Origin of the sequence: Streptomyces sp. NPDC052236, assembly GCF_044548015.1 — a bacterium.
GTDB lineage: Bacteria > Actinomycetota > Actinomycetes > Streptomycetales > Streptomycetaceae > Streptomyces.
This window is the reverse complement of sequence record NZ_JBIUBL010000018.1, coordinates 1-57671: the sequence shown is the minus strand read 5'-3', so window position 1 is coordinate 57671 and position 57671 is coordinate 1. Positions and strand designations below refer to the sequence as shown.

Sequence of the window (57671 nt, the reverse complement as noted above, 5' to 3'; positions counted from 1 at the left end):
AGTTCGGGGCGGCGTTGCCGTACGTAGCTCAGATAGCTCTCGGCCCGGTCGCAGACGATGAAGACCGCAGTCCGGCGCTCGGTCAACGCGTTGTCGACGGTGCGGAGATGACGTACAGCGCCGTGATAAGCGGCGCCGCCGGTGGGGCCGGCCAGCAGTCCGCAGCGGCGGATCAGGGTCAGCATGCCGTCGATGGCCTCGTCCGCGGTCACCGACTCGATCGTGTCGTACGTCGCCGGGTCGAAGAGTCCCACCTGGTGCACCTCGTCAATGGTGCGGATGCCGGGGATGAAGTCCGACTTGTGGGCGACCAGCCCGACCACCCGTACCCCAGGGTCCTGCTCGCGCAGCACCCTGGCCACCCCGGTCGAGGAACCGGCGGTGCCCACGCAGGCGATGAACCAGTCCGGGGCCCGTCCGTCCAGGTCCTTGACGATCTCCGGTCCGGTACCCGCCGCATGCGACTCCGTGTTGCGCGGGTTGAAGTACTGGTCGGTGTGCAGATAGGCGTTCCCGGACCCGGCAAGGGCCTGGTGGAACCGGGTCAGCGGGTCCTCGGTGTCGGTCGGGTCGAGGCACTCGCTCTGTCCCGGCAGCTCCTCTATCTCCGCGCCCAGCAGCAGAAGCAGCTCCTTGATCTCCGGCACCCGCATCCGGTTGGTGACGCTCTTGAAGCGCAGCCCGTGCATCCCCGCGAGCAGAGCCAGGGCCTTCGCCGTGTTGCCGCTCGACAGTTCCACGACCGTCGCGCCGCGCTCCGCCGCCGCGGCCAGGCCGTGCCGCGCCATGTTCCATGCGGCACGGTCCTTGACCGAGCCGAAGGGATTGAGCATCTCCAGCTTGGCGTACAAGTCGATGTGGCGCAGGCCGTGCACGGCCGGATCGATCCGCACCAGCGGCGTGTTGCCGATGGCCTCGGTGATGCTGTCGTACCTCATGACACCGGTCCCTCAACTCGCGTGATCGGCCAATACTCCTCGTCCAGGCACCAGCGCCATGAGCCCCCGTCGCGTACGACGGCGACCGTGCGGGCGACCGGCTGCCGCTGCGCGTGGTGGGCGTGGAAGTCCATCGCGTAGCCCGCCGTGTTGGCGAACGCCAGCAGATCGCCGACACGTGGCAGCCGGGGCAGGAATACCTTGCGACGTGTGATCAGATCGGCCTCCAAACACAGGTTGCCGACCAGGTAGACCCCCACCGGCCCGTCGTCGCCCTTCTCTCCCACCTCGGGCGTTCTGTTACGGGGGAGACAGACGGGATCGACCAGGACCCCGTGCTCCTCCAGGCTCACGTCCCCGGCGTTCATGGCGAGGCGCACCAGGAGATCCCCGGGGTCCGGGCCGGTTCGGCGCACGTCGAGCACCCGCGCCAGCGACAGCCCGCACTGGTCCACGAGGGCTCTGCCCGGTTCGGCGTACAGGTCGTAGAGGTGTTCCAGGAGCAGGGTGGCCAGTGGGCGGCCCGAGAGGGGGGCGGGATGGGCGAGGAGTTCGTTGAGATATCCGGGCCCGGCCGTGGCGCGGTGCGCCGGATAGAGCGCCGGTGTCCCGCGTAGCGTGCCGCCCTCGTTACGCAGGCCGTAGCCGTGTCCGCGCCAGGTCAGGGCGGGGCGGGTGCCCAGCACCGCGTTGGCGAGTTCGGTGGTGTAGTGCTCCCATTGGGCGGCGTCCGCGACATAGCCGACCCCGAAGCCGCCACCGATGTCGATGACGCGCGGCTCCAGTCCACGGGCGCGGCACTCGTCCATGACTGTGACGCACTGCTCCAGTGCAGCGGCCTTCTCCGCGAGTCCGGTCGTGTCCAGGTGGTAGGCGACACCGGTCAGCCGGACGGTGTCGCGGTGCCGTTCGACCGTGTCGAGGAGAGCGCCCACCTCGCGCAACGGTGAGCCGAAGCGGCTGCGCCGGGAGAGCATCTTCACACCGGACGCACCGGGTCCGGTGGCCGTTTCGAACTCCGAGAGCCGCAGCAGGACATCGGCCTGCGGGAGTTTGAACTTGCCTATCAGCGCGATTAGTTGATCCAGCTCGGCGCGTGAGTCGATGTTCACGGTGACGCCGGTCCGGGCGGCGAGCCACAAGAACTCCGGGTCCTTCGGGCCGGTGGCCATGATGCGGTCGGGGGTGATGCCGCATCCCAGGACGTGTTGGAGCTCGCCCAGCGACGCGACATCGACACCGACCGCCGCGGGGCCGGCCGTCGCCAGCCGGCGCACCAGGGAGCCGGCCCGGTTCGCCTTGTGCGCGAAGTACACCCGGCCGGTGAGGTGGTGCTTGCGGTAGACGCTGAGGAAGCGGCCGGTGTTCTCGGCGATCCGGTCGGGCAGCAGCACATCGAGCGGGGAGCCGAGGGCGTCGACGAGGGAGTGCAGAAAAGGCGCGTCCTCCAGCAAGGAGCTGAGCGGCGGTTCCAGTCGTGGCTGCAGGTACAAGGGCACACGCACGACAGGACCCCTCCCCGTGCACCGGCGGCTTCCGGTGGTCGGGCGACACCGCAGTGGGGCACCGCCGGCCATCGGACAACCATTCGGGGATCATCATTTCCCGTAACAACTCCATTTAAGCCATGGCTTGCCCGGTACGTCGGCCACGACGTGAGGCTTCTGTGCTGCCGCCAGTTCAAAGGCATCCAGCCGCAAGGGGCTTGGCTTCGGCGCGGCAAGCGCAGGGGCGAGTGCCGGGCCACAGGCCGGGCCACAGGCCGGGCCACAGCAAGGGCCCCGGCGGTGTGACCGACAGGGCCCTTCTGTACTGCTGGTGTCAGCGAGGCGCTATGCGTGGGCGGTCTCGTCGGCGACGAGCCGCTGGGGGAGGGGAAGGGGCGAAGGCGCCGGACTTGAGGCCGCCTGGCGTCAGTTCGTGGCGAGTCCAAGCCGGCACTCGCCCCCCGGCAGGGCCCCGTAGTGACCGACGCGGCTATTGCCAGGACGTCACGTCGACATTCTCACGGATGGCTACCGGGCGGCCGGCCTCGGTCACGTATCCACGCCGCCTACTACGCCGACTCCTCAACGACACCGAGGTACAGTCCGTCGTCGACGACGTGGACGATCTGAGCCCGGACGAACAGGCGCTGCTGCTGGCCTGGCTGCGCGCATTGGGGCTGCCGGAAGACCCGCCCGAGGGCAGGCATGGGGCACGATGCCCGTCCGTCAGGCACTGGCGTGGTTCGCCCAGCGGCGCTCGGCGTCGGCCGAGCGTATGGCCCGGGTGGCCGTCGCCCTGCTTCCCGAGATGTACGGCTATCCGGCCTCCCCGGCCCGCAGGAAGAGTGCCCGCCGCGTGGTCGCGGACGCGGTGGTGGCATCGGGCGCGAAGGTCGTCATCGCCCACTCACTGGGCTCGGTCGTCGCCTACGAGGCGTTGCACGCCCACGCGCTGCCACAGGTCCAGCTGCTGGTGACCGTCGGTTCGCCGCTCGGGCCGCCCGGCGGCGCATTCGAGATGCTGGATCCGGCGCCGACGGGTGGCCGGGGTAGCCGCCCGCCCGGTCTGGCCCGCTGGGTGAACTTCGCGGACCCCGGTGACCTGGTGGCCGTACCCCGGCGCCTGGGCGACCGGTTCGACGTCGACGGCCATGGCGAGGAACACATCGCGGCCGTCGACTTCCACAAGCTGGACCACTACCTCGCCTGCGGTCTGGTCGCCATGGCCGTGGTGCCGTACCTCTCCTGACGCACCCGGCGGGCGCCGCCCGGGCTTCTCGGTCCCGCTGGGCAGGCGAGGACTGGACAGTTGGGCACCACTGCCACACCCTCGGAAGCAAGGAGCGCAACTCGTCCGCGCAGTGGGCAAGTTCCCTACGGAAGGTGGCACCTGTGAAATTCAGCTACGCCATGCTCCCCGACTACCCTCTCCAGGAGTCACTGGCCTCGATCAGACTCGCTGACGAACTCGGCTTCCACGCCTGCTATGCCGCCGACGAGACCTGGCACAAAGATCTGTGGCTGCTCTTCGCCGCAGCCGCCGGCCAGACGCACCGCATCCGCTTGGGACGACTACGCGGTGCGGCACATCCGGGCCGGAGCCGAACGGGCGGGCAAAGACTGGCGGTCACTCGACATCGGCGCCTGGGCCGTCTTCGCCACCGGACCCGACTCCGCGGCCGCCAAGGACGCGGCCCGCAGCATGGTCGGCATCTACGCCTCCTCGATGCCCGAGGAACAACTGCGGCGCAACGGAGTGGACCCGGGCGAACTCAAGCCGGTCATCGACGCCATCGCCGCCGGTGACCTCGCTCGCGGCATCGAACTGACCACCCCTGAGATCGCCGAACGCCTCTCCATTGCCGGCACCCCCGAGGAGTGCCTGGACAAGATCCAGCGGGAGATCGCTCCGAGCGGTGTCAACCACATGATCTGCGCTCTCACCGACCGCACTCTGGTCAAGGCCTTCACGGGCCGTGAACTTGAGGACGTGGCCGATGTGAACACACAGCTCCGCCTCATCCACGACACGATCATGCCTGCCTTCGGCTGACGACCTCTTGACCGAGCCTTGTGGACCGCAGGCCGGTGAACCACCGGCCTGCGGTCCGGGTTTGCGGACGGACCTCAGTCGAGCTGTATGTGGTCCAGTTCCGCGTACCCCGTGCCGCCGGCGAAGTACGGTGCCCCCTTGGCGAGGCGGATGACGTTGTAGCCGGCGTTGAGGGACACGGTCTGGGACACGGTGGCTCCGAAGGTCCCCCATCCCGCGGTTGGCGGGTAGTTCACGGTGGACCAGGCACCGCCGTTGTAGGCCAGGCCTTGGGTGGCGGCCGCGCCGGTGCCGTTGGCGTAGCCGATGGTCATCTGGTAGGCACGTGCGGTGGGCACATTGACGATGAAGTCGACGTAGGAGTCGGTGCGGGCGTCACCGCTGTTGTCGATGCGGCCGACATAGCCGCCGTTGGAGGCGGTGGAGGAGGACAGGCTCTGTCCACGGAAGACGGACGCGTTCTCCGCCTCGTAGCGGTGCTGGTAGTCGGCCGCGGCCCCGGCGGGCGTGATGGTCAACTGGTAGGCGGCGCCGGCGTTCATGTTGGGGACACTGACACTGATCGATCCGCCGGAGACCTGCTGGGTGGTGGTGGAGATGGTGGTGGGGGCGGTGACGGCGGTGCCGCGCCCTGGCAGCTCTGCCTCGTGGGTTTCGGTGGCCACGTCCGTGGCGCCGGCGAGCAGATAGAGCTGGCGGACCGCGTGACCTTCTACGTGCTGCGCCTCACGCAGAGGGACTCGGTCCTGGCAGTACGTCGGTCCCGGCTTGATGCCGTGCCTGTCTCCCACGTTGAGCAGCCCGTATCCTCGATCGATGAAGTAACCGGCCAGATCCGGATAGCGCCGCTCTCCTGTCTCCCGGTACAGCTCGACCAGGGCGGTCTCGATTTCAGCGTGCCCGCAGATGCCGTCGATGGGCTTGCCGGGGCCGAAGGTGGCGTCGATGTGGTCGGCGAACCGGACAGCGATGTCGAGCAGACTTCTCGCGCCGGTGCTGCGGTGGTGGGCCACGGCAGCCTGGATGAGGTGACCGGCGCAGTACAGCTCGTGGCCCCAGCGCAGGTCCGCGAAACGCTGACCCGTTTTCACCACCTGGAACCAGGAGTTGAGGTAGCCGCTGTCTTCCTGGGCGGCGGCCAGCAGGGCGGTGAGTTCTTCGACCCGGGCAGCCAGGCCGGCGGCGTCCTCTGTCGCGGGGTCAGCCAGCTGCCAGGCTGCCGCCTCCAGCCATTTGGTCACGTCCGAGTCGAGAAACGGCAGATCCCCGCGGTACTCGCCGGTGGTCGTCCCCGCGGCCAGGGCAAGGTTGTGCAGGTTGCCCGCCGACTCCAGCAGGGCCGGCCCTTGAGGGATTCCGACCCGCGCGTTGATGCGGCGCGCCGCTCGGCCCAGAAGCCACCGGTGACAGTGGTCGTCGCCTCGGGGCGCAAGAGCGCCGACGCCTCCGGTGTCGGGCGCGCGGGCCCGACGGCATGGCGATGAGAAAGGGGCGAAGGCATGCAAAACCGCCTCATGGACCGGAGTGAACCGGTCGCGCGGCACAAGACGAGAAAGGGCGCGGCGAAGCGAGAAAGGGCAGGTCACACGCTCACCGAAGAGTGGTTCTACCCTGGCCGTTCGACCTGTCGCACCGAATGGCATCCGGTGGCTGGCGTGCCCGACTAGGAAACCCTTTTCCCAGCGCCGAACGTAGGGGCCGCCCTTTGCTGCGTCAAGGTTTCGGGCAGTAAAACTAAGGCCCTGAGCGGCCTGGTGACGGAGGGCGGCAGGCAGTGGCAAGATAAAGCCGTCTGCACACTTGAGAAAAGGGTTTCCCATGACAGCTGCCGACCACCGGACTGCGAGACGCCCCACCATCACGGACGTCGCGGCGCTGGCGGGCGTAGCACCGGGAACCGCGTCGAAAGCCCTCAACGGCAGAGGCAGGCTGCGGCCGGAGACCCGGCAACGCGTGCTGGACGCCGCCCGGCAGCTGAACTTTCAGCCCAATCAGCTCGCCCAGGGCCTGCTCAGCGGCAGGACCTGGACTGTCGGCCTGATCACCACTGACGGCATCGGACGGTTCGCCACACCCGTTCTACTGGGAGCGGAGGACGCCCTGGGCATGGGAGAGATCTCCGTCCTGCTGTGCGACACCCGTGGTGACGCGATCCGCGAACAGCACTACCTGCGTACGCTGACCGCCCGCCGCATCGACGGCCTCATCGTCACCGGCCGCCGTACCGATCCACGGCCGCCGCTGGCGGGCCCGCTCGAGGTGCCCACCGTCTACGCCTTCGCGCCTTCCACCGACCCGGCCGGTATCAGCGTGGTCTCGGACGATCGCCACGGCACGCAACTGGCCATCGGGCACCTGACCGGTCTGGGCCGCGGCCGCATCGCTCACGTGACTGGTCCCGCACATCACGCCGCGGCCGCTGACCGCGCCACCCATGCCGTCAGCTGCCTCGAGGCGGCCGGACTGCCTTTGGCGACAGGCCGGGTCCATTACGGCGAATGGAGCGAAGCGTGGGGGCGGCAGGCCGCCCGCGGGATCATCGCGACCGCGCCCGACACCGACGCGGTCTTCTGCGGCAATGACCAAATCGCCCGTGGTGTCACCGACGGTCTGCGTGAGAGCGGCCTGCGGGTCCCTGACGACCTCGCGGTTGTCGGCTACGACAACTGGGACACCATGGCGCTCGCCGCACGCCCCCCGCTGACAAGCGTCGACATGAACCTCACGGAGGTCGGCCGCCTGGCGGCACTCAAGCTCCTGGAGGCGATCGACGGCCGGCCGGATCCCGGCATCCACCGCATCCCGTGCCAACTGGTCGTCCGGGACTCGACCTGAGTCAGTGGTTTGTCATACGGCCTTGGCCGCACGGCTGTTGAACCGGGTATCTGCCCCATCGGGCAGCAACGGCTGCCCCTGCCCACGCCGCCCCGCTCCTGTACCGGAGCCGCCCCCGTACGGCAGTGTCAGGCTGAGAGAGGTCTGCCGCTGGACGCCCCAGGGAGCCGAAGATGCGTGACCACGTACACGATCAGGATCACGAAAACGGCGATGCCGCCGTCAGCAGGCCGCACCAGGCGGACGACGCACGGCTGTTCAAAGCCGCCGCCGGCGGCCGCACCGACGTCGTAGGTATGTCCGGCATGGGCATCCTGCAACGGGCCGTCGGCAACAGCGCGGTCGGCGCGATGGTGCAGCGCGAGCGCGACGAGGAGGCCGCGCCGGAGCAGCGCTCTCCCGTCCACGACGTCGTCAGCTCCGGATCGGGGCAGGCGCTGGACACCGACACCCGCACCGATCTGGAGGCCAGGCTCGGGTCGGACTTCTCCGATGTGCGGGTGCACACCGGAGACGCGGCACACCAGTCCGCGAAGTCCGTCGGCGCGCACGCCTACACCGTCGGCAACAACGTCGTCTTCCAGCGGGACGCCTACGATCCGTCGTCCCAGTCCGGCCGGACCACGCTGGCCCATGAGCTGACCCATGTGATGCAGCAGCGCAGCGGGCCGGTGGAGGGAACCGACGCCCCCGGCGGCATCCGGGTCAGCGACCCCTCGGACCGCTACGAGCAGGAGGCCACCGCCAACGCCGCGCGCGCGATGTCCGCCCCGGCGCCCCAGGCCGCTCCGGAGCCTGTCGTCGCACCAGGGCCGGCCGCAGCCGTCCAGCGACAGTCCGAGGGCGAGGACGAAGAACCCGCAGACGTCCAGGGCATGTTCGTGCAGCGGGCCGAGGAGCAGCAGGAAGAGCAGCAGGAGGAGCCGGCTGCCTCGTGACGGTGGCTGGTCCGGCACGGCTGACCGGCAAGGGGGCGGGGGACGGGCTCACAGCCCGTCCCCCGCCCCCTTGCCGTCAAGTCCGCCTACGAGCTCGGGCTCGGGCTCGGGGCGGGAGCGGCCCGCAGCGTCCCGCCGACCAGAAGCGACTCGGCGCACTGGGCCGGGGCCGGGGTGCCCACCGGCCGTCCCACTTCGCGGCAGGTCACCGTCATGGTGATCTTGCCGTTGGCGGGCACCACGATCGGGGTGACGAAGTGGTAATCCTGGTCGCGGAAATTCTGCAGGGCGAGCCTCAGGAGCGTCCGGCCCTCGGCGGCGATGACGACGGTGCCCGAGTCACCCTGCGGGTTCTGCACCACCAGGTCGGTCAGTTCGAACATCTGACCCTCCGGGACCGCGTACACGGTTTTGGCCGTCGCGTCCCCGCCCACCGAGTCCTGGACCTCGGTCTGGGCGCTCTTCGGGTCTCCGACACCACCGCCACCACCCGACCCACCGCCACCGCCGGAGCCACCGCCCGTCGCTCCGCCCGGCTGCTGCGCGCCGCCGCCCCCGCCGCCGCCCCCGTCAGCACCGGCACCGGCACCTGCGTCCGCTCCGCCGGCACCCGCGGCGCCCGGGGAGGCACCGGGCGCGTCGCCGCCACCGGCGGGCGTGGACGGGCCCGGGCTGGAGGGCAGCACCTCGGCCACTTGTTTCTGGGTCTCCTCCCGCGCCGCCGACTTCACCACCGGCCGCAGCAGCGTGAACCACAGGCCGACCAGGGCCAACACCGCTACCAGCGCCAGGATCAGGGCCCGGGGCAGCCAGCTCGGCAGAATCGCGTCCTGCTGGTAGGTGCCGTCCAGCAGGACCGGCTCGTGCGGATGCTCGCCTTCCGATGTCGCCACCACCTGAAAGGGGTGTACGACCGGGGCCCCGCGCCACAGCCGTTTGGCCGGCCGGGCCGTCAGCTTCGACAGTTCCGTCGTACCCAGCGGGAGCTGGACGTCCTCCCGGGAGAAGCCGAGCCGCACCCGGGAGCTGTCCCCCTGTGCCGTCAGCCGCACCGTCATCGGGACATTGCCCCGGTTGTCGATGGCGACGTCCGTACGACCGCGCCACACGCCGTCGAACCCGCGCGGTACCAGCTCCCCGGTGAGCTCGGCGAACGGCAGGACGGTGACCACGCCCTCGGGCACCACCGTCCCCTCGGGGTTGCTGGTGGGCACCACCCGTACCCCGAACGGGAGGTCCCCGGCCGGCACTTCGGAACTGCGCGGCGGACTGAGCGCGAGGAGCACGGCGGCCGAGGTATCGGGATACAGCGACAGGCTCGCCGGTTCGACGTTTGCCCAGGCCGCGGCCGGGCCCACCACTTCGAAGCGGTACTCCTCCACAGTGCTGCCGGAGTTGCGCACCTGAAGGGGGACTTCGGTCCGGCCACCGGGCTGCGCGGTGACAGCGGTTGTGTCCAGACTCGCCGCAGTTGTCATGATCGGCACCGTAGGCCCTGAGGCTCCAGGGAACAGGGGCCCCACAGGAAGACTTCAGGGCAGTTGAGGTGCCCATTGAGACCGCCCATTGAGACCTTGTTGACTGTACGTGGAGTGCACTCGCGCATACTGCGGCGAAGCATTCGACCCAGGGGTGGGGAGGCCGGTGTGGACCGGATAGTCGTGTGCCTGCGTGCGGATGACCCGATTTCCAGGGCGGGGGTCGCCAGCCAGCTGCGGTCCCGTCCGGAGGTCCGGCTGGTGGAGAACGAGGAAGAAGAACCGGCGGCCGTGGCCGTGGTCGTCGTCGACACGATCGACGAGGCCGCGCTGCGGACCCTGCGCAACGTCCAGCGTACGGTGTCGGCGCGGGTGGCGCTGATCGCCACGCACATCGACGATCAGCAGCTGGTCGGGGCGGCCGAGTGCGGGGTGGCCGGCGTCCTGCGGCGGTCCGAAGCAACGCCGGAGCAGCTGGTACAGGTGATCGGTGCGGTGGCCCGGGGCGAGGGGAGTGTCCCCGCGGACCTGCTCGGCCGGCTGCTGGAGCAGGTCGGCCGACTACAGAGTCAGGTCCTGGCGCCGCGCGGCCTGAACTTCAGCGGGCTCACCGCCCGTGAGATCGAGGTGGTCCGCCTCGTCGCCGAGGGCTACGACACCGGGGACATCGCCGCGAAGCTCTCGTACTCGGAACGCACCATCAAGAACGTCCTGCATGAGCTGGTCATCCGGCTGCACCTGCGCAACCGCTCCCATGTCGTCGCCTATGCGCTGCGGCAGGGGCTGATCTGACGCGCCGCCGGGCCGGCGCCACTCGGCCCGGCCCGGCGGCCTGTGCGGCCCGTCCGGCCCGTCCCGTCTGTGCGGACTGTCCGGAGGGGCAACTTGTTTTCCCCTATACGTGTCCCGGGCTCCGCTGCCCCCGCAGCACCGCCCGGGAAGGGTAGGGCCAACGCCGATCTTGGAGGATGTCGTGCGGCGGTTCCGACTGCGGGCGGGCCTGATGGCCGCGCTTCTCACATTCGGCGGGGTAGGGGTCGGTGTCGGCGACGCTGCAGTCACGGCCGCAGCCCCGTCCCCGTCCATGGTCACGCCGTCGGTGGTGGAGCAATCGCTCAACCCCGGCGGGTCCCTGACCGTCACCAAGCAGGTGCGGACGCCGGCCGTGCCGCCCAAGCCGGACGTGGTGCTGCTGGTCGACAACACCGGCAGCATGGGTGAGGCCATCGCGAACGTGAAGCGGAATCTGCCGACGATCGTCGACCGCGTGTTCGCCGCGCAGCCCGACTCCCGGTTCGCCGTGGCCAGCTACGGTGACCAGCGCGAACCGCGCAGGCTCTTCCTCCTCCACCAGGCGTTCACCAACGACCGCGCGGCCATCCAGCGTGGCGTCAACGCGCTGAGCGCCGCCGACGGCGACGACACCCCCGAGGACTGGGGCAACGCGCTGTGGGAGGTCGCGACCGGCGCCGGCGGCCGGAACCCGTTCCGGTCCGGGGCCAGCCCCATCGTCGTCCTGGTCGGTGACGCCTCCAGCCACGACCCGAGCAACGGCCACCCCTTCAACGCCATTGTCCCCACCCTCAAGACGAACAACGTCAAGGTGCTGGCGGTGGACGTGGAGAGTCGCAGCGACGGCCTCAACGGCCAGCGCGCCAATTTCAAGAAGGGCCAGGCCACGCGGGTCACCGGGGAGACCGGAGGCACATACCTGCAGGGTATCGATGCGAACGGGGTGGCCAACGCGATCGTCAGCGGACTGACCAACCTGCCCATCAACGTCACCCACCGGCCCGTGAACTGCGACCCGTCGCTGTCCGTCTCCCTCACCCCGGCCGGCAGTCAGGTGACCAGCGGCCAGACCGCCACCTTCACCGAGACGGTCACGGTGGCCGGTAACGCCCCCCAGGGCTCCACGCTGACCTGCACCGTCCAGTTCTACCTCGGCCCCGCCGGGGCCGACCCCAGCTACCAACAGCAGATCCGGATCACCGTCAACGACGTGACCGCGCCCGTCGTGACCGTGGACGACCGCACGGTGGAGGCGACGGGCCCGGACGGCGCCGTCATCGACTACACAGCCACCGCCCGCGACAACGTCGACGGGAACGTGGGCGTGACGTGCACCCCGCCGTCGGGATCCCGCTTCCCGATCGGCCGGACGACGGTCACCTGCACGGCCAGGGACAGGGCCGGCAATACCGGCCGGGACACCGCCGTGTTCACCGTCGTCGACGGGACCGCGCCGGTGGTGCGCGTGGACGACCGTACGGCGGAGGCGACCGGCCCGGACGGTGCCGTGATCACGTACACCGCGACGGCCGAGGACAACATCGACGGCGAGGTCTACGTAACGTGCACCCCGCCGTCGGGAGCCGGCTTCCCCGTCGGCCGTACGATCGTGACCTGCACGGCCACGGACAGGGCGGGCAACACCGGCCGTGACACGGCGGTGTTCACCGTCACCGACACCACCGCGCCCGTCGTGACCGTGGAGGACCGCACGGCGGAGGCCACCGGGCCCGACGGCGCCGTGATCGAGTACCCGACGACGGCCAAGGACATTGTGGACGGCGACGTCCCCGTGACCTGCCAACCGCCATCCGGCGCGACGTTCCCGCTCGGGAAGACCAGCGTGACCTGCACCGCGACCGACAAGGCGGGCAACACCGGCAAGGACACCGCCGAGTTCACGGTCACCGACACGACCGGCCCCGTCGTGACCGTCGAGGACCGCACCGCGGAGGCGACCGGCCCGGACGGCATCGTCGTCGAGTACCCGGCATCCGCCGTGGACGCTGTGGACGGCGAAGTACCGGTGACGTGCGAGCCGCCGTCCGGCTCCCGCTTCCCCCTCGGCGAGACGACCGTGACCTGCACCGCGACCGACAAACAGGGCAACACGGGCCGCGACACCGCCGTCATCAAGGTGGTCGACACGACCGCGCCCGTCGTGACCGTGGAGGACCGTACGGCGGAGGCGACGGGCCCGGACGGTGCCGTGATCGAGTACACGGCGACCGCTGTGGACACCGTCGACGGCCCGGTCTCCGTGACCTGTGAACCGGTCTCCGGCTTCCGCTTCCCGATCGGGAAGACGACCGTGACGTGCACCGCGACTGACAAGGCCGGTAACACCGGCCGGGACACGGCGGTGTTCACCGTCGTGGACACGACCGCGCCCGTCGTGACCGTGGAGGACCGTACGGCGGAGGCGACGGGCCCGGACGGTGCCGTGATCGAGTACACGGCCACCGCTGTGGACACCGTCGACGGCCCGGTCTCCGTGACCTGTGAACCGGTCTCCGGCTTCCGCTTCCCGATCGGGAAGACGACCGTGACGTGCACCGCGACCGACAAGGCCGGTAACACCGGCCGGGACACGGCGGTGTTCACCGTCGTGGACACGACCGCGCCCGTCGTGACCGTGGACGACCGTACGGCGAAGGCCACCGGCCACGACGGCGCCACCATCGACTACACAGCCACCGCGGTGGACGGCATCGACGGCCCCCTGCCTGTCATCTGCACCCCGCTGTCCGGCTCGACGTTCCCCGTCGGGAAAACGACGGTCACCTGCACCGCGACAGACAAGGCCGGTAACACCGGCACCGACACGGCCGTCTTCACGGTGATAGACGTGGGCGCGCCGGTCGTCCGGGTCGACGACCGGACCGTCGAGATCACCGGTGGCACCAGTGCGGTCATTCGGTACGCCGCCTTCGCCAGGGACCTGATCGACGGCATTGTCTCCGTCACCTGCGCCCCGCGCAGCGGCTCGTCCTTCCCGCTGGGCAGGACGACAGTGACGTGCACGGCCAGGGACAAGGCGGGTAACACCGGCAAGGACACCGCCGTGTTCACCGTCGTCCTGCGCCCGCCGACACCACGCCCGCCCGCCGCCGACCTCGCCGTGACCGCCGCGGCCACCCCGCTGCCCGCATTCACCGGCGGCGAGATCACGACCACGTTCACCCTCACCAACGCCGGCCCCGACACGGCGACCGGCATCGTGCTGGCGGCCACCGTCCCCCAGCCCGTTCGCGTACTGAACGCCCAGAGCGGCTGCACCAGCGCCGCCCGCTGCACCCTGCCTGCCGGCGGCCGGATCGAGGTCACCGCCCGGATCTCGTACGAGAAGGCGACCACCGGCGCCCTGAGCGCCCGCGTCACCGGCGCGACGCAGGACCCGCGCACCGCCAACAACACCGCCACTCTCCAAATCCGGGTCCTCCAGCCCGTACTGACCGCAGGGCCCCTCGTCGCCCGGCTCGGCGACGTCGTCCTCGCCGAGGGCCGCGACTTCCCGGCCGGCACCATCGTCAAACTGGAGTGGAGCGAGGGCATCACCGCCGCGACGACGCCCGTGCGGGTGCGCGCCGACGGGACGTTCCGCACCCAGATGCTCGTCCTGCGCAAGGACAAGACCGGCCCGCGACTGCTAGGTGCCTCAGGGCCCGGCTACAACCCGCTCGACACGGGAATCCTGGTCGTGCCACGCAGCCTCCAGCCGCCCAAGTTCGCGGGACGCGGATGAGCGGGGCGAGCGTCGGCGGAGCGCCGCTGAGGAGGGGTGAGGTGAAGTCGTGATCCACGAGGTGGACGAATCCCTGCGCTCCCTCGTCCGGAGGGAGGCGCTGGGCGGCACCCAGGTCAGCGTCGTCTTCGACGCGCCGAACCGCGAGTGGGCGGCCAAGGTCAACGCCCCCACCGTCAACCTGTACCTCTACGACATCCGCGAGGACCTGCGCCGCCGCTCCCGCGGTCTGTCCAACGAGTACGGCGAGCGCGGCACCGTCGTTGCCCGCCACCGCCCGCCCCGCTACTTCAAGCTCTCCTACCTGATCACGGCCTGGACCCGGCGGCCCGAGGACGAGCACCGGCTGCTGTCGTCCCTGTTGTTGTGTCTACTGCGCCACGACGCGGTGCCCAGGGCGCACCTGACCGGCTCGCTGGCCGAGTTGCCGCTGACCGTCCCGATGACGATCGCGCTGCCGCCGCCCGAGGACCGGTCGTTCGCGGACGTGTGGAGTGCGCTCGGCGGCGAGTTGAAACCCTCGCTCGACCTTGTGGTGAGTGTCCCGCTCATCGATGCCGGCTCGTTCGCGGTGGGGCCGCCGGTCACCGAGGAGGGTGGCCTGCGACTGGGCATGGAGGAGATCGACCGGCCGGGCGACGAAGCATCCGCGAACGGCGCGGCGAACGGTTCCGGCGGCGGACCGGGGGGTGCCGACGGGGAGGCCGGTTCCAGACGTCGCCCGCACCCCGGCCTGTCCCGCCGTATCCGCGAACCATGAGCATCCACCCGCCGCCGGAGCCGCCGCTCGTCCCGTCCGCGTCCGCGTCCCCGTCCTCGCCGTCGCAGGAGCACCCCATCACCGCGACCCCCATCACCGCGACCCCCGTCCCCGCGACCCCCACCACAGAGAACCCCAGCCTGCGCCACGTCCTGGACCGGGTGATCCTCGTCGAGGAACGTGTCCGCCGTGCAGTCGCCGCCCGCCGGCAGACCGACCCCGACCCCGACGACGCCTTCCGCGGCCTCTACCTCACCGACGAGGCCGTCAACCGCCTCCTGGACGCCCGGCCCCAGGCACCCGCCCCCGACCACACCGACGCTGCCCGGCACGCCGAGGCCGAGGCCCGAGCCGACACCGCCGACCCACCCACCCGGCTGCGCCGCCTGACCACCGACCTCCACCTCACCGACCTCGATGTGGAGATCCTGCTCATCACCCTCCTCCCCGACCTCGATGACCGGTTCGAGTCGTTCTACGGCTACCTCAACGACGACGTCACCCGGCGCCGCCCTTCCATCGGCCTCACTCTGGCCCTGTGCGGCCTGTCCCCGGCGGACGCGTCCGCCCGCGCCCGCCTCGGCGCGACCGCCCCCCTGCTGTCCGCCGGCCTCCTGCTCACCGAGGACCTGGACCGCCCCTTCCTCGGCCGCGCCCTGCGCGTCCCGGACCGGGTCACCGCACATCTCCTCGGCGACGACACCGCCGACCCCCGCGTCGCCGATCTGCTCACCCCTTGCCCGCCCGTCCCCGGCGCCGGCGACGCGGCCCCCCTCGCCCGCGCGCTGGCCGCCGGGATCCCGCTCGCCTACCTGAGCGAGGACCAGGGCGGCGCGGGCCCCGCCCTCGCCGCCACCGCGCTCACCCTCGCCGGCCGCCCCGCCCTCGCCCTGGACCTGGCCCGCCTCGCGCACGACCCGGCCCCCGCCGAGGCCATCCGTATCGCCGTCCGGGAGGCCCGGCTGACCGGCGCGGGCCTGGTCTGCACCCCCGTAGACGCCCTGGACCGCGAACACGTCGCACTACTGCGGCAGTTGACCGACACGCCCGTACCCGTCGTCCTCATCGGCCGGGCCCCCTGGGACGCCCGCTGGTCCACCCGCCCCCCGCTCCTGCTGCGCGCCCCGCGGGTCGAGCCCACAGCGCGGGCGTTCCTGTGGCAGGAGGCGTACGGGCAGCCCGTCCCCGCCACCGTCAACCTCCCGAACATCCTCTCCCCGTTCCTCCTCACCCCCGGCCAGCTCACCCAGGCCGCCCGCAGCGCCGCCCAGAACGCCGTCCTGGACGGGGGAGAGCTGCGCCCCGAGCACGTCCGTCTGGGCGCCCGCGCCCAGAACGCCGCCGGACTCGACCGGCTCGCCCGACGCGTCGAACCCGGCGTCGGCTGGGACGACCTCGTCCTGCCCCCGGACGCCCTCACCCAACTGCGGGAACTCGGCGCGCGAGCCCGCCACCGGGACCGGGTCCTGGGGGAGTGGGGGATGCGCCCCGGCGGCGCCCGAGGCCGGGGCGTCGTCGCGCTGTTCGCGGGCGACTCCGGGACCGGCAAGACGATGTCCGCCGAGGTCATCGCCGCGGACCTGGGCCTGGACCTCTACACCGTCGACCTGTCCACCGTGATCGACAAATACGTCGGCGAAACCGAGAAGAACCTGGAACGGATCTTCACGGAGGCCGCGGGGGTGAACGGCGTCCTCCTCTTCGACGAGGCGGACGCGATCTTCGGCAAGCGCTCCGAGGTCAAGGACGCCCATGACCGTTATGCCAACGTGGAGAGCGCGTACCTCCTCCAGCGCATGGAGTCCTTCGACGGCCTGGCGATCCTCGCAACCAACCTGCGCGCCAACCTGGACGACGCCTTCACCCGCCGCCTGGACCTGGTCATCGACTTCCCCGTCCCCGACGCCGACCAGCGCCTGGCTCTGTGGGAACGCTGCCTGGCGCCGCTCCTGTCCGGCAGCCAGGATCAGGACCTGGACCTGCGCTTCTGTGCCGATTCCTTCGAACTCGCAGGTGGCAACATCCGCTCCATCGCCATCACGTCCGCCTACTTGGCCGCCGAGTCCGGCTCCCCGGTCACGATGCATCAGGTGATCCACGCGGTCCTGCGCGAGTACCAGAAGCTGGGCCGCCTCACCCTGGCCAGCGAATTCGGACCGTACATGGACCTGCTCGTCCCCTGACCTGACCAGAGGAGAACCGCTGTGCGTGCTCACGACGAACGGCTGGAGGGGCAGGAGCCGGAGCAAACGCGGCGTGACGCAGCGGGGGTGCGCGGAGGCGAGCCGGACGCCTCGCCGGCCGCGGCGCTCATCGCACTCCAGCGGACGGCCGGGAACGAGGCGGTCGTGCAGGTGCTGGCGCAGCGGGGTGCCGTCGTTCAGCGGATGCCGGCCGATCGCGCACCGCGGCGGCAGGCGGCGAACAACTCCCCGTACTCGGGCAGACCGCAGTCGGCGCGACAGCAGGCGCAGCAGGGCTTCGACCCGGCCGCTCCCCGGCCACCAGAGCTGCCGAGCAGGGGACCTAACGACGAGTACATCTGGAGCGGCACCAGGGACGACATCGGGTTCACCCCGGCTACCGTGGACACGGTGCTGGGCACCACGGAAAGCCAGGTCGCGAACGGGCGGACCGAGTACCAGTGCGCGAAGTGCGGCATGTTCATCCCCCGCGAGAGCGATAGCACGCCGACGGACGGCAACCGCTACGTCACGATCGACCACATCGTGGAAATCATCCCCTACGTCCAGAGCAAGGCCGCGGAGCTGAGCTGGGTGGTCGGCGGCCGTCCGGTCCGTGCGATCAGCCGCAGCGAGGCGAAGAGGTGGGCCAACGACACGGACAACTTGCGGGTGCTTTGTGCTCAGCCGTGCAACGGCGGGATGCGGGCGGCCCAGAGCGCGAGCCGCAACTACGACACGGACAAGGCGGTGTGGTGGGCGGTGTAGCCCCCTCCCGGCCCCGGCCAGCAGTTGCCTGCGCGTTTGCGCACGATCACCGCCACGCCAACCCGCCGGGGTGCGGTTCCGCCGAGTCCCGTGCAGGTCGGCGTCCGCCAACAGCGATATCGCCATGCGGCCGGAGGCCCCGTCTGAGCTGTCAGGCCGCGTTTCCCACACTCTCGGCATCGCCGCTAGCAGGGCTCAGGCCGTGTCGATCTCAGATGTCCGAGGTAGGCCGGATTCCGGTCCGAAGCCCAAACGCCTCACGTAGGAGCCCTACTGGCAGGTGCGGGCCCCGGTCACCGAGCAGGAACCCAGTGCCTCGAAATACTTCGTCCGGCCCGGTGTCTCACAGGCCGGTCACAGCTTGCCGGACACTACTCCGCGCCATGTCCATCCCGCCCCAAGGACCGCGTCTTGCAGGGGACCCTTCAGCGCCGAATTGTCGAAGCGGAATGTCTCCGTCGCCTCAAGACCGCCCTCGGCATCCCGCCCGACCGTCCAGCGCCGGGACACCGTGTTCACTTGCCCACGGGAGTACTCAGCCGACAGCGCCAGCCTGGCCGTGCCCCCCACCCACGTGACCTCCCACTGCCGGTCGAGGGCACGGACCTCGTGGCCCGCCGGGACCAAGCGCATCCGGATCTGAAGGGCCCGGCTTACCTGGGTCCGAACGAAGAAGGTCTGCCAGGCCGGCTCCAGGATCCGCCACTCCGCCACCAAGTCGGCACCCTCCGGGGTGCCATCGCGCACGACGTAAGGCACGTCCGGCTGGTTGAGCCTGAGCAGCGCCGCCCGGACTTCCTCAGTGGAATGCGGTGCGACACCACTGCTGGGGCGCTTGGTGCCGGTCAGTTTGTCGAAAAGGCCCATCGAGTCAACCTAGGAGTAGCCGGGTCTCGGTACAAGATCTCCCACGTCAGTGTGGCGCGCTAGGACGCAGCTCCGGTGTCCGGGCGAACCGTGCGCAGGAAGTTCTGGAAGTCTCCCAGGACGCTGTCGTGCTGTGTCGCGGTGGCGGTCAGAACCATTCGGATCACCGCACGCTTGTGCGGATCCTCGACGTCCAGCATGGACAGATAGACGTGGGACTGGATGAGGTCGCGGCGCACGCCGCCGGCGACGGCCGAGAAGGTCAACCTCTGTGTCAGGCCGGGCGCGGCTGCGGAGCCGATCTCGCGGCGGCTGGTCACCACCACGGACTCGGCGATCTCACGCAAGCGCTGCACCGACTCATCTGCGAGCTCGTCCAGCGTCGCCGCGTCCGGCCGGTACTCGCCGTCGATGGTGATATTGGCAGTGAACCCCGCATCTGGCTGCGGATGCAGCGCGATGAAGGCCACGCCCGGAGCGCCAACCTCGTCCGGAGAGGCCGCTCGCCAGCCCTCCGGGAGTCGAAATTCGATCGGCACCGGCAGTGTCGTGGGCATCTCGGGCCCTCCTTCCATGGGAATAGTGCATTAGAACCAGCTGGTGACGGTGTCCTTGACCGAGCCGGTGGCGTCGCCGACCGCATCGACCGTATCCCCCACCGCGTCGGCCGCATCGCCGGCGGCGTCGGCCACCTTTCCTGGGTCGACCGTGAACTCCGCGCCCACAGAGCCGCCGAGCCCGAGGGCGAGGCCAACCTTGCCGCCGATATGGAACTTGCCGTCGTCACCCTTGCCGAAGGTCACCTGGGCTTCCGCGCCCGCACCGGCCCACCCCTCGGCCGTCCCGCCGGCACCGATCCCGGCGACCTCTGCGCCCCCGGCGACGGTGCCCTTCGCCCCGGCAAACGCCTTTGCGCCCGCGTTGACGCCCTCCAGGCCCACCCCGGTACTGACCTGGGCCTCGCCACCGGCGAATCCCTCAGCCCGTCCGTAGGCACCGACATGCCCGTACCCGGCGCGCCCCTCAGCCAGGGCCCGTCCTCCTGCGGACACCTCGGCCTTGCCGGCAACGCCCTTGTCGGTGATTCCGACGTTCGCGGTGGCCCTGGCCCCGGCATAGGCGTCAGCAATCCCGGAGAGCTTCATCGACCCGTTGGCCAGCGATCCTTCCGCGGTCGCGTGACCGAGGTCGGCGTACGCCCTGACCGAGCCCTCCTTGCCGTACTTGGGGCCGGTGGCGGAGAAGCCGGCATCGGGCCCACTTGCCGTGGCCTTGCCGTCAGCGGTCCACCCGTTGGTCTTCGTGGCGGTATTTGAGGCCTCATCCGCCTCGTACTTCTCGATGTCGCCCAAGGCTTGGCCGTTGAAGCCGTTGATCGTGCCGTCCTTGACCTCCGAGTCGATGACCACGGCCGTGAAGGCGATCTCGACGCCCTTGTCGGCGTCCCCAACGTCCTTCACTACCTGGTCGATACGCTCTTGCCAGGAGCTGACGCTCTTGCGAATGCTCTCCTGGTAGTCGGGGTCGTGAGCCACGGCGGTGCGGTCGCTCTGGCTCAGCTTCTCGGTGTTGTACGAGACCACGCCCTGGTCCGAAACCTTCATTCCGGCGTCGATGGCGTCGTCGTGGGCCGCCTTGACCTTGCCACGCAGATCGACGAACTGCGTGTGCGCGTCACGCAGCAGCGAGGCGACCGCCTTGGCCTCGACCTGGGCGTTCTGGAACTCCTTGAGGGTGACGCTGAAGCGTCTTTGGGCGGCATCCGCACTCAGGCCCGTCCACGACGGGTGCAAGGCGATGCCGTGTACGTCGCGCTGGTACGCCCTCTCCAGCTCCTTGAATCTCTTCGCCATGCCGTCCCAGCGGTCGGCCGCTGTGGTGAGCGTGCCCAGGTCGGTCGTCATGATTTCGTGATACGTCGGCATGGGTCCCCGTTATCCATGTTGCGTGCGAACTGGCTGGCGACTGGTGGTGAATCCGAATCGCGAGTTGATCAGTACTCGCGGAACGGTGATGTCTTGAGTACCGCAGTCCCGACTCCGGGATCTGTGCTCTCCAGCTCGACTTGGGATCGCTCAGACTCCGCTTGTCCGCTGCGAGCCGGTGCAGCAGGTTCCGAACCTGTTCACCCCACGTCTTGTGTGCCTTCTTGAGGACCCTCGACGGGATCCATCCGTGGCCGTCCCTGGCGTCGAATGCCTTGACGGCAGCGTTGGTCTCCTCATCTGCCCAGGCACCGTCCCTGCGAGTGTCGGGCTCGACCTTTCCTGATGGCTTCTGCTGCGGCACCCTTCTCGGAAGGACTTGAAACGAAGTCCTTCTGGCCGCCAGTGGCACCTCCCGGATCGACCGGAAGTTGATTCAGCCGCATACCGACCGCAGGCGCGGCCGCGCCGCCATCTGTGTGGTGCTCTCCGGCCGCCCGTGACATGAATCCCTGCCCCCGTGTGCCTGTTGGCGTGCGCCTGCAGGCTAGCAACCAGCCTGTGCACCCAGACTCACGCAGGCCTGGGTGTACCCGCTGCACTCTGGGCCCTCCCACCCGACGGGACTTAGACCGTCAGGCGTTCAATCCGCGGACTCCGAGTCTCCGGGTGCCGGTCAGTACGCGCCTCTGTCCGCCACGATGACTCCGCCTGCCTGCGCAAGGTTCGGTGGAGCTCCGTCCCGAAGAGCTGGATAAGGCCACGGAGGCGTACCGTGACGGTCTGGAGGTCGCGGTCACGGGAGACGTCAAGCCGAGCGATGCGGGTGTGCGGCCGCGGAGGGTGACGGGATTCGTGATGGGCTGGGTACGACGGCACGGCCGTTGCGCGGTCTCGATGGCACGAGGTCACGTACACGGCCTCGCCGCAGGGATGGCCTGCGAATCGGCGGCGCTGTTGCAATCCCGTTTCCGCTTGGTGAACCGCGTTCCGTAGGTTGAGCAGGAAGCGATCACGTCTATGCAGGGGGTCCCATGGTCTGGGAAGAGTGGGCACAGATCAAAGCTGAAGGAACCGACCGGCACGCTGTCCAGATGCAGCTGAACCAGCTCGCCCCGGCAGGGGGAGGCGGTAACAGTGCCCCTGATCTGGCCTCAAGCCCTGCGAAGCAGCAGGCAGCGGTGAAGGCGATCACCAACGACCTGGAGCCCGGTGTGGCGAACGACGGCAAGCGCACCGCCGAGAGCGTGAACGCGGCAGTCAAGGAGTTCGGTGCCCGAGACGGTTACGGCTGGGACACGTCAGGCGCCCTGAAGAAGGCACAGGAGACGTGGGCGAAACAGGTCAAGAGCCTCCTTGACCGGTTGGCAACAGAGAAGAGCCTCCTGAGCACGACAGCCATCAACTTCCAGAACAACGAGCTCGATATCGCCGCGCAGATGGCCCGGCATTCCCGGATCGACAACTACTGACCCCGCCGTTTCGGTTGGGGTGATGAGGCGTCGAGCGCCATTTGCAGCGGCACCAGTTCGGTGTGTTTGGCCGCCGACGACCAGCCCACGATGCGCGGGAGAAGGTTCCACGACGATTCGGGTGGTCGCTGGTTACGATGTCAGCCGCCGACCGAGCAGGTCATACCGGACCGATTCCGTTACGACACGGACAAGGCGGTGTGGTGGGCGGCGTAGGCACCTGCCCGGGCCGCCTTTGCCCGTTGCCTGCGCACTTGCGCGCCATCACCGCCATGTCCGCGTACACCGCTGGCGCGCCGGCGAGCGCCGGGGGCATGGCGCAGGGCTCTGCCAGATGGTCTGCCGAACTGTTCACCAGCGACGCGGAGGTCACCCGCCCATAGCCGGGCTCCCTGCAGGGAGACAGCATTCCGCGCTGCGCGGCTACACTCGCCCGCATGGCCGTCGAGTGCGACCCCGTCTCCACTCGGGCTTGGAATCCGTCAGTTGACAGAGGCAACCCAGACCAGATGGCCGGTCAGGCCCTTGGTACGGGAGAAGCGACGGACCGCCTGCTCGGGCGACGAAGCAGTGACGCGCAGTGCACCGCCAGGGGTGACGACTTCGGCGCGGTCGTCGAAGGCAAGCCCCCAGGCGGCGACCCAGCCGTCATCCTCCTGCCCCTCTTCGTGGAACACCGCGAACAGCCGCGGTGCGGTGTCGGTCACGATCTCCCCCATGATCTCGCTGAACTCCTTGGTCATCTATGCCTCCAAGCTTGAGCCGATGTCTGTGTAGATTCTAAATTTGAGATCTACAGCCTGCTAGTCGCTCAAATGAATGAACTCCTTCGTCGGACTTGCGGAGCAGCGCCCAAGTGCGGCAAGCAGGTGCTGACGACATGTGAGGAGAAGTAGGAATGACCGAGGCATGCAGCCCCACGGTGTGGCGGCGCTGGCTGGCGTTTGAGCTGGCCCGGCTACGGAAGGAGGCAGCGCTGGACCAGAAGGACGTGGCCAAGGCCCTGCGGTGCACGGTGGGCAAGGTCTCGTACTACGAGACTGCAGAGCGTCCTGTGGTGGTGCGGGACCTGGACGAGGTGCTGCTCCCGCTGTACAACGTGCCGCAAGAGCGTTGGCCGTTGTACCTTCGCGCGGCTGCCGACTCCAGGAAGAAGGGGTGGTGGGAAAGCTACGGTGAGGATCCGTTGCCGAGCTGGTTCTCGCTGTTCGTCGGCCTGGAGCAAGGTGCTTCGCAGATCCGTGCGTATGAGAGTGAGGCAATGCCCGGTTTGTTGCAGACCAAGGCATACACGGACGCGATCACCCGCCGGGGGACAGCTGAGCAGTTGGATGCCCACGTCGATCGCCGCGTGGAGCTGAGGATGACCCGGCAGTCCGTGTTGAGCCGGGAGGGCGGCCCGCTTCGACTGTGGACCGTGCTGAGCGAGGCCGTGCTACGACGGATGGTCGGAAGCCCGGCCGTGATGAGGGAACAGCTCGTGCACTTGACGGAGATGGCCCACAGCCCGAAGATCACCGTTCAGGTCATGCCCTTCACGCGCGGAGCCCATCCCGGAATGGCAGCAGGCCCGTTCCAGATCCTCGGCTTTCCATGGCCGACCGATCCGGGTGTGGTCTACGTACAGCACCAAGCGGGCGCGACTTACCTCGAAGCGGCCGACGAGATCCAAGCGCACACGGTGGCTTTCGAGCACCTGGTGGCGCTCGCGCTGAGCCCAGACGAATCGATCGACATGGTGCGAGAGATGGCAGAGGAGTACACGTGAAGGTGCGCAATCACATGGGCGTCGACCAGGAGCCGCACATCTGGTCATGGCGTAAGTCCAGCTACAGCGGACATGAAGGTGCCTGTGTCGAAATCGCCGATGGCGTCTCTGTCGCTGTCCCCGTGCGGGATAGCAAGGCGCCGGAGGGCCCGGTCCTCACGTTCCCCTCAGCGGCGTGGCGCGTGTTCATATCGGGACTCAGGAGCGGTGCTCTGCCGAGAGCGGTGCCGAAGACGGATCACCACCGCAATATATGATCTGCGGCTTACCCGACGGCCGCCCTGGCCTCGAAGTTCGGGCGGTACCACAGGCTGCTCGTCCGAAAGCTCACGCTGGCGGCCGCTTACTGTAGTCGCGGGCGGCGACAGTATCGGATTCGAATCTGATCGTGTACAACCGGACGGCGGTTCATCGGCTGGTTGACGAGTGGCTGACGATGCCGTTGGCTCAGGCCGTCTGCCGGCCGCGCCGCTATCAGTCGCTTGCGCGCCATCACCGCCATGTCTACGTACACCTCCGGCACGCGGGGGCTGTAGGCAGACATGGGTGGGAGGCGGCTCCCCGCCCTCGTGGCCGTCACCTGACGGCCGGGCGCTGCCACGAAAGAACCGGCCGGCGGGTTCCGATGACTTCATCGAAACTTTCATGCAGAGGCACCGCCCAGAGCCCTGGCGAGCCCTGGCACCAGTTCGTACTCACCATCTACATTGGCTCGATCAAAAAAATACTTAGCGCCTAGCAGCGAACGCAACTTGGCTTCGGTGTGAAGTCGGTCGCTCATTTCTTCCGGGACAACCGGAGAGTCCAGCAGTACCGCAGTCTGAGTAGAGCTGATGTTGATGGCATGAGTATTGGGAAGTGACTGTAGCTTGGAGCCGAAGTGGTTGACTAGGTCGGCACCAAAAATCGTAAGCCAGTACACTCCTGGAAGGAACCTTTGAAAATCTGCAGCAGAGACCCCAACAGTCCGGGTTGCGGTACCTTCTTCGTGCGCCTCGACCACTGTGTGTTTCGCATCGTATTCGTCAACGGAACAAGCGAATCCATAATATGGCGGTAGCTGCCTGCAGAGTCCGTAGAGCCACTGCAACCACTGAACGCGCCGATGGTTCTTCATGGCCTTCAGATCCCACCAGAAAGTCCACTTTGCGAGCCTGTCGGACAGGTGTGAGAACATGGCCTTGAACTTGTCATTCGATCCCCGCACCAAAAGCACACCCTCTGCAGAGTAGATATCGCATGCTGCGTCAAAGTTCTGTGGCTTGAACTCAACCTTGGCCCTCTCGACGGAATCGAACCGGCGAGGGGCTACAAGCGGATCGTTCAGCAACTGCCACAAGGTTTCCGTCGTGTGTAGATTTGAAATGTCTTGCGGCGTGTACACGGAGACTCGAAAGATACTTTCCATTTCTGCTGCCTCATTGGGTAAGATTTGGTCGACTCTGACTTCCAGGCGCCGAAGCTGTCTGATCTCCTTCAGTCCCTGCTCGCGTATCCTTCACAATATTTCGTAGATGGTTCCACCGTTATCAGCTATGGCCTCCTTCAGGGGGCCAGACACGTGCGTTCCCTTAGGGTATTCATCCGAAGGGGCGCGTACAAGCAAGTCGAATCGATTGGCTGCAGGTAGCAGTGTTTCACTGCCGCGAAGCCTTACGCGTGTACCCTTCGCGATCCTGGAATTATCTCTCATTTGTTCGTCGTAGCTTTGTTCCGCCACGTTCTTTATGTCCCCGACGACCCGTCCTTTGTTGAAGAAGTCGGGAATCCTCTCACGCTCCGCCTCTCCCTTCAGGTTCAATATTTCGATTGTCTGGTTATTTTTCTCGACACCCATTCCGGATATTCTATTGTAGGCCTCTATGCCAGGCTTCTCCTTGACGCGCCCAAGTTTGCGCGCGGCTCGACCCTCAACGTATTTGACGATGGTTTGCTTTCCTTCGTACTGCTTGAAATCATCCACGTATCTCTGGCTTGTTCCCGGTTGCTGCTGTTCCAGTCTGTCTAGAGTTGGGGTCTTCAGCAATTTAATCTCTATTGGTCTTACCGGTAGTATGTGACTGGGGGTGACCATCGCCTGGACGTGCACCTTTTCGCCCTGTGTGTCGGTGGACTCCACAACCAGTCGTAGTGGGACCCCATGGTTATGCGAGAGGGCTGGCAGTTTTGACCCAGCGTGCTGTCGTGTCGGTCGGGATGCCAGCAGGGCTTCGGCATCCCGAATTGCGGCTCGCTTGTCTGGCTGCTTTGTGCCTGCGTCTGCTGAACTCCCCTTGCCTTTCTCTCCGGGCTTCTGGGGTGGCCTCTGCTTGCCCTTGAGCTTCGCCCACAGGGCCTTGCCCTTCTTCGCGATGAAGTCGACGATTTTGTCGATGGCTTTGTTGACGGGGCGGGCCACCGCGTGGAAGACCTGCTTGACCTTGTTGGCCAGGCCGCCGACGCCCAGGAGCGCCGCGAGGAAGCCGATGAGGACAGGGATGCTCGCGGCCAGCGCGCCTTCGATGAGGGCGGGGACTCCCGCCTGGCCGCCGTTGGCGATGGCGATGACCGCGTCCAGGACCGAGTTGACGAAGGCGGCGATCTGCGCGCCCTGGGTCACGATGAAGGTGACGATGTCGATGATGCCCTTGACCGCGCGGATGAAGGCGGACGCGGGGTTGAGCAGCGAGACGATCCAGGTGATGCCGGCGATCAGGACCGTGGGGATCAGGTAGGAGGTGAGTTTCTGCAGGATCGTGGACTTCAGGTCGCCGACGGAGTTCTTGATGTGTTCGACGGCGCCGGCGGGGCCCTCCTTCTGGAGGGACTGGGCGACGGGGATGGATTGTTCGGCGGCGGCCATGGCTGGTTCGGGGACGCCCTTGCGGGTGATGCGGGCGCGGATGTTGTCCCAGGTCAGGCCCAGCATGGAGGCCAGGAGCTGGATGATGCCCTTGAGGTCGAACTTCGCGGGCAGGTTGATGCCCGCTTTGACGGCGGTGCCCAACAGCCAGGACATCAGGCCCTTTTTGAGGTGCTCGCCGATGTTGCCGATGAACTGCTGGAAGCCCGCGCCCACGGCGCTGACGAGGTTGCGGAGGAACCCGATGGGGTCCTTGATGATCTTCATCACCGCGCTGGCAGCCTTGGCAAGGATGCCGAGCAGCATGTTCTTGAGTTCAAGGATGGTCTTGATGACGCCGACCACGGCGTCCTTCGCCTTGGCGATGAGACCCTTGTTCTCGTCCTGGAGCTTCTTGATCTCCTCGTCGACCGCGTTGAGGGCCTGGGTGTACTTCTGGGCAAGGTCCTGTACGAGTTGGTCAGACTTGGCGTTGACGTCGGCTTCGAGGCCGTCGAACTTCTCGGTGAAGTCCGCGGCGGCTTCCTGGCCGAACTTCTTGAGGTCGGCGGGGAGTTTGTCGACCTCCGCTTTGAGTTCCGTGCGGCCCTTGGCGATGCGGTCCTTCGCCTTGCCCAGCTCGGTGCCGATGGTGTCGGCGATCGATGAGATGACCTGCTGCATCTGGGCGACGTAGAGCTTGCGGGACTCCTGGAAGAGCTGGTTTGCCTCCTCCGGCATGCCCGCGAACTTGTCCTTGACCCACTTCAGCTTTCCGGTGAAGCCGGAGTACCGCTTGTCCTTGTAGGCGTCCATCCGGCGTTTGTGGTCCGCCGTGAAGGCGTCGCGGGCGGTCTTTTCGCCTGCGGTGAATTTTTCGTCGACCAGTTTGTCCAGGCCGGTCAGGGTCTTTTCGACGTCCGTCTTGGTGGCGTCGAAGACCTTCTGGAGCTTGGAGGTGACCTCGGCGCGCTTCTTCTCGTCGGCGGACTTGGTGGCGCTCTTGCCGCCGTCGACCTGCTTGCCGGTGGCGGCGCGGGTGGCGGCGAGGCCGGTCATGGCCTGGGTGCCTGCGGTGGCCGCGCCCTGCTTCGCGGCGGCGAGTTGCTTCGCTTCTGCGCCGCGGGCTTCGCCGGGGGCCGTGGCGGAGTGCTGCTCGCCCTGCTTCTTGGCGGTCAGGGCGCCGGTGAACTCGGGCTCGTTGCTCTTGGCCAGTTGGTCTTCCGTCACCTCGGCGTCGGTCATCTGCTGGTTGACCTGGTCCGGGCCGCCGGAGAAGTCCGTCACCGCGTCCGGTTGCTTGGCGGGGACCGCGCCGGCCGGGTTGGGGGCACCGGGCGTGGGCGGGGGCGCGTCGGGGGTGAGGGGGGTGACCTGTTTGTCCTTGGCGGCGGACAGGTCCGGGGCCGCCTTGGTGGTGGTGTCGATGTCCTTGGCGGAGGTTTCTTTGCCTTGGGCAACTTGGCCGTTGACCTGGGACTTGACGGCCTCCGCCTTGCCGGACCCGGCGAACTTGTCGGCCTCGCTGAGGTTCTTCGGGGCCTGGGCGGTGATGGCCTGATTGACCGCCGCGATGAACCCGGCCTTGTCGAAGACGCCAGGTTTCGCGGCGTTCATCTTCTCCGCCTGGGCGGCCTTGCCCTGGGCCTGTTTGTCGTCCGGCGGGGCGAGGGCCGCATCCTGGGCCGACTTTGATTCCGCACCCGCTGGGCGGTGTTGGGAGGTTGCCGTCTTCTTCGCCTTCACCTCCGACTTGAGGCTGGTAAAAGCGGGGGAGGAGGACGGCGGGGGTTTGACCGGCGGGGCCGGGGCCTCGGCCAGACGCTGCGCCACCAGGCGGGAGACCGCCGTGTTCCCGGCACGGGACTGGAGCAGGCGGAAGTTGTTGCGGGCCAGGCCCACCGACACCGGCGCGGCGCTCTCGGGCCCGGCGGCCTCCGCCGTAGTGGGTGGGGTGGGCGTCTCCTGCGGGGACCGGGCCGGGGCAGCCGGACGTGCCGGCGCCGCGCTGGTCTTCTTGTCCGGCGCCGCCTTCATAGCCGTAAGTGTTCGGTTTCGTCTTACCGCGCACACCAGAGCGGTGGGTACGGCCGGGGGCAGGGCGAAGTGCCTGATCGGGCAGAAGGCTGTGCACCAGGCGTCGGACGCCGACACGTTCCGGATGATCGTCTCCCGGAGTCAGAATCTGCCTCGGCCCCTGGTCAAGGAGGAGTACGTATGCCGTCGTATCTGTCCCCGGGTGTGTATGTCGAAGAAGTGGAGGCCGGGGCACGACCGATTGAGGGAGTGGGCACCTCGGTCGCCGCGTTTCTCGGCTTCGCCCCACAGGGACCACTGAACGAGCCGACGCTGGTCACCAACTGGAGCCAGTATGTGAATGCCTTCGGCGATTTCGTCGAGGGCACGTACCTGGCGTCTGCCGTATATGGGTTCTTCGCCAACGGCGGAGGAATCTGTTACGTCGTACGTATCGGTGACGGGTCGTCCACCAGTCCCGGTGAACTGGAGGCCGGAGCGTCCGCCGAGACCCCAGAAGCACTGCTCGGCGGGTACCGGGTCCGGGCGCTGCCGGGCGTCACCGGTGAAGTCTCGGTCGAGGTCGGCCCCGTGGAGGGCGAGGACCCGCCGAACGACGTGTTCAAGCTCGTCGTGAAGGTGGACGGGGAGGTCAAGGAGTCCTACGCCTCGGTGTCTTTCCGCCGCAGCAAGGACAACGTCGTCACCAAGGTCCGTGAGAAGTCGCAGACCATCACCCTGGAGGAAGTGGCCCGGGGGTCCGCGGCCAAGCCCGATGCCCAGGCGGTGGTACTCGCGTCGAAACCGGGTACGCCCGCAACGCCCGGAGTGTCAGCGGTGCCGGCCTCGTTGTCGGCCGACGACTACGTGGGCGACGCGGACCAGCGGACCGGGTTCGGTGGGCTGGAGGCCGTCGAAGAGATCACGATGGTGGCGGTACCCGACCTGATGAGCGCGCACCAGCGCGGGATCATCGACGCCGAGACCGTCATCGCGGTGCAGCAGGCGCTGATCACCCACTGCGAGCTGATGGGTGACCGGGTGGCCATCCTCGACGCGCCGCCCGGGCTCTCCCCGCAGCAGATCAAGGGCTGGCGGCTGGACACGGCCGGCTTCGACTCCAAGTTCGCGACGCTCTACTACCCGTGGATCAAGGTGTTCGACCCGTCGATCGGCCGGGCCGCCTTGGTACCGCCGAGTGGGCACATCGCCGGGGTGTGGGCTCGCAGCGACGAGTCGCGCGGGGTCCACAAGGCACCGGCGAACGAGGTCCTCCGGGGCGCGGTCGGCCTCCAGACGCAGATCACCAAGGGGGAGCACGACCTGCTCAACCCTCTTGGCGTCAACTGCGTCCGGTCCTTCCCGGGCCGGGGCATCCGGGTGTGGGGTGCGCGCACGCTCGCCTCCGACGCCGCATGGCGCTATCTGAATGTGCGTCGGCTCTTCAACTACCTGGAGGAGTCGATCCTGACCGGCACGCAGTGGGTGGTCTTCGAGCCGAACGACGACGCTCTGTGGGCCCGTGTCCGGCGTACCATCTCCGCGTTCCTGGTCAATGAGTGGCGCAAGGGCGCGCTGTTCGGGCTCACGCCGGACGAGGCGTTCTACGTGAAATGCGACCGGGAGACGAATCCCGCCGAGAGCATCGACGCCGGAGTGGTCATCTGCGAGGTCGGGGTGGCTCCGGTCAAGCCCGCGGAATTCGTGGTGTTCCGGCTCTCCCAGTTGTCGGGCGGTACGGGATCGGTCGACGAGTAGCGGACGGCAAGAATCACGTTCGAGGAAATTTCGAAATGACGGATTGCCGGGCCGGAGGAATGCCGGGTCGCCTCAGGTGACCCGCACCCGTCTGTGCGGTTGAACGCCGTCGTCCGATCACAGAGAAGCAAAGGAGGCTGGAATGCCACTTCCCGATCTTGACAGCTCGGTGGGCCATTCCTTTGGGCTGGAGTTCGACGGCGTGGTGATCAAACAGATCACCGAGGTCAGCGGCCTGAAGATGGAACAGGACGTCATCGAACTGAAGCAGAACACCGCCGATGGGAAATACGCCATCAAGAAGCTGCCGGGACGGCCGAAGGCCGGCGAGGTCACCGTCACCCGGGGACTGACCGAGGACAACAGCTTCGAGTCGTGGATCAAGTCCTCCCGGTTCGGGAAAATGGGCGACGCCCGCAAGAACGGCGCCATCGTCGTCTACGACTACGAGGGCGTCGCGATCAAGCGCTATCAGCTGGTGAACGCCTGGCCGAAGTCCCTGGAGATCGGCACCTTGAAGGCGGGTGACACCTCCGTCCTGACCGAGAAACTCGCGATCACCTACGAGAGCATGGAAGTCGGCTGATGCGTCGGACGATGCCCGCGCCCTCGCGGCAGGCACCACAGGCGCGGGAGCCGGAGCAGGCGGGACAGTCCGGGGCCGGTGAGCGGGGTGCCGGTGCGGAGCGTGACACGCTCCGCACCGAGTTCTCCTTCGAACTGCCCCGGGGATACGTGGACGACTCCGGCACCGTGCACCGCCACGGTGTGATGCGGCTGGCCACCGCCCGTGACGAGCTCATCCCGTTGCGGGACGACCGGGTGCGAGAGAACTCCGCCTATCTCTCGGTAGTGCTGATCGCCCGGGTGATCACCCGGATCGGCACCATCGAGGACGTCCACGCGGGCATCGTGGAGAACCTGTTCGCCTCGGACCTCGCGTTCCTCCAGGACTTCTACCGGCGGATCAACGCGGAGGGACACACCCGCGCGGCGGTCACCTGCCCTTCCTGTCAGGAGCACTTCGCGGTGGACCTCGCCGGTGGTCGCCTGGGGGAATCGTGACGTACGCGACCGAGCGCCTCTACGAGGAGGTCGCGTACCTCGCCTATCACTTCCACTGGCCGCTCGACGAACTGCTCGATCTGGAACACCCCGAACGACAGAGGTACGTCGAGCAGATCGCCCGGCTCAACCAGCGGTGAGGGGGAATCGGAGATGGGACTGCTGTCCTGGCTGAGGGGGAGTGGAGGGGCGGACAGGGACAACCTGCCGGGGGCGGGGGGCCTCGGGTCGGAACCACGGGCTGATTCCGGGACGGACGACCACTACGGCGCAGCCGCGGAACCGGGGTGGCGGTCCGCGCCCCCCGTGCAGCGGACGCTGGGCGGGGCCATGGGGCTGGTGACCGATCCCGTGGGGTTCCGGCAGCGGCTGGGCAGTTGGCAGGACCCCACGATCACCGGGCCCCTCGGACACCTGGTCAGCGCGCAGGCGCCGGCCGGCACCGGACACGGTCTTGCGGCCCCCAGCGTGCAGCGGACCGGACCGCGGACCGGACCGCCGACCGGACCGCGGAGCTTCGACGCGCCGAAGGCCGTCGAGGGGCGGGCCCCCAGCGCTGTCGGCGCGCCGCGAAGTGCGGAGACCGGGGCGCAGGCGCACGAGTGGGGCGAGGCCTCGGTTCCGTCGGGCGGCGTTCCGGTTCAGGACGAGGGGCCGGTGCAGGCCGTGGCCGTCTCCTTCGCGGACCAGGACGGGGACGGCGGCGCGTTCACCGGGACAGGTGATTCCGGCGTGCCGACGGTCTCGCGGACGGTGTCCCTGGACCCAGGCCCGGACCTGGGCCGGGATCTGGGCCGGGATCTGGGCCGGGATCTGGGCCGGGATCTGGGCCCGGGCCCGGTGTCCGGTGCCGTACGGTCCACATCGCTTCCCCTCGCGCCGCTCCAGCGGACGCCCGTCTCTTCGCCCGTTTCTTCGCCCGCCTCAGCGACATCCGCTCCTGTGACGGTCATGCGGATGCCGTCCGTTCCGTCGGCGCCCGCACCCTCGCGACCCTTGACCGTCGCCGAACCGCCGGACGTACCGGCACGGGAACTGGCGGCGGTTCCGGCCCCCGTACCGGACGATGACCCCGGGCCGATGGCTCCCGCCGCCCCGGTCGAACCTGTGGCCGACCTGCTTGCCGCGCAGGTGACGGCGGGTGAAGGCGTCGTTGTCCAGCGGTCCGCGTTTCCGGCATCGCCCGGGGCCCAGGAGAGCACTTCGCTCCCACTCCCACTCTCCGAACCGGGGCGGGACGTGGGCCCGGCCTCGGGCACCAGCGTGCCTGTTGTGCCGGTGCCACCTCACGCTCCTGTCGTGCAGCGAGGCACCATGGCTCCGGGACGTCCGCCGCACCGTGGCTTGGGTGAGCCGTTGTCCGCACTGCCCCCCACCGCCCGGCCGCTGCTCGGCCCGACCGCTCCGTTGGCCGGAACGGCCGCTGCCTCCTCGACGGGTCCTCACCAGGCCACGTGGGATGGCGGCACGACGCCGGACGGCCCTGACGGGCATGGCGATCCGGGGGCTGAGCCGACGTCGGTGGCTTTGCCTGAGCACGGTGCGGTGCCGGTGTCCCGGGCCGTCGAGCAGCCGCTGCCCAAGTCGCCGTTGCTGCCGCAGGTGCCGGACCTGCCCGAAACATCCGGGACGCCTACGGTGTCCGGATCACCCGACGACGGCATGGCGCCGCTGCTCGGTGATGCCCAGCCGCTTACCACGGGCGGAGCTGACATCGGTACCGGGCCCGGTGTGGTGCAGCGGCTCGACGTTCCCGGCGGTGCGCCCGCACCGCGGGCCGTCGATCCGGGTATCTCCCCGATTGCCGGGGGTTCTCCCGGGAACGCTTCCGGCGCGGCGTCGGCTCACCCGTACGTCATACCGGCGCCAGCACCCGAGGGGCCGACCCGGGCTGACGCCCCGTCCGGTTCTGCTGGGGCGCCTGTGGTGGCGCGGTCCGTTGACGATGAGACGGCTCCGCTTCTCGGGGACGCCGAGTCGCTTGCGGTGAGTGGGGTGACTGGGGTGAGCGATACGACGGTGCCCGAGGCACCCCGCCCCGGGGAGATGGTGACGGCCGCGACACCGATGCCGTTGCGGCGGCTCGACGCGGTCGACGACCCCTCGCTTCCCGGACCCTCCTCCGTGGGGCCCGCTGCGGGGTCGGCCTCCCGGGGCGAAGGGCCGGTGGTACCACTCGTCACCCAGAGGTCATTGCGTCTCTACACGGTGCCGGAGCCATCCTCCTCGTTCTCCTCCGCCACGCCTGTCGGTGTCGAGCCTCCGGCTCCGGCTCCGGCCGCGGTTCCGATCCGGTGGGAGCGGGCCACGAGTGGGGGGTCCGGTGGTTCCGGCGGCGGTGCTTACGGCGGAAGTGCGTTCGACGGCGGTGGGTTTGACGGCGGTGGGTTTGACGGTGGTGGGTTTGACGGTGGCGGGGCTGGGGGTGTCGGCCTCGGCGGCGGTGATTCCGGTGGCGGGTACGGTGCCGAGGGCGGGAGTGCCGCCGTACAGCGGGCGGTGGACGTGGGCGCGGGGACGGTCGCTGCCGACCGACCGTCCTCGTACTCCTCGTACGCGGCGTACTCGGCTGATCCTGTTTCATCCTCCTCGCGCTCCTCGCGGCCGTCCCCGATGACGCCCGGGGCCTCTCTGGCGCCCTCTTCCCCGTTCCGGGTGCAGCGGCTGGCCACCCCGGCGACTGTCGCTTCGATGCCGCTCCGGCGCGCCCCAGCTGCGGGCCCCTCCCTGCCGTCCGCCGACGCCGGGGCCGTCGCCGTCGCCGCCGGGATCGCGCAGCGTTTGCCGGACGGGTCCGTGGTGTTCGCGCCGCCCGCGGTGCAGCGCGCCGACGGCGACCTGCCCGTTACCGAGCCGCCGCCCGGCGACCCCCCGGCGCCGCCCGAACCCACCGGGGGAGCAGGGGACGCGTCCGCCGGGACGTCCGACGGGGCCGGCGGCGCCCAGGGCACCGGCACCGGCGGGGGCAAGGGGGCGGGGGCGCCCAAAGTCACGGACGAGCTCGTTCGCGCGCTGCTCGCCCCGCTCAGCAGGCTGCTCAAGGCGGAGTTGCGGATCGAACGTGAACGCACCGGGTCGTTGATCAATACCCGGCACTGACAGGCATCAAGGCACCAAGGCATCAAGGCATCAAGGCACCAAGGGATCAAGACGGCAGCAGTGCAACAGAAAGGCGGGGCATCCGATGCCCATTACCCAGGACCCGGCAGTCTCCGTCTGCTTCGTCGTCACGATCGACGGTATCGAGCTGGGTTCGTTCAACACCTGTGAGGGCCTGGGCTGCGAGGTGGTGCTCGAACCACGTGAGGAGGGCGGCAACAACGGCCACGTCTGGCAGTTGCCGACCCGTCTCAAGTACTCGAACGTCAAGCTGTCCCGGCCGCTCACCAAGGACACCGAGAAGGTCGCCACGTGGTTCGCCAGCATGACCACCGGGTTCGCCCGCAAGACCGCCCACATCGAGGCGCGCACCGGCGACGGCATCATGGTCGCCCGCTGGGGACTGCTGGAGGTGGTGCCGGTGCGCTGGACCGGGCCGACGTTCAATCCGGAGTCGCCGAAGGTCGCCACCGAGACCATTGAGATCGCGCACCACGGCTTCACGACGGAGGTCGGGGCATGAGCGGACCCGTGGCGTTCAGCGCGGCCGGGGGCGGGAAGTCCGCTTCGGGGGGCCGCAGCGTACGGCCCAAGCTGGAGCACGCCTACCTCGAACTGCGCACCCCGCCGGCGGGCGGCAGTCTCACCCCCGGCGGCCCCTGCGGCCGGATCGACTTCCAGTTCAACCCCAAGGAGCTCAGCCTCAACAAGTCCGCGTCCTGGAAGCGCACCCCCGCCAAGGGAGCGAAGAGCGCCGGGCCGCCCGAGTATCAGGGGCCGCAGCCCAGCAAGCTCACCGTCGAGATGTTCTTCGACGCGAGTGACACCCAGGACACCAGCGTCGTCAAGGCTGTCGAGGAGCTGTTCGCCTGCTGCGTGCCGACCAGCGAGACCCGCCAGGCGCAACGGTCCTCGCCGCCGTGGGTGGTCTTCCACTGGGGCGGCATCACCGGGTTCCCTGGGTACGTGAGCCAGGTCCAGGTCAAGTACACCCTGTTCACCACCTCCGGGGTGCCGATCCGGGCCGTCTGCCAGGTGACGATGGAGGAGATCAGCGGCGAGACCGCCGGCCAGAACCCGACATCGGGGGCGCTCGCCGCCCGCCGCGTCCACCGGCTCCGCTCCGGCGACACGCTCCAGGCCCTGGCATGGTCCGAGTACGGCGATCCGGCGGCCTGGCGGGTCATCGCCGACGTCAACGGCATTGACGACCCGATGCGGTTGGCGGAGGGGCGGGAACTGCTGCTGCCCTCGGCCGACGAACTCGACACCGTGGCGGAAGCGGCAGCGGCAGCGGCAGTGGCCACGTACGGGTCTGGTAGCGGCACCGGCACCGGCACCGGCCGGAGTGATGCCTGATGGCAAACGACACCGTCGCCAAGGCCCTGGTCGTGGAGATCGGCGGGAAGAAGCTGCCTGCCGATCTCGCCAACACCCTGGTGGACGGGTACATCGACGACAGCCGCACCCTGCCCGACCTGTTCGTACTGCGCTTCCGTGACCCCAGCCGGGTCCTGCTGGACAAGGCCGGGATCAAGATCGGTGTCGAGGCGCGGCTGCTCGTCGGGTCCGGAGCGGGTGGCTCGCCGAAACCGGTGCTCAAGGGCGAGGTCACCGCTCTGGAGCTGGACTTCGACGAGACCGGGACGTTCACCATCGTCCGTGGCATGGACAAGTCGCACCGGCTCTTCCGTGGGCGCCGTGTCGCCGGCTACCAGAACATGACCGTTGCCGACATCTGCCGCCGGGTCGCCCAGCGCGCCAAGCTCTCCACGGGGAAGATCGACGTCACCGGCCCGGTCCTCGAACATGTTGCCCAGCCCAACGTCACCGACTGGGAGTTCGTGCGCGGGCTGGCCGAGGACGCCGGGGCGCAGGCGTACGTCATCGACGGCGCGCTGCACGTCACCAAGCCCACCCAGGCGTCCGGCGCGCCCGGCTCCTCGGCTCGCGCCGACCGCGATCCGCTCGTGCTCGAACTGGGAAAAAACCTGCTGCGCTGCCGGGTCGGGGTCACCGCCGCCGAGCAGGTCTCCCAGGTGGAGGTGCGCGGCTGGGACACCAAGACCAAGCGGGCACTGGTCGGCCGGGCCGATGCGGGCAAGGCCGACACGTTCCAGCTGGGCATCAGCCCGGCGGACGCGGTCAAGCCGTTCGGCAAGGCCGACTACGTGGTGGCCGACACCTCCTACGGGGAGCAGGCCCGCGTCGAGCAGGTCGCCAAGGCGCTGGCGCAGCGGATCGCCGGGTCCTTCGCCGAGATGGAGGCGGTGATCCAGGGCAATCCGGAGGTCCGGGCGGGCGGCGCGGTGGCGCTCTCCGGGGTCGGCGCACCGTTCGAGGGCCGGTACACCGTCACCACGTCCCGGCATGTCTTTGACGCGCTGCGCGGCTACGAGACGTGGGTGACGGTCTCGGGCCAGCAGGATCGTTCCCTGTCGGCCCTGGCCGGTGGCGCCACCGACCAAGGCCCCGAGGTGGACGGGATCGTCATCGGCCTCGTCACCGACACCAAGGACCCGGAGAAGCTGAGCCGGGTCAAGGTGAAGTTCCCCTGGCTGTCCGACGAGTACGTCAGCGACTGGGCCCGCACCGTGCAGTCCGGCGGCGGTGGGGGCAAGAACGGCAAGGGCACCTCGGCGTTCGTCCCGGAGGTCAACGACGAGGTGCTGGTCGGGTTCGAGCAGGGCCGACTCGACCGCCCCTACATCCTCGGCTGCCTCTTCAACGGGCAGGACAAGCCGTCCACGGGGAGCGGCGAGCTGATCGACGGCACCAGCGGCGCCGTCAACCGGCGGTCGTTCTCCTCCCGCAGTGGCAACCAGCTCGAACTGCTCGACAACGCCTCCGGCGCGCAGGGCGTGCGGATGGTCACCGGCGACGGCAAGCTCACCATCGACCTCGACCGCAAGGGCACCAAAATCGTTGTGCACAGCGACGGCACGGTGGAGATCGACGCCAAGGACAAGGTCACCGTCAAGGCGGGCAACGGCGCGCTGATGGACGCGGGCAGCGGCACGCTCGAACTGATCGGCAAGTCGGTGAAGGTGACGGCGCAGACCGGCGTCGAGGTGGACGGCGGCAGCGGCCAGGTCGGGCTGAAGACGAGCGGCGGGGTGGACGTGAAGGGCACCCAGGTCTCCGTCAACGGCACCTCCCGCACGGAGATCAAGGGCGGGGCGATGTGCTCGATCAACGCCGGTCTGGTCAAGATCAACTGACGGGTCGACCGACGGAACGGCCCATGGAACGAACGACGCGAACACAACGACGCGAACACAACGACACGAACGACACGACATGAACGACACGACACGCGCGTCACGACAGAAGGGAGTGCCCGTCATGCCACCCGCCGCCCGCGTGGGCGATGCCACTGGCCATCCGGGGGTGGTGGGCCCGCCCGGCGCGCCCACCGTCCTCATCGGCGGCATGCCCGCCGCCACCGTCGGCACCAGCCACACCTGCGCGTTCCCGCCGCCGGCCGTCCACCCGCCGTCCGTGATCATCCCGCCGGGCTGTCCCACCGTCCTGATCAACGGCAAGCCCGCCGCGCGCATGGGCGACACCGCCGCCTGCGGAGCCCCGATCATCGTGGGCTGCCCGACCGTCCTGATCGGCGGGTGACGCGCCGATGGGGCAGCAGTTCGTCGGAGCGGGCTGGGCGTTCCCGCCACGTACCGACGCGACCGGATCCATCGCCCTGGTACGCGGCGAGCGGGAACTGGAGGAGTCGATCCGGCTGGTGCTCGCCACCAGCCCCGGCGAGCGGCCCATGCGCCCGGAGTTCGGCTGCGCCGTTCACGACCACGTGTTCGCGCCCGCCGACGCCGGCACCGCCGGCCAACTCGCCTACGAGGTCCGGCTCGCGCTGGACCGCTGGGAGCCCAGAATCGAGGTCGCGGGCATCGACGTCCGGTTCGATGCCGTCGAGGACGGCGTGCTGTACATCGACATCAGCTACACCGTGCGCGGCACCAATGACCCCCGCAACCTCGTCTTCCCCTTCTATGTGATCCCTCCGCACGAGGAAGGCGCAGGTTCGTGACACTGCCCAGCCCCAATCTCGACGACCGCAGGTTCCAGGGGCTCGTCGACGACGCCAAGCGGTTCGTCCAGCAGCGCTGCCCCGAATGGACCGACCACAACGTCTCCGATCCGGGCGTCACCCTCATCGAGGCGTTCGCCACCATGGTCGACCAGCTGCTCTACCGGCTCAACCGCGTGCCCGAGAAGAACTACCTCTCCTTCCTCGACCTGATCGGCGTACGGCTGCACCCACCGACCGCCGCCCGCACCGACGTCACGTTCTGGCTGTCCGCGCCGCAGCCCGAGACCGTACGTGTCAAAACCGGCGCCGAGGTCGCCACGGTGCGGACCGAGAGCGACGAGGCGGTCGTCTTCACCACGTCCCGCGACCTGCCGATCGTGCCGTGCGCGCTGGCCCTGCTGGCCACCCGCCACAACGGGGGCGACGCCACCGACCGTACCCAGGAACTCGCGCTCGCCCGGGACGTCCCCTGCTTCGACACGAAGCCCGCCCCCGGCGACGCCGTGTACTTCGGCCTGACCAACCCCGTCCCCGCCGGCGTCGTCGTGCTGCGCCTGGACTGCCGCGTCGACGGGGTCGGCGTCGACCCCTTGCGCCCGCCGCTGCGCTGGGAGGCGTGGGACGGCAAGGCGTGGGCGCGCTGCGACGTCGAGGAGGACACGACAGGCGGCTTCAACCGCCCCGGCCAGGTCGTCCTGCACCTGCCGGGCACTCACACAGAGTCCACGATGGTGAAAAAGCCCGGCGGGTGGGTGCGCTGCCGACTGGTCCCCGCCGAGGCGGACCAGCCCACCTATCTGCAGTCGCCGACCGTTCGCGAAGCGGAAGCGTTCACCATCGGCGGGACGGTCGACGCCGTGCACGCCGAGACGGTGAGGGACGAGGTCCTGGGGCTGTCCGAGGGCGTGCCCGGCCAGTCGTTCCACGTCGCGAGGCCACCCGTCGTCCCCGGCGACGAGCCGTTCGTCGTCCAGGTCGCGGACGGCTCGGGCTGGTCGCCGTGGAGTCGCGTCGACGACTTCGCCCAGTCCGGCCCCGACGAACGGCACCTGACACTGGACCCGAACTCCGGTCGGGTCGACTTCGGCCCGGCCGTCCGTGAGCCCGACGGGACGATCCGCTCGTACGGCGCTGTTCCCCCCAAGGGCGCGCCCGTACAGATCCGCTCCTACCGCACGGGAGGGGGACGACAGGGCAACGTCGCCAAGGGGGCGCTGCGGGTGCTGCGCAGCTCGCTGCCCTTCGTCGCGCGGGCCGAGAACCGCCGGGCGGCCGTCGGCGGGATCGACGGGGAGAGCGTGGAGAACGCGAAGGTCCGTGGGCCGATGACGTTGCGCACCCTGTACCGGGCGGTCGTCCCGCGCGACTACGAGCAGCTGGCCCGGGAGGTCGCGCCGGACGCCGCGCGGGTCTGCTGCGTCCCGGCCGGGGAAGGCGAGGAGAGCGGCGTACGGCTGCTGGTGGTGCCCGCCGTCCAGGGCGACGAGCAGGGGCGGTTGCGGTTCGACGACATGGTGCCGCCCCAGGAGACGCTGCGTGGTCTCGCCGACTATCTGGACCAACGGCGCCCCATCGGCACCCGCTTGGTGGTGGAGCCGCCCTATTACCAGGGCGTCACCGTCGTGGCGTCCGTCCTGGCCGCCCGGGGCACGGTCGCCGACTTGATCCGTGCCGAGGCGCTGGCGGCCTTGTACGGGTACTTCAATCCGCTCACCGGCGGACCGGCAGGGCAGGGCTGGCCGTTCGGCAGGCCGATCCACGCGGGCGAGGTGTACGCGGTGCTGCAACGGGTGCCCGGCGTCGACCTCGTGGAGGACGTCAGGCTCTTCCCCGCCGACCCGCTGACCGGTCAGCGCGCCGAGCAGACCACCAGGATCGTGCTCGACCCGTACGCCCTGGTCTTTTCCTATGAGCACCAACTCAGAGTTCGGGAGGCCTGAATGCGCGGAACCATCCCGGGGCTGCCGACGCCCCACCCCCTGATGTACCAGCTCCCCGCCGTGTACCTGGGGGAGGATTTTCTCCAGCGGTTCCTGGAGGCGCTGGACGAGGTATTGGCGCCGGTACTGCTCACCCTCGACAACCTGCCCGCCCACCTGGATCCGCGTACCGCCCCGGAGGACTTCCTGTCGTGGCTCGCGACCTGGGTGGCCGCCGACACGGGCGCCGGGCCGGCTGCCGGGGCCGGTGACGAGCGGTCGGCCGAGCAGCGGCGGGCGGCGGTCACCGGGGCGATGGACCGGCACCGGCAGCGCGGCACGAGGGGCGGGCTCGCCGACGCCGTACGGCTGGAGTTCGGCGCGGAACCGGAGATCGACGAGACGGGCGGCGCGTCGTGGTCCGTGACCCCGCGCAGTCCGCTGCCCGGCCCGGCCGACGGGCGGCCCCGGGTCACCGTCAGGCTGCGGGTCGCCGACCCGGACGAGGCCGACGTGGACCGGCTGCGGCGGCTGGTGGGCGAGGAAGTGCCGGCGCATGTCGGCTACGACGTCGAACTGCTGCCCCTCGCGGACGCGTCATGAGCGGCGGCGCCGGGCTGATCTGCCCGGACTGCGGCCACCGCAACGCGCCGGGCACGGCGTTCTGCGGGTCCTGCGAGCTCTTCCTGGACTGGGAGCCGGACACGCAGGGCGGTAGCAGCGGGGACTCCGGGGCGGGAACGGTTCCGGCGGGAACGGTTCCGGCAGGAACGGCTCCGGGGGGAACGGTTCCGGACGCGGCGGTCTCCGGGGCGGCGGTTCAGGGGCCCGTGGTTTCCGGGGTCGCGGGGGTGGCCGGCGGGTTGGCCACTCCGCGGACCGGGGCGCCCGCGGAACCCTCCTCGTCACGTGGCGGGACGGGGACGGCCGTCCCCCCGGCGGGTCTTCCGCCGAAACCGGCGCACCCGCCGACCGCCCCCGCCGGGCCGCCGGTTCAGGCGCGGTCGGCCGAACCCCGAGCCGAAGGCCGGGCACCGGCCCAGGCGCTGCCCTCGGCCCCGGCGCCCGGGCCGGAAGCCGGGCCCGAAGCCCGGCCGGAACCAGCAGCGGCGCGGAAGCCGGCCGGCCCGGTCGCCCCGGTACGCCCCCGGACGCCGACGGGGATCCCCGGCACCGTCCGGCGCCCGGGGGAGCGGCCGGAGGACCCGGCGGACGACGACTCGACGTCGGCCACGGCCTCCGGCGGGTCGGACACCGGAGCTGCGGCTGCCTCCCGGACCGTGGTCCATGACCTGGTCTGTCCGGACTGCTCGGAGCCCAACCCGCGCACTCGCACCCTGTGCGTGCGCTGCGGCGCGGTCCTCGTCGCGCGAAGGGCGGACGAGGAGCGGCTGTCGTGGTGGGAGCGGCTGCTGCGGCGGATCTTCCGGCGGAACCGGAACCCCCGCAGGCTGGCAGCCGGCGAACGCCCTCCGGGCCGGGCCTGGCGCCGACCGAGCCTCGCGATCCCGCTCATGCTGGTGCTGCTGCTGGGCGGGGGATTCCTCGCCCGGTCCTATCTGAGCAGCGCCGTCAACTCCGTCCGGGACCGGACGGCCAAAACCACCCCCGTCAACCCGAAGTTCGCGGAGGCGTCCAGTGAACTCAAGGCCCATCCGGCGTCCGACGCCTTCGACGGGTCGAACAACGGGTACTGGGCGCCCGCGGCGACCGGGGCGGGTAAGGGCCAGTTCCTGGAGGCGCGGTTCGAACAGTCGGTCAGGCTGGAGAAGGTCATCATCCATGGCGGGATTTCCGCCAACAAGGACGACTTCCTCAAACAGGGCAGGCCCTCCGTACTCGACGTCGAGCTGAGCGGCCCCAACGGTGACGTCGAGAAAAGGGAGCTGAAGCTTGAGGACAAGCCGGGACCGCAGACCCTGGACCTCAAGGGGAAGGACGTCCGGGCGGTGCGGTTCGTCATCAGGTCAAGCTTCGGGGCCGGGGAGAAGAACCGGCATACGGCGATCGCGGAGGTGGAGTTCTTCGGCAGGCGCTGACCCCGGAGCTGCGCAGGGGCCAAAGATCCTCAGTGGAAGTCCCTCCCCCTGGACTTCGTCCGAAGGGGTGCCGCCCCCGGCGAAGCCAGAGGGAGTGCCCCCGCGCGATGTTGGCGGGGCGGAGTCGCCGAAGTACTCCCCGGAGCTTGGCCTGGGGGTGTGCCCCCCTTCGTACGAGGGCGATCTTCCCCTGGACTTCGTCCGGGTGTGCGTGCCCTGGGGGTCCCCCCGGCTTCGCGAAGCTACGGGGGAGAAGCCAGAGGTAGTACCCCCACCGCCTTGCGACTGCACGCCCCAGTCCGCCCGCAGGTCCCGCCCTGCGAGCGGACTGGGGGTCCCGGTCCCCCCGGACGAAGTCCAGGGACGCCGTCGTCCGCTACGCCGGGTGGGGAATGGAAGCGGATGGCGGGAGACCCAGGGAGGCAAGCATGTCGGCGTAGCCGCGACGCGCCCGGGCGCTGTCGGCGGCGAGGCCGGCCTGCTCGCACGCCCGGATGAGGACGCGCCACGCGGCGTCGCGGAATCCGTCGATCTCCAGACAGAGTTCGGCGGCCTCCACGGCGTCCGCCGGACGGCTCTGGCCGAGCCGGAGCTCGGCCAGAGCCACCGCCGAGCCGGCTGCCTCCCGGCGCAGCCGTTCCCGGTCGATGGCCAGCCACTCGGCCGGCCCCTCCTCAGGCAGCAGTTCGCCTGTGTACTGGTCCAGGGCGAGGCGGAACGCGTCGGCCGCGTCATCCGGCCGGTTCTGGGCGCGGGCGCGCCGGCCGTCGCGCACCGCGCGTTCGAACGCCGCGACGTCGCTGACGCTGCCGGGCGGCAGGGCCAGCCGGTAGGAGTCGCCCTGCCGCACGATCAGCCGCGATCCGCCCCTGGGCCGTTCCGGCTCCAGGAACGTACGCAGGCTGGAGACCGTCACCTGAAGGTTGTGCAGCGCCGACGCCGGTGGCAGCCCGTCCCAGAAGGCCGACAGCAGCTGGTTACGGTGGACGGGCCGGCCGGCGCGCACCGCGAGCAGCCGCAGCACCGCCCGCGCCTTGGGGCGCAGCTGCGGCCAGTCCGGCTCGCGCCCCGCCACGGTGAACTCGAAGCAACCGAAACAGAGCACCGTCACACCTGGCACCGGCTCCGCCGCTTCGGTTCCCGGTGCCGGGGACCGGGACGACCCGGCCCGGGGTCTGTCCGTTCCCGGCCCGTCGGCGGCCTGGCCGGACGACGGAGCGAGGGCTGCGAGCCAGCTCCCCAGTGCGGCCTCCGGCAGCCCTGCGGACCGGGCCGTCGACCGGGCGGCCTCCTGCAACTCGGCCCGGCCCGCTGCCTCCGGCACCGCCAGAGCCATCGCGCCCATGGCCAGCGCCCGCGCGCCCGGTACGTCGGCCGACCGTGCGAACGCCTCGGCCTGGGCGGCGCGCTGCGCCGCGTCCGGAAGGTCGCGGCCGGTCTCCACGACGGCGAGGGCCGCCCGGCACCACGCTTCTACGACGCCCCAGCCGAGCGCCCGGAACCGGCGGACGGCCTCCTCGAACCTGCCGACGCTCGGCCGGCCGGCCCGTACCGACCGCAGGCACTCGGCGAGCGCGGCGAGCGCGGCCCCCTCCCGGTCGCCGAGCCGGGTGCACTCGTCGAGGACGGCGGCCGACTGCCCGGGGTCCTCGGGGTGCGGGCCCAGACCCAGCAGGCAGCGGGCGACCCGGCTCAGCCGGGGATGATCCAGCCGCTCGGCGTCGTACGCGATCCGCTGGAGCTCCTGGTAGGGGACGGGGCCGGCGGGGCCGGCGGCCAGGACGGCCAGCGCAGCGCGGGTCAACCGTCGGGCGAGCCCGACCAGCGCGTCGTCTCCGGCCCCTGCCAGGGTGCGGCGCAGGGTGGCGTCGACGGCTACGCCGCCGGTGAGCGCGGCGGTGATGCCCTGGATGAGGAGCGTGGCCGGCTCGCCGAAACTGTCGTCGGCGCCGCCCCGTACGTCGGCGGCGGCCGGCGCGAGGGCTGCCGACAGTGTGTCGGGGCGGGGGCCGGGGCTGGGGCTCAGGCCGGGGCCGGTGGCGAGCACGGCCGGGTCGGTGGCGATGACGGCGCGCAACCGGGGGGCCCGGCCGGTCACCTCCGACGAGCCGGTGCCGGTGTGGGACGGCGGCTGCGAGTGGTCGGAGCTGTCCCGACGGCCGACGCCGCCGCCGCACGCCGCGGCCCGGCCGCGCAGCCGGGCCAGCTCGTCGCCGTCCATGGTCTCGGCGAGCCGGGCGCGCAGACAGTCCCGCAGGAGAGGTTCGGCGAGGTACGTGCGCCCGTCCGGATCGGCGCGCAGCACCCCGTGATCGTGAGTGAGGCTCCACAGGGCGTCGCGGCTGTCGGTCTGGCTGGTCAGTGCCTGGCAGGCGGTGACGGTCAGCCGGTCCAGCAGGCAGGTCGCCTCCAGGAAGTCGCGCAGCCGGCCGGGCAGCGGGGCGAGGACCTCCCGCTCCAGGTACTCGCGGCCGAACATCCCGTCCGCCAGGATCCGCTCCTGGCCCGCGTCGGGGCGGGCGGCGACGGCGCGGGCGAACAGCCGCAGCGCGGCCGCCCGGCCGTCGGCGGCCCGGACGAGCGGCAGAGCGATGCCGGGGATCAGCGCGGTGTCGTAGAGCTGGTCGAAGAGGCGTTCGGCCTCCCAGGAGCGGAAGCGCATCGCCTCGGCGTCGACGACGGTGGCGCCCGCCGCCTCCAGCGCGGTGACGGGCAGTCCGGCGGCGGGGCGGCTGCCGATCAGTATCCGGGGGTGGGGCGGGGCGAGTTGACCGAGGCGTACGACGAGTGCGCGAACGGCCGGGGCCAGCAGGTGCATGTCGTCAATGACGACCAGCCGCCGGGCCGTGCCGGTGCCGCCCCTGCGCCGCGCCGTTCGGACCTGGCCCGGCACCGCGAGGAGGCCGCCCCGGGAATCCGCCGGGTACCCGAGCGCGGTCAGCAACTCCTGCTCGTCGGTGCCGGGCCTGGCCCGATACCACGTCACCGGCCCCGGATGGCTCCGGGTTGCCTCGGCGAGCAGCGTGGTCTTGCCGAAGCCCGGCGGGGCGACCGCCAGGCCCAGCGCGCAGTCGGTGAACTGCTCCGTCAGACGTCCCCGGGACAGTGTCTCCAGCGTGGGTATCCGAAAGGAGGTCCACTGCTCCGCCGGTAATACGCTCGTCATGCCCTTGCCTCCGTGGCTCCCCGGACACTCGATGGCGGTGTCCTTGTTCTGTTACTGCTCCGCTGCTTTCGCCGGTTGTGCTGGATTGCCGGTACGACAAGGCTTCCTGGTCCCGGGCGGTGGATCGTACGTGGTTCGTCGGCCATGGTGGCCCTTCCTGGCGCTTTTCCTCATTCGGCGCGACCGGAAACGGCCAATCGCGAAGAGACGTTCCCTGGGCGACCCGGACGACAACCAGTCGTGGCGCAACCACGTTGGTGAATGACGCCCACGTAACGCCCGTGGCGTCCGACGGGACACGGGGGACCCGCACCCGCGTTGTCGTACTCCCGCAGCTGTTGGGCCAGTTGGCCGGGCTCCGCGTGCTGGAAAGCCCCGCCCGGCGAGCAGTGCTTTGGCATGGCCGCCCGGATCGTCCGGTGTCAGCTCGATCCCGGAACGGCGGAGCATGTCGGCGTAGTGCGGCAGCATAGTGTGGCCGGTGCTGCTCATCGCCGGCGGCTCGACCGGGTCACGGCCCGGCGCCGCCTGCGCCGCCTGCGCCGCCTGCGCCACCGGAACCGCCACCGGAACCGCCACCGCCACCCGCGGCGCGGGGCGGTCGGCCAGTTCCGGTGTCCGCTCACCACCGCGAGCAGGTGGGCCTGCATGGGCCAAGTCCTGGAAGGGGTCGCTGAGCACGGCTTGGTCCTGCCACAGCCGGCGCGCCGTGCTCCATTGTGCGAGGGCGGCGTAGGGCAGCAACTGCTCCGGGCGGTTCGCGACGAAGTGCTCGGTGAGCGCGCCGACCTCTTCCTGGATGGCCGGATACTTGCGGCGCGGCGCGGCGCCGACGACCGCCGGCGCGACGAGAAATGCCCCGAGTAGGGGCATACCTCGGTCATCGCTCGGCCGACGACAGTCAGCGCCCAACTCGGCTTTTACCTGGGTCGGTTGGGCGGACACTGATTTGACAGGGGCCAACGCCCCAGACAACCTAGCAACATGACATTCATTTTCACTAGGGGCGACTGACCGTGCGTGTCGCCTTCGTCGGAAAAGGCGGCAGCGGCAAGACCACGCTGTCCGCCCTCTTCGCCCGTCATCTGGCGCACTCGGGCGCGCCCGTCGTCGCCATCGACGGCGACATCAACCAGCATCTGGCCGAAGCCCTCGGCCTGGGCGACGATGAATCCTTCGCCGCCCCGCCCCTCAGCTCACGCCTGGGCGAGATCAAGGACTATCTGCGGGGCGAGAACCCGCGTATCGCTTCACGCGATGTGATGGTCAAGACCACACCGCCGGGCCGGGGTTCACGCCTGCTGCGCCTGCTCGGCGACGACGCCGTGCACCGCCTTCACGTGCAGAGCGTCGGCGAGGTTCCGCTGATGGTCACCGGCGCCTTCGACGAGAGTGATCTCGGAGTGGCGTGCTACCACTCCAAACTCGGTGCGGTGGAGCTGTATCTCAACCACCTCGTCGACGGGCCCGGTGAGTACGTCGTCGTCGACATGACCGCGGGCGCGGACGCCTTCGCCTCCGGCCTGTTCACCCGCTTCGACATGACCTTCCTGGTCGCCGAACCAACCCGTAAGGGAGTCTCGGTCTACCGCCAGTACCGCGACCACGCCCAGGAGTTCGACATCCCTCTTGCGGTGATCGGCAACAAGGTCACCGGTGAGGACGACCTGCTCTTCCTGAAGGAACATGTCGGCGACGACCTGCTGGCCTATTGCGAGCACTCTTCCTGGGTGCGCGCCCGGGAACAGGGACGCCCGCACGGGGAACTGGAACCGCACAACCTCCACACGCTGCGCCAGCTCAGGGCCGCCCTCGACGCTCGCACCAAGGACTGGGAGACATTCCAGAAGCAGGCCGTCGAGTTCCATCTGCGCAATGCCGCCGCCTGGGCCGGCCAAGCCACCGGTGCCGACCTCGCCAAGCAGGTCGATCCCGGATTCCGGCACGGGCCCGCCGCGCCGGAATCGACCATGTGAACGGGCTCTCCCGCCGCCCTCGTACCGTCACGCTTCACCGAACGACAGGAGCACCCTCCCCATGTCACTCGACGTCTCTCCCGAGCTGCTCGCAGATGCCGAACGCGGTGAGATCCGCGAAGAGAGCTTCGTGGAGACCGTGCGCACCTCGCTGCCGTACGCCTACACCCTGATCGCGGGTCTGGTCGGCGAACTGCGCGACGGTACGGCCGAGTTCGCCGACAACCACACGCCGCCGCCCTCCGAAAGGGAGCGCGGCCAGCTGCTGAGGGCACTGTCCAGCGATGCCATCCGCGGCAGCCTGGAGCGGCACTTCGGCGTCACGCTGGCCTTTATGAACTGTCACCGGGTCGCGGTCTTCCGCCCCGAGGCAGTCGGCGGCGAGACGCACACCCGGTTCACCTCGCTGCGCTCTCAGATCCTCAACCAGTCGCCCGAGTTCCGCGACTGCTGATCGCGTCATGTGGCGGGGCCTGCCGTCGGCGGGCCCCGCCATACGTGTGTGCCGGCCTCGGGCTATTTCGCCGTCCACGCCCAGCTGCCCGCCCGGCCGCTGAGGTGGCGCAGTGACCGTCCGGCTCAGCAGCGCGGGCGCTGAAGTCTGCGCGGCTAGGGTCTGGGCATGGCTGACATGGCGGTTGGGGTTGTCGATCACGATCCACGGTGGACAGAGCTGTTCGAGGAACAGCGCGACAGGGTCTCCAGGGTGCTCGCGCGGTGGCTGTTCGCACCGGTGGAGCACATCGGGTCGACGGCGGTCCCCGGGCTACGGGCGAAGCCCATCGTGGACATCCTCGCGCCCGTTGGCTCGCTCGGTGAGCGTGAGGCGATGGTGCGGGTTCTCTCTGCCGACGGGTGGCTCCACTGGCCGGACGACCCGAGAGGCGACAGTCGGTTGTGGTTCCTGCGACCACGACCCGAACTACGGACGCACCACCTCCACGTGGTCTCGCACGGCCATGCATACGCGCGTGCCCTGACCGTCTTCCGAGACGCGTTGCGGAGGGATCCCGCGTTGGCCACCGAGTACCAAGAGCTCAAGGAGCGTCTCGCTCGGGAGAGCCCCACCAACCGGGACGCCTATACCAACGGGAAGGCGGCGTTCGTCGCGCGAGTACTGCGGGACCGCTGACGGGGAGCGCTCTTCCGCTCTCCGTACCCCCATCGCTCTCCAGCGGCACCGTCGCCGTCAATCGTTGACCGCGGGCCGCCCGATCCGGTCGGGGTCCGATGGCCGGTTGTGTCGGCTTGCCGCGGCGGGTCCACAGCAGGGCTCCAGCCAGCAGCGCAGTGGCCCCGAGCAGCCAGGGCAGCGGGCCCGTCGGAAGGGTGCCGATGGCCAGGCCGGTGAGGGCTGCGGCCAGTTGCAGGGCGAGAGACTGTACGGACAGGGCGGTGGCGCGTCCCGAACTTGCGACACGGCGGTGCAGCAGGTCGTTCTCGCTGGGGCCTGCCGCGCCGAGACCGAGGTGGACCAGACCGTAACCGGCGGCGGCGAGGCCCAGGGAGACCGAGCTTGCGGATGTGACGGTGGCCGCGAGCAGGAGCAGGCCGCTCGCGCTGGTGCTCAGGCTCATCAGGACCGCGCGCTCGCCGCTGCCCGCGAGCCGGGCGACGAGTGGCGCGAGGTGGCTGCCGACACCCGAGCAGACGAAACCGGTGCAGGCCAGTCCCGCGTAGAGCACCGCGCCCGACTCCGATGTGCCCGTGAGGTCCGCGGCACGGCCTGGTGTCAGCAGTTCGATCGTGGTCAGGGCCGCCCCGGCGGCCCCTGCGCTGAGGAGTATGCGGCGGACCAGTACGTCGCGTCCGCCCAGGCGCAGTCCGCCCGCGACGGTGGCCGGGATGCCTTGGATGACGCCGCGCAGGGTGGCGGGTGGCCGGGGCGGCTCGGGCAGTGCGGTCAGGACGTACAGCACGAAGACGACCTCGATCCCCGCGCCCAGCAGCAGCGGGACCGAGAGGGGGAGCACCAGTCCCGAGGTGGCCTCGCTCAGCCGCGACCCGAGGTCGGGGCCGAGCCCGAGAAGCCAGGGCAGACCGCCACCGAGAAGGGTCCCGGTCGCGAGCGCGGCGGATGTCGCGGAGCTGCCACGGGCCAGACCGGTGCGCAATTCGGCCCCGGGGCCCGAATGCGCCTGAACGGTGTCGACGAACCAGGCTTCGGCAGGCCCGCTGGACAGGGCACGGCCCGCGCCCATCAGGCTCATGCCGAAGGCGAGCACCCAAGCCGTGGTGCCCAGCCCCTGGAGGGTCAACGCAGCCAGGTTCACCAGGCCGGCGGTGGCCAGGACCGCACGGCGCCCGACAACGTCGGACAGCCCTCCGGTGGGCAGTTCCAGCGCGGCGGTGGTGAGGGAATGCGCGGCGAAGAAACCCGTGATGGCCACCATGGCCATGCCGCGCTCGGTGAAGAGCAGGATCAGGGGAGCGATGGTCAGGCCCAGCGGCAGCCAGAAGAGAGCACAGACCATGACATAGCGGCGGCGTGCGGTGCCTATGTCCAGCGGCCCGGTCGTCACGATGCGTCCGCGCCGTCCGCGCCGTCCGCGCCGTCCGTCTCCGCGGGGGCGGATGTGCCCGGCTCCGCGCCGGGGTTGTCGCGCGGCGCGAGGGGGAGTCCGGCCGTGAGGAGCACGACCTGCGCGGCGCGCGGATCTCCCTCATCGCGAGCGGTCAGTTCCGCCAGCTTCCTGTCGAGCACCTGCCACAGCTCGGTGAGCGACTCGGGAGTCAGACGAGGCATCAGGTCGCTGATTCCGGACGGCTCCACCCACTCCTGGCCCAGCCGTCCGTCGGTGATGTCCGCCTCGTGCCGGACGAGAGACACCTCCAAGTGCTCGATCTGGCGCCGGCGCGAGAAGCCGACGAAGGCTCGGCTGTCCGGTGAGGCCTCCATCGCCTTGTTGCTCCAGGACGTCACAGAGTGCACCGCCTGCCAGCGGCGCTCCCGCCCGTCACGATGCTCGGCCTCGGCGACGAACGCGTACTTCGCCAGAACCCGCAGGTGATAACTGGTGGAAGCGGACGACTCCCCGGTCCGGACCGCGAGTTCGCTCGCGGTGGCCGGACCGTCCTGCCGCAGCAGCCCGAGCAGCCGGATACGCAACGGGTGCGTGAGGGCCTTCAGGGCCGCAGTGTCCTGCTCGGGATCGAGGACCCGCCGGTGATCTTCGCCTGCCATGGCTGGAGCATAAGCAGCCTGAAGGCTTTCCAAAAGTATTTTTGCAGAATTTCTTTGGGGAAGTGCCGGCTGGTGCCGCGCGCCGCAGGCGGCGGGGAGGGTCAGATGGCGGGGGCTTCCTCTCGGGTGTGGGGGTGCAGCGGCAGTTCGGTGTCGACTTCGAAGCCGCCTTGCGGGCGGTGGCCCACGCGGAGGTGGCCGCCGACCGAGAGGGCGCGCTCGCGCATGCCGATGAGGCCGTATCCGCTGCTTTCCGGGGCTGGAGAGGGGGACGGTGTTCCGCCTCCGTCGTTGGTGACGGTGATGCCCAGCCGGTCGTGGGAGTACGTGAGCCGCACCTCGGCCGAGCCGGTGGCGGCGTGCTTGGTGACGTTGGTGAGTGCCTCCTGCACGATGCGGTACGCGGTGAGATCCGCTCCGGGTGACAGTGGTTGCGGCTTTCCCTCGGTGGTGACGGTGACGGTGAGTCCGGCGTTCTGGAACGAGGCGGTCAGGTGGGAGAGCTGCGCGAGCCCGGGTGCGGGTTCCAGGGACGTATCGGCGTCGTTCGTGTGGCGCAACAGGCCAACGGTGGCCTTGAGTTCGCGCAGGGCCGAGGAGGTGGTGCCGGCGAGGTCGGCGACCATTTTTGCAGCCTCGTCTGGACGGGTGCGTATGAGGTGGGCGACGGTGCCGGCCTGGGCGTTGGCGAGGGCGAGGTGGTGGGCGACGACGTCGTGCAGTTCGCGGGCGATGCGCATGCGGTCTTCGGTGACGCGGTGTCGCGCTTCGTTCTCCCGGGTTCGTTCCGCGTGCTCGGCGCGGGCCTGCACTGCCTCCAGGTAGGCCGCGCGCATCCGGGTCGCGGTGCCCAGGGCGGTGGGTACCAGCAGCCAGGCGGCAGGGCCGATCGTCCTGAGGACCAGCGGCTCATGGGCGGGGCCTGCGATGAGCGCCGTGCCGACCAGCAGTGCGATGACGGTGAAGGTGAAGGTGTTCGCGGTTCGCCGGTCGGTGCGGGCGGCCAGCGAGTAGAGCGTCACCATGAGCGACCCCAGCAGCAGGACGGTGAGTATGCAGCCGAGCGCGGCCATGGCCATGGCGCAGATGGTGGTCAGCACCACTGTGGTGCGGGGACGGCTGCGGCGCCACAGCAGGGCGGCGCAGGAGATACCCGCCAGCAGCACGCCCGGCCACCACGTGACACTCGGCTCCGAGCCGGGGAACGTGATGACGCTGCCGGGGAAGGAGCAGACGAAGAACACGGCGGCCACAGCCGCATCGACGATGCGGGGGTGGTTGCGTAGGTATCGCTGCAAGCTGTTGGCCATGAGGGCTGGGATTTCCTGTCCGATGGTGTGAGCGCGGTGACGTTCGTGCCGTCGGCCTCGGCCGAAGTCGGCGGCAGGTCCGGATGCCTGTAGCGGGCTCTACTACGGGCTCTGTTACGGGCTACGACCGGTCGTCGAAGGTGACAACGACCTTTTCGGCCGCTCCCGGGGTGCGGGTGAGTTCGAAGGCCCGCTCGGCCTCGGAGAAGGGGATGCGGTGGCTGATGAGTTTGGCGAAGCGCTCCTGGTGCTCGGCGAGTTCGGCGGTGACCTCGAAGATCTCGGTGGGGTAGCCCTGGGAGGCGATGAGGGTGAGTTCGCTGCGGAGCATGCCGCCGAGGTCGATGGTGTCGGACTTCTTCTGGACGGCGACCATGACCATCTTGGCGCCCCACTTGGCGGAGGCGATGGTGGCGTTGAAGACGGCGGGGGCGCCGGCGGCGTCGATGTAGATGTCGGTGCCGGCGCGGGGCTGGCCGAGGGCGTTGGCGGCCGGTCCGTGCAGTTCGGTGAGGCGTGCGGTGACGTCTTCGGTGGCGGAGTTGACGACGGCGTCGGCGCCGATGTCCAGGGCGGTCTGAAGGCGCTCCGGGATGATGTCGGCGACGACCACGTGCTCGACGCCGCGCAGCTTGAGCCAGATGGTGGCGCCCAGGCCGATGGGCCCGGCGCCGAAGACGACGACCTTGTCGGTGGGCCTCGCCTCGGAGCGGTTGACGCAGTGCCGGGCGACCGCCATGGGCTCATTCAGGGCGGCGACGTCGAAGGGGACGGTGTCGGGGAAGACGGCGAGGCTCTTGCCCACGACGGCGTCCTCGATGAGCAGGTATTCGCGCATGCCGCCGAGCTTGCCGCCGCAGCCGATGATCCCGGAGGGGGGCGCCCTGCGGGTTGACGACGACGCGGTCGCCGGTCTTCAGGCCGGTGACTTCGGAACCCACCGCGACGATCTCGCCGGCGGGTTCGTGGCCCAGCGGCAGCGAGATCATCGATCCGCCGGGGCCGAAAGGTATGCCGCCCATGTGCAGGAACTGGACGTCGGTGCCGCAGATTCCGCAGGCGCGGATCCGCACCAGGGCGTCCTTGGGGCCGGGGACGGGGAGTTCGATGTCCACCACGTCGATCTTGTTCTGCTCGCCGGTCTGGACGGACTTCATCGTGGCTATGGGGAAACTCTTTCTGGAGGTACGGGGGTGGGCGTTGCCGGCTCGCGCGAGCCCGTTCCCCGGCCCCACGGATTTGGCGCGCGTCGGGCCGTCTCCGCCTGAGGCTGCCCGGTGGCGGTCGGCATTGGATTGCTTGACTTAGGCAAGCATATGCGGGTTACTTAAGTCGAGCAATCTTTATGGCAGCGCCTGGCGCAGCAGACGGGCGACGACTTCCGATACGGCCTCGGCGGGACGTTTCCAGCGGCGGTACTGGGCCATTCGTGTTGTGATCGAGGGTAGAGGAGCCCGAGGAGACCAACGCGTCCAAAGCGGGAGGAATCATGGCTGAAGCCAAGCAGCTCAAGGCTCGCGACATCATGACCAGCGGAGTCCAGTGTGTCGGCGCGCACCAGTCGCTGGAGGAGGCGTCCAGGATGATGCGCGATTTGAACGTCGGTTGTCTGCCGATCTGCGGTGACGACAACAAGTTGAAGGGCCTGGTCACCGACCGGGACATTGTGGTCAAGTGCTGTGCCGAAGGGATAAACCCGGCGAACGTGGAGGCCGGAAGCCTGGGCGGAGAGCTGCACTGGATAGACGCCGACGCGCTCGCCGCCGAGGCCCTGCAGTCCATGGAGCAGCACCGGATCAAGCGGCTGCCGGTGATCGATGTCTCGATGGGCCACAGCCTGGTCGGCATGATCACGGAGGCCAATCTCGCAAAGAACCTCAGCGATGAACAGATCGCGGAGTTCGCGACGCGCGTGTACGCGGCGGCCGGCTAGCACGCCGCGCCCCGCCGGCAGCCACGTCCCGGCAGCCACGCCCCGGCAGTCACTGCTGCGCGGCCCATGCCGCGCGGCATGACGCGGCATGCCGTAGGCCGTTTGATTGCGCGCAGACCGGGCAGCTGTGCATCACCCGTTCGAGGCGGACGAATCGGAGGCGCCAGCGATGGACGAAGCCGGACTTTCCGATCACGAACGACGCATCCTCTCCGAGATGGAATCGGAGCTGAAGGGTGAACCGGAGCTGCAACGCCGGCTCCGCACGATGCGTGGGCAGCGCTCGACGCCACGCATCCTTTCCCTTGTGGCTCCAGGACTACGCAGGCCGAACGGTCCAGTGGTCTGTGTTCTGGCGCTGGCCTCGCTGATCCTTCTGATCGCCGCGTCGCTCACCGTCTCTCCCGCGCTCATTTGGGTCTTCGCGGCCACCTGGACTCTGACCTTCGCCACTGCGGTGCCGCTGATCGGCCGCTGGTGGCAGAAGAGGCGGAGCGGGCGGCCTCAGGGACGCGCAGACCGCGGAGACCGGCGAGACGGCGACTGACGTACCGCGACTGACATCCTGCCCGCCCGGAAGCTGGCTCGTACGATGAAAACTCCCCTGGAAGACCCGATTGGCGATACCCGTCACTTCGAGCTGCTGAGCGTGTCGCTGCATGCCGAAGGGCATCACGATCCCCTTGTGGCACTGCCGCTCCCCGGCAGCCCTTTCGCGCTGAAGGAAGGCGCGGAGATCCGCGTAACGCTCACCTTCCGCCTGGGGAAACCCGTCGAGGGGCTCAAATTCGTCGACGTACGGGAGCGGCAGGGCGTCGTGGTCGCCACCAACGAGGTGATGCTCGGCTGCTACCGCCCCGGCGGCCCGTACGAAGTGGTGCTGCCGCCGGAGCGGCTCCCGAGCGGGCACCTGGCACGCGATACGTACCAGGTGAAGGGGACCTTCGTCGACGCCGACGGACATGTGCTCGGCTACGGGAATCACTGCTTCCGGATCACCAAGGAGTGGCCTGAGCAGGCCTGCGGAGTGTGAGGAAAGATGGTAGCGGAGCGCCGACCGACCGTGGATGAGTCGTACTGGATAGCCACCACCCCCGGTACCGGCAGTCCGCCGCTCACCGCGGACGTGACCGCCGACGTCGCCGTGATCGGCGGCGGCATCGCCGGTCTGTGCACCGCCTGGGAGCTGGTCCGCGCGGGGCTGGACGTCGTCGTCCTGGAGGCGGACCGGATCGCAGCCGGCGTCACCGGGAACACCACGGCCAAGCTCACGTCCCTGCACAGCCTGACCTATGCGCGGCTGGAGGAGCGGCACGGCGCCGAGAGCGCCGAGCTGTACGCGCGCTCGCAGCAGGACGCGGTCGAGCACACGGCGGCGCTCTGCGTCGAACTGAAGATCGACGCCGAACTGGAGCGCGCCCCGGCCTTCACCTACGTCGAGAACGCGGACCGGGCGGACGAGATCAGGGCCGAGGCGGCGGCGGCCCTGAAGGCGGGCCTGGACGCGTCGTACGTGACCGAGACGGAACTGCCCTTCCCGGTGGCCGCCGCGGTACGCGTGGCGGACCAGCTGCAGTTCCACCCGCGCAAATTCCTGCTGGGGCTGGCCGAGAGGTTCACCGACGAGGGGGGCCGCATCCATGAACGCACCCGCGTCACGGGACTCCACGACGGCAGCCGCTGCCGCCTGACGACCGAGAACGGCGCGACCGTCGAGGCGTCCGACGTGGTGATCGCGACGCACTACCCGGTCTTCGACCGCGCACTGCTCTTCACGCGGCTCAAACCCCGGCGGGAACTGGTGATCGCCGCCCCCGTCCCGGCCGAGGCCGCCCCCACCGGTATGTACCTCAGCCCGGAGGACTCGGTGCGGTCCGTACGCAGCGCGCCCTACAGCGACGGACAGCGGCTGCTCATCGTCACCGGTGAAAAGTTCGAACCGGGAGCGGGCGGCGTACGGGGACGGTTCGCACGCCTCGACGCCTGGGCGGGCGAGCGGCTGCCGGGATTCGCGGACGCCGAGATGGCCTATCGGTGGGCGGCGCAGGACAACGATTCGAGTGACCACCTGCCGTACGTCGGACATGCCCATCCCGGGACGCAACACGTCTACGTGGCCACGGGCTTCGGCGGCTGGGGCATGAGCAACGGCGTGATGGCCGGCCGCTTGCTCGCCGCCCACATCGCGGGCGGCGGCCGACCGGCCTGGACCGAGCTGTACGACCCGCGACGGCTGCCCCCGGTAAGCGACACCGCGGAGCTCGTGAAGTTCCAGGCCGCGGTGGCGAAGCACTTCGTCGGCGACCGCCTGCGCACCGGCCACGTCGACTCGGTGACCGACATCGCGCCCGGTAGTGGAGCCGTCGTACGGCTGGCGGGGCAGCGCTGCGCCGTGTACCGCGACGAGATGGGGCACGCCCTCGTGCTCTCCGCGCGCTGTACGCACCTGGGCTGTCTGGTGCAGTTCAACGACGCGGAGCGGGTGTGGGAGTGCCCCTGCCACGGCTCGCGCTTCGCCACGGACGGATCGATCCTGCACGGTCCTGCCACACGCCCCCTGGAGCCCCTGGAGCACCGAGAGGTGCCGGGAGCTCCCGGCGGCGAAGCCGAGGACCAGGTCTGAGTCCAGCTCTGAGTCCAGGTCTGTCCTCGGCTGCCGTGTGGCCGGGGTGTGGCGGACGATTCGATGTCCAGGCCGCTGGTCGGTCACCGGAATACGGCGCCGGGCGCGAGCGGTCCTGTGAGGTGCGTCCTGCCGATGTCGCGGTTCCAGCCGGTCCAGCCGTCGATGTCGGTGGTCACGCGGCGTCGTCCGGGATCCACGAGCCGTGGATCCCGCCCGGCACGCGCCGGGGCCCCGGTCCGCGCGTCGTACTTCACGATCGCGTGCTCCTTGAGCCCGCCGCCGGGGAAGGCGATGGCATACGTGAAGCGGTTCGACGACCCCAGGGACGCTTCGTTGATCGTGGGGAACTCGGTGACCAGTGAGTCGAGGCTCTCCTCCGTGGCCCTGCCCGTGGCCGGGTCGAGGATCCGGCGAGGGCGGCCCAACGCCGGGGTCCGGCGGTGGGCTCGGTGAGCGGAGGCGCTTCTGTGGGACCGGCCGAGCAGCCATCGCGGGGGCCTTTCACACGAGAGGTAGCTGGAGGGGGACGCGAAGTCGAGTGGACCTCGTCTTCGTTATGACGCCGACCACACACGACAGCGCCGTGGGGGGGGGGGGCGGGGCGGCCCGGCGCCGCGCGGGGGTGGGGGGGGCCGCGGCCCCCCGCTGGGATGCCCGGGCACAAAAACCCCGCCGGGGGCGGGGCGCCCCCCCCCCCAA

General features: G+C 69.6%; 50 protein-coding genes and 1 pseudogene (1 of these 51 running past the window's edge). 33 read left to right on the top strand and 18 right to left on the bottom strand.

Features of this window, described 5'->3' with window-relative positions; translation table 11 throughout:
• From ACIHCQ_RS27190 to ACIHCQ_RS27180, 3 genes are all read right to left on the bottom strand, one after another.
• Positions 1-938: the 5' portion of a pyridoxal-phosphate dependent enzyme gene (locus ACIHCQ_RS27190; RefSeq protein ID WP_399667551.1), read on the bottom strand. It extends 391 nt beyond the left edge of the window; the window shows 938 of its 1329 coding nt (coding positions 1-938); it begins with the start codon at positions 936-938; the stop codon falls past the left edge of the window.
• On the bottom strand, positions 935-2443 hold the full coding sequence (locus tag ACIHCQ_RS27185) for a Y4yA family PLP-dependent enzyme (RefSeq protein ID WP_399667548.1): 1509 nt from the start codon (positions 2441-2443) through the stop codon (positions 935-937). Before ACIHCQ_RS27185 ends, ACIHCQ_RS27190 begins: the two co-directional genes overlap by 4 nt.
• Positions 2444-2994: 551 nt before the next feature.
• Positions 2995-3132: a hypothetical protein gene (locus ACIHCQ_RS27180; protein ID WP_399667545.1), complete on the bottom strand. Its 138-nt coding sequence runs from the start codon at positions 3130-3132 to the stop codon at positions 2995-2997.
• Between the two features lie 8 nt (positions 3133-3140).
• Between ACIHCQ_RS27180 and ACIHCQ_RS27175 the strand changes: the two genes are divergently transcribed.
• Both ACIHCQ_RS27175 and ACIHCQ_RS27170 read left to right on the top strand, forming a co-directional pair.
• Positions 3141-3674 carry a hypothetical protein gene (locus tag ACIHCQ_RS27175; RefSeq protein ID WP_399667542.1) on the top strand — a complete coding sequence of 178 codons (534 nt, stop codon included), beginning with the start codon at positions 3141-3143 and terminating at the stop codon, positions 3672-3674.
• 143 nt (positions 3675-3817) lie between these two features.
• Positions 3818-4478, top strand: a pseudogene (locus tag ACIHCQ_RS27170) (LLM class flavin-dependent oxidoreductase).
• Between the two features lie 74 nt (positions 4479-4552).
• Here the strand turns inward: ACIHCQ_RS27170 and ACIHCQ_RS27165 are convergent.
• Positions 4553-5719, bottom strand: coding sequence for a beta-L-arabinofuranosidase domain-containing protein (locus ACIHCQ_RS27165; protein ID WP_399667539.1), 1167 nt, complete (start codon positions 5717-5719; stop codon positions 4553-4555).
• A 577-nt stretch (positions 5720-6296) separates the two neighbouring features.
• On the opposite strand from ACIHCQ_RS27165, the gene ACIHCQ_RS27160 reads away from it, so the two are divergent.
• On the top strand, positions 6297-7313 hold the full coding sequence (locus ACIHCQ_RS27160) for a LacI family DNA-binding transcriptional regulator (protein ID WP_399667536.1): 1017 nt from the start codon (positions 6297-6299) through the stop codon (positions 7311-7313).
• Positions 7314-7486: 173 nt separating this feature from the next.
• The gene (locus tag ACIHCQ_RS27155; RefSeq protein WP_399667533.1) at positions 7487-8251 is read left to right on the top strand and encodes a DUF4157 domain-containing protein; all 765 of its coding nucleotides are present in this window, start codon (positions 7487-7489) and stop codon (positions 8249-8251) included.
• An 86-nt stretch (positions 8252-8337) separates the two neighbouring features.
• Here the strand turns inward: ACIHCQ_RS27155 and ACIHCQ_RS27150 are convergent, their stop codons facing one another.
• Positions 8338-9729, bottom strand: a complete 1392-nt coding sequence (locus ACIHCQ_RS27150) for a hypothetical protein (protein WP_399667530.1) — start codon at positions 9727-9729, stop codon at positions 8338-8340.
• 168 nt (positions 9730-9897) lie between these two features.
• On the opposite strand from ACIHCQ_RS27150, the gene ACIHCQ_RS27145 reads away from it, so the two are divergent.
• The 5 genes from ACIHCQ_RS27145 to ACIHCQ_RS27125 all read left to right on the top strand — a co-directional run bounded on the left by ACIHCQ_RS27145 (position 9898) and on the right by ACIHCQ_RS27125 (position 17977).
• A complete protein-coding gene (locus tag ACIHCQ_RS27145; RefSeq protein ID WP_399667527.1) occupies positions 9898-10521 on the top strand; it encodes a response regulator transcription factor in 624 nt (207 codons plus the stop codon).
• 181 nt (positions 10522-10702) lie between these two features.
• Positions 10703-14266, top strand: a complete 3564-nt coding sequence (locus tag ACIHCQ_RS27140; RefSeq protein ID WP_399667524.1) for an HYR domain-containing protein — start codon at positions 10703-10705, stop codon at positions 14264-14266.
• 49 nt (positions 14267-14315) lie between these two features.
• Positions 14316-15026, top strand: a complete 711-nt coding sequence (locus ACIHCQ_RS27135; protein WP_399667521.1) for a DUF4255 domain-containing protein — start codon at positions 14316-14318, stop codon at positions 15024-15026.
• Positions 15023-17209: an ATP-binding protein gene (locus tag ACIHCQ_RS27130; RefSeq protein WP_399667518.1), complete on the top strand. Its 2187-nt coding sequence runs from the start codon at positions 15023-15025 to the stop codon at positions 17207-17209. The genes ACIHCQ_RS27135 and ACIHCQ_RS27130 overlap by 4 nt, the downstream gene beginning before the upstream one ends.
• A 21-nt stretch (positions 17210-17230) precedes the next feature.
• Entirely contained in the window at positions 17231-17977 is a 747-nt protein-coding gene (locus tag ACIHCQ_RS27125; RefSeq protein WP_399667515.1) for a hypothetical protein, read from the top strand.
• A 354-nt stretch (positions 17978-18331) separates the two neighbouring features.
• Here the strand turns inward: ACIHCQ_RS27125 and ACIHCQ_RS27120 are convergent, their stop codons facing one another.
• Genes ACIHCQ_RS27120 through ACIHCQ_RS27110 form a run of 3 tightly spaced genes read right to left on the bottom strand, consistent with a single transcriptional unit; the run spans position 18332 to position 20748 of the window.
• Complete coding sequence (locus ACIHCQ_RS27120) at positions 18332-18844, bottom strand: hypothetical protein (protein WP_399667512.1); 513 nt, start codon at positions 18842-18844, stop codon at positions 18332-18334.
• Between the two features lie 59 nt (positions 18845-18903).
• A complete protein-coding gene (locus ACIHCQ_RS27115) occupies positions 18904-19401 on the bottom strand; it encodes a hypothetical protein (protein WP_399667509.1) in 498 nt (165 codons plus the stop codon).
• 30 nt (positions 19402-19431) lie between these two features.
• Positions 19432-20748, bottom strand: a complete 1317-nt coding sequence (locus ACIHCQ_RS27110) for a hypothetical protein (protein WP_399667506.1) — start codon at positions 20746-20748, stop codon at positions 19432-19434.
• A gap of 1115 nt (positions 20749-21863) precedes the next feature.
• On the opposite strand from ACIHCQ_RS27110, the gene ACIHCQ_RS27105 reads away from it, so the two are divergent.
• Positions 21864-22241, top strand: a complete 378-nt coding sequence (locus ACIHCQ_RS27105) for a hypothetical protein (protein ID WP_399667503.1) — start codon at positions 21864-21866, stop codon at positions 22239-22241.
• A gap of 482 nt (positions 22242-22723) precedes the next feature.
• Here ACIHCQ_RS27105 and ACIHCQ_RS27100 read toward each other — a convergent pair whose 3' ends face one another.
• A complete protein-coding gene (locus ACIHCQ_RS27100) occupies positions 22724-22984 on the bottom strand; it encodes a hypothetical protein (RefSeq protein WP_399667500.1) in 261 nt (86 codons plus the stop codon).
• Between the two features lie 155 nt (positions 22985-23139).
• Here ACIHCQ_RS27100 and ACIHCQ_RS27095 point away from each other — a divergent pair, with 155 nt between their 5' ends.
• Entirely contained in the window at positions 23140-24009 is an 870-nt protein-coding gene (locus ACIHCQ_RS27095) for a helix-turn-helix domain-containing protein (protein WP_399667497.1), read from the top strand.
• A 14-nt stretch (positions 24010-24023) separates the two neighbouring features.
• The gene (locus ACIHCQ_RS27090) at positions 24024-24266 is read left to right on the top strand and encodes a DUF397 domain-containing protein (RefSeq protein WP_399667807.1); all 243 of its coding nucleotides are present in this window, start codon (positions 24024-24026) and stop codon (positions 24264-24266) included.
• Between the two features lie 386 nt (positions 24267-24652).
• Here ACIHCQ_RS27090 and ACIHCQ_RS27085 read toward each other — a convergent pair whose 3' ends face one another.
• Entirely contained in the window at positions 24653-25417 is a 765-nt protein-coding gene (locus ACIHCQ_RS27085; protein WP_399667494.1) for a type VI immunity family protein, read from the bottom strand.
• 90 nt (positions 25418-25507) lie between these two features.
• Positions 25508-28732, bottom strand: coding sequence for a putative toxin (locus tag ACIHCQ_RS27080; protein WP_399667491.1), 3225 nt, complete (start codon positions 28730-28732; stop codon positions 25508-25510).
• A gap of 315 nt (positions 28733-29047) precedes the next feature.
• On the opposite strand from ACIHCQ_RS27080, the gene ACIHCQ_RS27075 reads away from it, so the two are divergent.
• The 13 genes from ACIHCQ_RS27075 to ACIHCQ_RS27015 all read left to right on the top strand — a co-directional run bounded on the left by ACIHCQ_RS27075 (position 29048) and on the right by ACIHCQ_RS27015 (position 42777).
• Positions 29048-30604 (top strand): phage tail sheath family protein, encoded by a 1557-nt coding sequence (locus tag ACIHCQ_RS27075; protein ID WP_399667489.1) that lies wholly within the window; start codon positions 29048-29050, stop codon positions 30602-30604.
• A 142-nt stretch (positions 30605-30746) separates the two neighbouring features.
• On the top strand, positions 30747-31190 hold the full coding sequence (locus ACIHCQ_RS27070) for a phage tail protein (protein ID WP_399667486.1): 444 nt from the start codon (positions 30747-30749) through the stop codon (positions 31188-31190).
• Positions 31190-31669 (top strand): hypothetical protein, encoded by a 480-nt coding sequence (locus tag ACIHCQ_RS27065; RefSeq protein ID WP_399667483.1) that lies wholly within the window; start codon positions 31190-31192, stop codon positions 31667-31669. Before ACIHCQ_RS27070 ends, ACIHCQ_RS27065 begins: the two co-directional genes overlap by 1 nt.
• Positions 31666-31809 (top strand): DUF6760 family protein, encoded by a 144-nt coding sequence (locus ACIHCQ_RS27060; protein WP_399667480.1) that lies wholly within the window; start codon positions 31666-31668, stop codon positions 31807-31809. Before ACIHCQ_RS27065 ends, ACIHCQ_RS27060 begins: the two co-directional genes overlap by 4 nt.
• Positions 31810-32008: 199 nt before the next feature.
• Complete coding sequence (locus ACIHCQ_RS27055; protein ID WP_399667477.1) at positions 32009-34768, top strand: hypothetical protein; 2760 nt, start codon at positions 32009-32011, stop codon at positions 34766-34768.
• Between the two features lie 85 nt (positions 34769-34853).
• On the top strand, positions 34854-35291 hold the full coding sequence (locus tag ACIHCQ_RS27050; protein ID WP_399667475.1) for a phage tail protein: 438 nt from the start codon (positions 34854-34856) through the stop codon (positions 35289-35291).
• Positions 35288-36127 carry a peptidase M23 gene (locus tag ACIHCQ_RS27045; protein ID WP_399667472.1) on the top strand — a complete coding sequence of 280 codons (840 nt, stop codon included), beginning with the start codon at positions 35288-35290 and terminating at the stop codon, positions 36125-36127. Before ACIHCQ_RS27050 ends, ACIHCQ_RS27045 begins: the two co-directional genes overlap by 4 nt.
• A complete protein-coding gene (locus ACIHCQ_RS27040) occupies positions 36127-37989 on the top strand; it encodes a VgrG-related protein (protein ID WP_399667469.1) in 1863 nt (620 codons plus the stop codon). The genes ACIHCQ_RS27045 and ACIHCQ_RS27040 overlap by 1 nt, the downstream gene beginning before the upstream one ends.
• Before the next feature lie 124 nt (positions 37990-38113).
• A complete protein-coding gene (locus ACIHCQ_RS27035) occupies positions 38114-38395 on the top strand; it encodes a PAAR domain-containing protein (protein WP_399667466.1) in 282 nt (93 codons plus the stop codon).
• A gap of 7 nt (positions 38396-38402) precedes the next feature.
• The gene (locus ACIHCQ_RS27030; protein WP_399667462.1) at positions 38403-38816 is read left to right on the top strand and encodes a GPW/gp25 family protein; all 414 of its coding nucleotides are present in this window, start codon (positions 38403-38405) and stop codon (positions 38814-38816) included.
• A complete protein-coding gene (locus tag ACIHCQ_RS27025) occupies positions 38813-40759 on the top strand; it encodes a putative baseplate assembly protein (protein WP_399667459.1) in 1947 nt (648 codons plus the stop codon). The genes ACIHCQ_RS27030 and ACIHCQ_RS27025 overlap by 4 nt, the downstream gene beginning before the upstream one ends.
• On the top strand, positions 40760-41341 hold the full coding sequence (locus ACIHCQ_RS27020; RefSeq protein WP_399667456.1) for a phage tail protein: 582 nt from the start codon (positions 40760-40762) through the stop codon (positions 41339-41341).
• Positions 41338-42777: an NADase-type glycan-binding domain-containing protein gene (locus ACIHCQ_RS27015; protein ID WP_399667453.1), complete on the top strand. Its 1440-nt coding sequence runs from the start codon at positions 41338-41340 to the stop codon at positions 42775-42777. The genes ACIHCQ_RS27020 and ACIHCQ_RS27015 overlap by 4 nt, the downstream gene beginning before the upstream one ends.
• Positions 42778-43153: 376 nt before the next feature.
• Here ACIHCQ_RS27015 and ACIHCQ_RS27010 read toward each other — a convergent pair whose 3' ends face one another.
• Entirely contained in the window at positions 43154-45943 is a 2790-nt protein-coding gene (locus ACIHCQ_RS27010; protein ID WP_399667450.1) for a BTAD domain-containing putative transcriptional regulator, read from the bottom strand.
• A gap of 459 nt (positions 45944-46402) precedes the next feature.
• On the opposite strand from ACIHCQ_RS27010, the gene ACIHCQ_RS27005 reads away from it, so the two are divergent.
• The 4 genes from ACIHCQ_RS27005 to ACIHCQ_RS26990 all read left to right on the top strand — a co-directional run bounded on the left by ACIHCQ_RS27005 (position 46403) and on the right by ACIHCQ_RS26990 (position 49051).
• Positions 46403-46810, top strand: a complete 408-nt coding sequence (locus ACIHCQ_RS27005; RefSeq protein ID WP_399667447.1) for a hypothetical protein — start codon at positions 46403-46405, stop codon at positions 46808-46810.
• A 149-nt stretch (positions 46811-46959) separates the two neighbouring features.
• The gene (locus ACIHCQ_RS27000; RefSeq protein ID WP_399667444.1) at positions 46960-47919 is read left to right on the top strand and encodes an ATP-binding protein; all 960 of its coding nucleotides are present in this window, start codon (positions 46960-46962) and stop codon (positions 47917-47919) included.
• 61 nt (positions 47920-47980) lie between these two features.
• Entirely contained in the window at positions 47981-48373 is a 393-nt protein-coding gene (locus ACIHCQ_RS26995) for an SCO5389 family protein (RefSeq protein WP_399667441.1), read from the top strand.
• Positions 48374-48541: 168 nt separating this feature from the next.
• Positions 48542-49051, top strand: coding sequence for a GrpB family protein (locus ACIHCQ_RS26990; protein ID WP_399667438.1), 510 nt, complete (start codon positions 48542-48544; stop codon positions 49049-49051).
• Here ACIHCQ_RS26990 and ACIHCQ_RS26985 read toward each other — a convergent pair.
• The 5 genes from ACIHCQ_RS26985 to ACIHCQ_RS26965 form a co-directional block, all read right to left on the bottom strand.
• Complete coding sequence (locus ACIHCQ_RS26985; protein WP_399667804.1) at positions 48957-50393, bottom strand: MFS transporter; 1437 nt, start codon at positions 50391-50393, stop codon at positions 48957-48959. The two genes, ACIHCQ_RS26990 and ACIHCQ_RS26985, sit on opposite strands and share 95 nt — an antisense overlap.
• A gap of 44 nt (positions 50394-50437) precedes the next feature.
• A complete protein-coding gene (locus ACIHCQ_RS26980) occupies positions 50438-51103 on the bottom strand; it encodes a helix-turn-helix domain-containing protein (RefSeq protein ID WP_399667435.1) in 666 nt (221 codons plus the stop codon).
• A gap of 101 nt (positions 51104-51204) precedes the next feature.
• Positions 51205-52413, bottom strand: a complete 1209-nt coding sequence (locus tag ACIHCQ_RS26975) for a sensor histidine kinase (RefSeq protein ID WP_399667433.1) — start codon at positions 52411-52413, stop codon at positions 51205-51207.
• A 121-nt stretch (positions 52414-52534) separates the two neighbouring features.
• On the bottom strand, positions 52535-53251 hold the full coding sequence (locus ACIHCQ_RS26970; protein ID WP_399667430.1) for a zinc-binding dehydrogenase: 717 nt from the start codon (positions 53249-53251) through the stop codon (positions 52535-52537).
• Complete coding sequence (locus ACIHCQ_RS26965) at positions 53157-53570, bottom strand: alcohol dehydrogenase catalytic domain-containing protein (RefSeq protein ID WP_399667427.1); 414 nt, start codon at positions 53568-53570, stop codon at positions 53157-53159. The genes ACIHCQ_RS26970 and ACIHCQ_RS26965 overlap by 95 nt, the downstream gene beginning before the upstream one ends.
• 332 nt (positions 53571-53902) lie before the next feature.
• Between ACIHCQ_RS26965 and ACIHCQ_RS26960 the strand changes: the two genes are divergently transcribed.
• The 4 genes from ACIHCQ_RS26960 to ACIHCQ_RS26945 all read left to right on the top strand — a co-directional run bounded on the left by ACIHCQ_RS26960 (position 53903) and on the right by ACIHCQ_RS26945 (position 56969).
• The gene (locus ACIHCQ_RS26960; protein ID WP_399667425.1) at positions 53903-54346 is read left to right on the top strand and encodes a CBS domain-containing protein; all 444 of its coding nucleotides are present in this window, start codon (positions 53903-53905) and stop codon (positions 54344-54346) included.
• 169 nt (positions 54347-54515) lie between these two features.
• Positions 54516-54893 (top strand): hypothetical protein, encoded by a 378-nt coding sequence (locus tag ACIHCQ_RS26955; protein ID WP_399667423.1) that lies wholly within the window; start codon positions 54516-54518, stop codon positions 54891-54893.
• Between the two features lie 45 nt (positions 54894-54938).
• Positions 54939-55379, top strand: a complete 441-nt coding sequence (locus ACIHCQ_RS26950) for a hypothetical protein (protein ID WP_399667420.1) — start codon at positions 54939-54941, stop codon at positions 55377-55379.
• 6 nt (positions 55380-55385) lie between these two features.
• On the top strand, positions 55386-56969 hold the full coding sequence (locus tag ACIHCQ_RS26945; protein WP_399667417.1) for an FAD-dependent oxidoreductase: 1584 nt from the start codon (positions 55386-55388) through the stop codon (positions 56967-56969).
• 83 nt (positions 56970-57052) lie between these two features.
• Here the strand turns inward: ACIHCQ_RS26945 and ACIHCQ_RS26940 are convergent, their stop codons facing one another.
• Positions 57053-57397 (bottom strand): carotenoid oxygenase family protein, encoded by a 345-nt coding sequence (locus tag ACIHCQ_RS26940; RefSeq protein WP_399667414.1) that lies wholly within the window; start codon positions 57395-57397, stop codon positions 57053-57055.
• Between the last annotated feature and the right edge of the window lie 274 nt (positions 57398-57671).

Coding starts and splice junctions, on each gene's coding strand:
- ACIHCQ_RS27160 (WP_399667536.1), top strand. CDS start 6,297: ATGACAGCTGCCGACCACCGGACTGCGAGACGCCCCACCATCACGGAC.
- ACIHCQ_RS26950 (WP_399667420.1), top strand. CDS start 54,939: ATGAAAACTCCCCTGGAAGACCCGATTGGCGATACCCGTCACTTCGAG.
- ACIHCQ_RS27065 (WP_399667483.1), top strand. CDS start 31,190: ATGCGTCGGACGATGCCCGCGCCCTCGCGGCAGGCACCACAGGCGCGG.
- ACIHCQ_RS27105 (WP_399667503.1), top strand. CDS start 21,864: ATGCAGCTGAACCAGCTCGCCCCGGCAGGGGGAGGCGGTAACAGTGCC.
- ACIHCQ_RS26990 (WP_399667438.1), top strand. CDS start 48,542: ATGGCTGACATGGCGGTTGGGGTTGTCGATCACGATCCACGGTGGACA.
- ACIHCQ_RS27120 (WP_399667512.1), bottom strand. CDS start 18,844: ATGGGCCTTTTCGACAAACTGACCGGCACCAAGCGCCCCAGCAGTGGT.
- ACIHCQ_RS27095 (WP_399667497.1), top strand. CDS start 23,140: ATGACCGAGGCATGCAGCCCCACGGTGTGGCGGCGCTGGCTGGCGTTT.
- ACIHCQ_RS27100 (WP_399667500.1), bottom strand. CDS start 22,984: ATGACCAAGGAGTTCAGCGAGATCATGGGGGAGATCGTGACCGACACC.
- ACIHCQ_RS27050 (WP_399667475.1), top strand. CDS start 34,854: ATGCCCATTACCCAGGACCCGGCAGTCTCCGTCTGCTTCGTCGTCACG.
- ACIHCQ_RS26945 (WP_399667417.1), top strand. CDS start 55,386: ATGGTAGCGGAGCGCCGACCGACCGTGGATGAGTCGTACTGGATAGCC.
- ACIHCQ_RS27035 (WP_399667466.1), top strand. CDS start 38,114: ATGCCACCCGCCGCCCGCGTGGGCGATGCCACTGGCCATCCGGGGGTG.
- ACIHCQ_RS27015 (WP_399667453.1), top strand. CDS start 41,338: ATGAGCGGCGGCGCCGGGCTGATCTGCCCGGACTGCGGCCACCGCAAC.
- ACIHCQ_RS27175 (WP_399667542.1), top strand. CDS start 3,141: ATGCCCGTCCGTCAGGCACTGGCGTGGTTCGCCCAGCGGCGCTCGGCG.
- ACIHCQ_RS27150 (WP_399667530.1), bottom strand. CDS start 9,729: ATGACAACTGCGGCGAGTCTGGACACAACCGCTGTCACCGCGCAGCCC.
- ACIHCQ_RS26985 (WP_399667804.1), bottom strand. CDS start 50,393: ATGGTCTGTGCTCTCTTCTGGCTGCCGCTGGGCCTGACCATCGCTCCC.
- ACIHCQ_RS26960 (WP_399667425.1), top strand. CDS start 53,903: ATGGCTGAAGCCAAGCAGCTCAAGGCTCGCGACATCATGACCAGCGGA.
- ACIHCQ_RS27090 (WP_399667807.1), top strand. CDS start 24,024: ATGGGCGTCGACCAGGAGCCGCACATCTGGTCATGGCGTAAGTCCAGC.
- ACIHCQ_RS27010 (WP_399667450.1), bottom strand. CDS start 45,943: ATGACGAGCGTATTACCGGCGGAGCAGTGGACCTCCTTTCGGATACCC.
- ACIHCQ_RS26970 (WP_399667430.1), bottom strand. CDS start 53,251: ATGCGCGAATACCTGCTCATCGAGGACGCCGTCGTGGGCAAGAGCCTC.
- ACIHCQ_RS27085 (WP_399667494.1), bottom strand. CDS start 25,417: ATGGAAAGTATCTTTCGAGTCTCCGTGTACACGCCGCAAGACATTTCA.
- ACIHCQ_RS26980 (WP_399667435.1), bottom strand. CDS start 51,103: ATGGCAGGCGAAGATCACCGGCGGGTCCTCGATCCCGAGCAGGACACT.
- ACIHCQ_RS27070 (WP_399667486.1), top strand. CDS start 30,747: ATGCCACTTCCCGATCTTGACAGCTCGGTGGGCCATTCCTTTGGGCTG.
- ACIHCQ_RS26965 (WP_399667427.1), bottom strand. CDS start 53,570: ATGAAGTCCGTCCAGACCGGCGAGCAGAACAAGATCGACGTGGTGGAC.
- ACIHCQ_RS26955 (WP_399667423.1), top strand. CDS start 54,516: ATGGACGAAGCCGGACTTTCCGATCACGAACGACGCATCCTCTCCGAG.
- ACIHCQ_RS27130 (WP_399667518.1), top strand. CDS start 15,023: ATGAGCATCCACCCGCCGCCGGAGCCGCCGCTCGTCCCGTCCGCGTCC.
- ACIHCQ_RS27020 (WP_399667456.1), top strand. CDS start 40,760: ATGCGCGGAACCATCCCGGGGCTGCCGACGCCCCACCCCCTGATGTAC.
- ACIHCQ_RS27155 (WP_399667533.1), top strand. CDS start 7,487: ATGCGTGACCACGTACACGATCAGGATCACGAAAACGGCGATGCCGCC.
- ACIHCQ_RS27045 (WP_399667472.1), top strand. CDS start 35,288: ATGAGCGGACCCGTGGCGTTCAGCGCGGCCGGGGGCGGGAAGTCCGCT.
- ACIHCQ_RS26995 (WP_399667441.1), top strand. CDS start 47,981: ATGTCACTCGACGTCTCTCCCGAGCTGCTCGCAGATGCCGAACGCGGT.
- ACIHCQ_RS27030 (WP_399667462.1), top strand. CDS start 38,403: ATGGGGCAGCAGTTCGTCGGAGCGGGCTGGGCGTTCCCGCCACGTACC.
- ACIHCQ_RS26975 (WP_399667433.1), bottom strand. CDS start 52,413: ATGGCCAACAGCTTGCAGCGATACCTACGCAACCACCCCCGCATCGTC.
- ACIHCQ_RS27115 (WP_399667509.1), bottom strand. CDS start 19,401: ATGCCCACGACACTGCCGGTGCCGATCGAATTTCGACTCCCGGAGGGC.
- ACIHCQ_RS27040 (WP_399667469.1), top strand. CDS start 36,127: ATGGCAAACGACACCGTCGCCAAGGCCCTGGTCGTGGAGATCGGCGGG.
- ACIHCQ_RS27075 (WP_399667489.1), top strand. CDS start 29,048: ATGCCGTCGTATCTGTCCCCGGGTGTGTATGTCGAAGAAGTGGAGGCC.
- ACIHCQ_RS27110 (WP_399667506.1), bottom strand. CDS start 20,748: ATGACGACCGACCTGGGCACGCTCACCACAGCGGCCGACCGCTGGGAC.
- ACIHCQ_RS27180 (WP_399667545.1), bottom strand. CDS start 3,132: ATGCCTGCCCTCGGGCGGGTCTTCCGGCAGCCCCAATGCGCGCAGCCA.